Genomic DNA, 43,611 nt, shown 5'->3' with positions numbered 1-43,611 from the left:
AAGTTATAAAGGAGCGGCTATGTCATTTCAACTCATCATAAAAGTCGAGCATCGCGTTAAGTTCCGATGGCTTTATGATCGGATCACCTGTCGTTTTGCCCTTTAACATATCGGTTGTGTCTTCAGACAAAGATTCGATAATTTTTAATCCCTTTTCAACAAACAAAGAAGATTCTGATTTGTTCATAATATCCCCCGGGTTTATAAATCGAGAAAGATTAATTGAAAACTTAAAATTATTTTCTGATTATACGTCAAACAGAATAGTAATTAAGTCAGTTTTAATATAGCAACAAACATTTTTTTTCATTACGAAATTTTACAACCCTCCCAGATAACAGTTTATTAATAAATTAGAATGTTTTATTAATTTTTTTTGCCTAAGACTTACTTTAGAAAACAACAGCCTCATAAACACTCAATATTCTTCAAGAAAAGAATGCAATTATATTTTTCCCATAATAAAAGCATAGTACAGAACCAGATATTTTCAACAAGAAATTAATTCAGTGAAATAAACCTATTTCAAAAACATTAATCGCAAGTGGATGGAATATTTTCACATCCAACAGAATCTCAATAAAATCAGCAAGTTTATAGTACTTACGATTGTTTTTGCTAATGAAAGATTTATCTCCACATTCAGGAGAAATCATTTTTAATACTCGCATATTGCTTATTTTAAAGAGATTTTTATTTTGATGATTTTGACGTCTTGCGTACTTTACCCTCGCATTTACATAACCCTTTTCTCCATAAATCTTTTCATTCATAAGTATCAGTTTTTCTCGTTGTATCTCTTTGTGATAAAGGGCTATAGTCCGCATCACTCAAGGCTATTGAGTGACTTACCTACTGCTTAAATCATCAAGATATATTCCAGTCCCTAGCCTATATCGTGACCACCATTCGGCAAAAACTTGATGAGAAGCAGCGCATTTCTGGCTGATTTTTTATGTGGAGACGACAGTAGTGAAACTGCTGCGCAAGAATGACAGTGCATTTGTACCTGTCGCCGGCTTGACTGTTTTTGCCATTGCTTCTGGTTACCTGATGAGCTTAATTCCTCTGTCGATGGCAAGTTTCAGCATTGATACGGTTTATGCGAGTTGGTTAGCTAGTGCTTATTATGTCGGTTTATTAATCGGTTCAATGATGATTGAACCTGTTATCGCCAGAATAGGTCACCGTCTTTCATTTATTATTTTTTTGTTGCTTTTGTCAGCGACTGTCATTACATTGCCTTTTTTTCCGAATAAAGAAATTTGGTTATTTGTACGGTGTATTGCCGGCGTTGCCGTAGCCGGTGTCTTTGTCGTGATCGAATCTTGGCTGTTGATCTGCGACAACGCCAAAGAACGCGCCAGACGCCTGAGCTTTTATATGACTGCTCTTTATGGTGGGACAACTTTAGGGCAATTATTGATTGGATCTATTGGCACTCAGGGGACGATCCCCTTTATGGTGATTTCGACACTGCTGTTTGTCGCAATTTTGCCCCCATTATTCGCACGTCATGGTCAACCTCCTGCGCTCCACCACCAAAGTATGTCGCTGAGAAAAATGACTGAATTCAGTAAACCAGCCATCGTTGGCTGCATGACATCAGGTATTATTATGGGCACCATCTATGGCTTGATGCCTTTATCACTCAGTCAAAGTCATTTCAGCACCGATCAAGTCGGTGCATTGATGGCAGCCACAATTCTGGGCGGAATGATCATACAACCGATTATCAGCAAGCTGTCCGTCATCATGAGCAAAACTGTTCTATTGGTCATGATTTCATTACTGGGGGTATTCGCCGTAGGAATGGCCTATCTCTTCGAACATTACATTGTCATGATAGTGTCACTGGCTTTGTTGGGAATGTCGTCTTTTGCGCTGTACCCCATTGCGATCACGCTTGCCTGTGACAAGCTGGATGCGTCCTATATTGTAGTGGCAAGCCAGGTCATGTTGTTAAGTTACAGTATTGGTTCTGCCGTTGGGCCACTGGTAGCAGGGCATTTTATGCTACATCACTACTTTAAGGTTCAGCACCATGGGCTGATGAGTTTCTTTTTCATCGTGTTATTGGCTACCGCGATTTATATGCTGCTGGCGAGTTTGTACCGCAAAGATCGTGTACTGGCACGCTAGATAGCCTCAAAAACATTCAGACTGAAACCACAAACAACAGAAAAATTGAGGGGATAAAATGCAAATACAACAAGCCAGCAAAGCTGATTTTTCAGTATTGATTCAGATTTGGGAAGCCTCTGTACTTGCTACTCATGATTTTTTGCCTAAGTCAATGATTGAAGTTTTACGCCCACAGATCCTTAACGATTATTTGCCCAATCTCACTGTTTATAAAGCGGTAGATGAACAAGATAATATCGTAGGGTTTATTAGTACCGATCAACATCGAGTCGAAATGTTGTTTATTGCGCCACAAGCACGGAGAACAGGGATCGGTAAGATGTTACTGCAATTTGCTATTAATGAATTACAGATCAAAGAATTAGATGTAAACGAGCAAAATACACAAGGCGTCGGCTTCTACCAATATATGGGATTTCAGATATTTTCTCGTTCAGAGCTTGATGGTCAAGGGAATCCATTTCCTCTATTACACCTGAAACTGGCTTGAAAACGGGAGAATGTTAAAAATGAATAATACATAAATAAGATAAATATATAAAATAAAAATATCATTTAAGGAATAATTTGTTAAATAACAACAGGCCTTATTTTAAAAAATAATAATAGAGTAATATTCTTTACTAGAAAAATAAATAAATTTAAAGTAAAGGCATATTTTGTAAACATATGAGTAGAATTAGATAAATCAATGATATAATGAAATTTCTCTATTCCCATCACCTTTCAAGTTACAGCTTTGCTGGCTACGTCCACATCCCTTAGTCACGTAGTTATAAACACAGAGTTCGCTCTGCTCTTGGGGATTTACCCTTTTGCCACTGTGCTGCAACTTGAAATCGAGTGGGTATAAATATTTTTTACTTTTGTTGAGCTTGAATTAATGAGTTATTTACAACAACCTACATCTTCAGGAATGAAGCTATTTGCTGATCTTGTCGGAAAACGTATTATCCCGGGGGAATTCTGGTATTCTTCCGCTACCCGTACTAAATTTGCACTACGCAGCCTTCTGACCCCCATTTCAACATTAAAATTGTTGAATGGTATTACCAAAACGCCTTATTATCTGGATATTTTGAAAAAACAACCCAGTTGGCCTTGCAAATTACATCGCCCTTACTTAAGCATTAATTTTAAACGTAACCAGATTGTCGGCGCTCTGAATGAGCATTATCAAATATTATTCAAACAGTTAGAATCTACTATTATTAATCGGATTTTTTCAGTTCATGCTTATTTACTGACAACCATCCAAGGGAAAAATGAAACATTTCTGATATATATTGACGCACTGGACAACCTGAATAAAGAAGGTGAACTCTCTTTCTATATTACTACCGCAGAGAACGTCATTCTGGCCAAGTGTGCTTTCACTTTATTAACGATTGATGGCAAACAGACACTATTTATTGGTGCACTACAAGGGCCAACTAAAGGGGATAATTCTCTGGAGATTATCCGCCATGCAACTAAAGAGTGTTATGGGTTATTCCCCAAACGCCTGTTAATTGAGGCTATTTGCCGTTTTGCCGATCATATGAATTGTGAACAGATCCTGGCAGCCAGTAACGAGACTCATATCTACCGTAGCATTCGTTATTGGCATAAAAAGAAAAATAAGATGGTAGCCGATTACAATTCTTTCTGGGAATCGCTAAATGGCGTCAGAAATGAAAATAATGATTTCCATTTACCATCATGCATAGAAAGAAAATCTTTGGATGAGATCCCCAGTAAAAAACGCGCCGAATATCGCCGTCGCTATCAATTACTGGATGATCTGGAAAACGATATCAAGGCATCCCTGAAAGCCGCCTGACCGCCAGCCAGAAAGAAATAGCAATTCACTCAACGTGGCTTCGTCATTAACCATGTAAGATGCGTTTTAATGGCGGGCCATTCATTGAACAGAATGCTATAAACGCAAGTATCCCTTATCGAACCCTCTTTGGCCCGCATGTGATGACGTAAAATACCATCCAGCTTTGCCCCCAATCGTTCTATCGCCTTGCGGCTTTGGTGATTTAAAAAATGGGTACGAAGTTCCACCGCGACACATTCCAATTCCTCAAATGCATACTGTAACAATAAAAATTTTGCTTCCGTATTAATTGCAGTGCGTTGGACAGAATGCGCATACCATGTAGAACCAATTTCCAGTCTGGGAATATTCGCATCAATATTCATATAAGTTGTCATACCAACTGCCATCCCCGTGGCATTATTGATGACAGCAAAAGGCAACATATTGCCCTTGGCATGCAGGGTTAAACGACGTTCAATTTCCGCCTGGACATTGACAGGTTCAGGCACACTGGCATACCACAGCTTATGTAACTGCCCATCCTCAATAGCACGAACAAATTCATCATGTCTATCATGTGACAAAGGCATTAAAGTTACACTTTTTCCGGTTAACGTAACCCAATCTGTTATTTTTCCCATAATTACATTCCCCTACACTTATTTCTATCACACTTAACTTTCTATCAAGGCTTAATTATTCATCATTCCGTAAGAATATATTCACAGTATGCACAGTTAAAAACAGGCGGCAACCATAAATAAGAGGAATTTCTCGCCTCAATAGATTTTCATTAAGGCGCGATTGAAGCTCTATTTCATGATATTTGTCACAATCAATTAACAAAGTGGTTCCAATAATGCCGGAACTGTCTAAATTTAATTATCATCTCATCCGACCACTTAGCTGTTTAGCTTCATACGGAAAACAATAATATTATTGAGCTACCAAATATTTGATGGAGAATGCAATGAGCAATTACCCTCACCTGCTTGCACCGCTGGATTTGGGCTTTACCACACTAAAAAACCGTGTATTGATGGGTTCAATGCACACGGGGCTTGAAGAACATCCCGACGGTGCCCAACGTTTGGCCCAATTTTATGCAGAACGGGCAGCGGGAGGCGTCGCACTGATTGTGACCGGCGGTATCGCACCCAACCCACAGGGCGTTGTTGCGGCAGGCGCAAGCATCCTGAATAGTGAAGCTCACCTGCCCCACCACAAGCTTATTACAGAGGCGGTACATCAGGCTGGGGGAAAGATTGCTTTACAAATCCTGCATGCCGGACGCTACAGCTATCAGAAAAATTCCGTTGCGCCTTCGGCCATTCAAGCTCCGATTAACCCCTTTATGCCGAGAGAAATGTCTGAGGATGACATCCGGCAGACAATCAAGGATTTTGCCCACTGTGCCCAGCTGGCACAACAAGCTGGCTATGATGGCGTGGAAATCATGGGTTCAGAAGGTTATCTCATCAATCAGTTTCTGGTCACACGCACCAATCATCGACAGGATAAATGGGGGGGAACTTTCGAAAACCGCATACGCTTTGCGCTGGAAATTGTCAAAGCGATCCGCGCTATCACGGGGGAGCGTTTTATCATCATCTACCGCCTTTCTATGCTGGATTTAGTGGAAGATGGCTCCAATTGGCAAGAGATCGAACAACTGGCACGGGAGATTGAAAAAGCAGGGGCATCCATTATCAATACCGGTATCGGCTGGCATGAAACCAATATCCCAACGATTGCAACGATGGTGCCCAGAGCCGGATTTAGCTGGGTTACGCAAAAATTGATGGGAAAAGTCAGCATCCCTTTGATTACAACCAACCGCATCAACACCCCCGGGATTGCCGAACAAGTTCTCAGTGAAGGCTGTGCCGATATGGTTTCTATGGCACGCCCGTTTCTCGCTGATGCCGAGTTTGTATTGAAAACCGAACAGGAGCGTGCTGATGAAATCAATTCCTGCATAGGCTGCAACCAAGCCTGTCTGGACAGAGTTTTTGTCGGCAAGCTGACGTCTTGTCTGGTCAATCCACGCGCCTGCCATGAAACCGAATTTATTGCCGCGCCTGCCATAGCCCCCAAAACCATTGCGGTTATTGGTGCAGGACCGGCGGGATTATCCTTTGCGGTCACAGCAGCCAGCCGAGGACACCATGTCACGCTGTTTGAACGAGAAAACCACATTGGCGGGCAGTTTAATATCGCCAAACAGATCCCCGGCAAAGAAGAATTCCATGAAACTTTACGCTATTTTGAACGCCAGTTAGCCTTAAACGGCGTCGAAGTCTGCCTCAACCATACGGCAACGACCGACCAACTTTTATCGTTTGATGAAATTGTCATAGCGACAGGGATCATGCCACGCATCCCCAATATTGATGGTATTGAACATGAAAAGGTACTGACTTACCTTGATGTTTTGAAACATAAGCAGCCCGTCGGAAAGCGTGTCGCTATTATTGGTGCTGGAGGTATTGGTTTTGATACTGCTGAGTATCTGAGTCAAAACGGACAAAGTTCCAGTTTGAGTAGCCATGCTTTTAGCCATGAGTGGGGAATTGATCGAACAATTATGCATAGGGGAGGATTACGACCAGAAGGTGCGCAGGTCGAGCATTCCCCGCGTAAAATTTATCTGCTGCAACGCAAAGATTCCAGGGTCGGGGATGGCTTAGGAAAAACCACAGGTTGGGTGCATAAAACCAGCCTGTTAATGCGGGGCGTAACCATGTTAAACAGTGTCCAGTACTTGAAGATTGATGATCAGGGATTGCATATCCGTCGTGGCGATGAACAACAATGCCTGGACGTGGATAATGTAATTATTTGCGCAGGACAGGAGCCATTGAAAACACTCTATCAACCGTTACAGGCAATGGGAAAAAGTGTACATATCATTGGTGGAGCAGATATCGCGGCCGAATTGGACGCACGCAGGGCAATCGATCAAGGCACCCGATTGGCACTTAAAGTGTAATAAATGGAGCCACTAAAGGCAAAGGCGGTGATAATTTGTACTCAACCAATTATCACCGTTCTTATTCTGATTAACGCTGCGCCAGCCGATCAGACGAGATACGAGACTCTTCGGCCTGACACGCGGCGGCAGTAAACAGCACATCGGTGGAAGAGTTCAACGCAGTTTCAGCAGAATCTTGCACTACACCTATAATCATACCTACTGCAACAACTTGCATGGCTATTTCATTGGAAATTCCAAACATACTGCATCCCAACGGAATCAACAATAAAGAACCCCCAACAACCCCCGAAGCACCACATGCAGCAACAGCAGAAACTACACTCAACAAAATGGCTGTCGGTATATCAACATTAATTCCCAATGTATTCACAGCGGCTAATGTCAATATGGTTATAGTCACTGCTGCTCCCCCCATATTAATGATCGCCCCCAAAGGAATAGAAATAGAATAGGTATCTTCATTTAAATTCATGCGACGACACATTGCCATATTAACTGGAATATTTGCCGCAGAACTGCGAGTGAAGAACGCAGTTATTCCACTTTCACGCAAGCAAACGAAAACTAACGGGTAAGGATTACGGCGAATTTTCCAAAAAACAATTAATGGATTAATTACTAAAGCAATGAAAACCATACACCCTAACAATACAGACAATAATTGCACATAATCTAATAAAACATTAAACCCTGTTGTTGCAATCGTTGAAGATACCAATCCAAAAATACCAATAGGTGCAAAACGAATAATCACACGCAAAACTTGCATTACGGCTTCTGCTAGATCATGAACTATAAATTTAGTTGATTCTTTTCCATGACGCAAAGCAATACCTATTCCTGTTGACCAGGCCAATATACTAATATAGTTGGCATTTATAAGAGCATCAATAGGATTCGCTACTATATTAAGTAATATCCCTTTCAAAACTTCAATAATGTTTTCTGGTGGTAATACCTGAATATCATTCGTCACTAACGTCAACGTCGATGGAAACAGCAGACTACCAATTACAGCTACAATCGCTGCCAGAAAGGTTCCTAACAAATATAGGAACAGTATGGGACCAATGTTAGTTTTTTGACCTGTTTTATAATTTGCAATCGAGGACATAACCAATACCCATACTAAAAAAGGTGCTGCCGCTTTTAATGCTCCTACAAAAAGTGTTCCTAACAATTCGACTGATTTAGCCACAGAAGGAGCCAACCATGCCAGTAATATACCTGCCATTAAACCGATAGATATTTGTGTAACGAGGCTGCCCCGCATAATATATTGTACAAACCCTTTTTGTTTTTTTTCCATAGTCTTTCCAATTGATATTTATACTTAATGAATCTGCCTGTTTTAATTTATATTTACTTTTTCAAGACAAGAAAATTTGGAAAGCTATAATCAACCCAACAAACAAAAATATCAACATTTAGTAACAAATTGATCACATTTATGTGATCAAAACAACAACTTTTATCCTTTCAAATACATTACACAATGAATCACTACAATACGATTTCTATACCAATCCAACTTCAAGATGCGTGTTATATTTCTCCGCTCAGCGGGGAAATATAAGGCCTCGTATCGTCTTGCGTAGTTAAATTAATAATTAATTATTCTTTTGCAACTCCAAACCAAATGAAATTTTAGTAAGTTCATATAATTAACCCGACTTCTGGATAAGAAATTGACGAAAAGCCTGTTCCAGGAGCAAAGTTTTGCCGCACACCAAAGTACCTGTCTACCCCTGAGCTGGCGCGGATCGATGAGAATATGAAGATCGTCCCTAAAAACCTGATGGGTTATTTTGCGCCCAACCAACACAAATAACTTTAGCTTAAAAATATAACTGCTATGATCCTGAAACCTCATCCAAAGGAAATCAGCAACAAGCCCACGGTAAGATAAATAACCCATGACACAACTCTCAGACACTATCCTGGCTCCGCATCCATTTGGAACCGAAATCACGCAGCAGCAACTTATTGAAAACTTTCAGCCATGCAAATTGTGGGAAGATCGTTACCGGCAGCTAATCAGTCTCGCCAGAAAGCTGCCTCCTCTAGCAGATGAACTAAAACAGCAAAATATCGAAAGATCCGGCTGTGAAAATCGTGTCTGGTTGGGGCATCAACAACTTGCTGACGGCCGATTGCATTTTTATGGCGATAGTGAAGGCCGTATCGTCAAAGGATTATTGGCAATCTTACTGACTGCCGTAGAAGGCAAAACCCCGGAGCAGATTGTGCAAACGCCTTTGGCCGGGCTATTCCAACACCTCGGCCTGGAACAACAACTCAGTGGCTCAAGGCTCAATGGCGTGAAAGCTCTGATAAATACCCTTCAGGAAATAGCGAACACTTACATTCATTAGGTTCGCTTAAAGCGCATTTTCCCGTTCAGCTTTCGCCACCATCTTTTTCAACGCGTGGGATACTGCAACAAAACCAAAAGTCGCCGTAACCATCGTTGCGGCACCAAAACCTGAAGCGCAATCCATTCGCTTGGAACCCTCAGCAGTACTTTTGGCAGCACAAACTGTGCCGTCAGATTGCGGATAAACTAACTGTTCCGTTGAAAAAACACAGTCAATGCCTAACTTGCCCTTGCCGTTTTTTACGACGCGATAATCCGACTTCAAGCGCTCTTTCAATTTCGCGGCCAATGGATCTTGCACCGTTTTCGCTAAATCCACCACCTGGATCCGGGTAGGATCAAGTTGCCCACCCGCGCCGCCAGTTGTCACGAGCGGGATCTTATAACGGCGGCAATAAGCCAATAACGCCGCTTTTGGTCGTACGCTATCAATGGCATCAATAACATAACTGAACCCTGTGGACATCAATTCAGCCACATTATCAGGGGTGACAAAATCATCAATGCAAGTGACCTGACACTCAGGATTGATTGCTCGTATCCGTTCTGCTATGACTTCCGTCTTTGGGAAGCCCACATTCTGTATCAAGGTGTGCAACTGGCGATTGGTATTGGTGATGCAAACATCATCCATATCAATCAACGTAATAGCACCAATACCGGTGCGCGCCAGCGCTTCTGCCGCCCATGAACCCACGCCGCCAATGCCGACAACACAGACATGGGAACGGGCAAATAATGAAAGCGCTTTCTGGCCATATAACCGCGCTGTACCAGCAAAACGCTGAAGATAAGCATCAGAGAGAGAAACTTGCATTGTTAAATAAATCCTGCTTAAAACCTACCTCTATTGAGATAGGTTATCGATTGATGGTTTGAACTGGCGGGGATCTTACTGGTTTGCCGTCAAAAAACCAGATGATGCTTTCTTCAATACCCAAACACGACCATAGTGATTATAAAAACCCGCCATTTCACCCGCTTTCTCGCCAACACCGTGATAAATATCAAAATGGTTCCCTTTGATGGCACCACCAACATCCAGTGCCACCATCAGATGCATCCGATACTGACCGGTAAATTTACCCTTTTCATCCAGTACCGGCACTTCCGCCAACAATGCTGTTCCGGGTGGGATTAATGATTTATCAGATGCTACCGAGGCTTTTGCAACAAGAGGCACTGCGCTGGCCCCCCTCACGAGGGTATAGGATTCAGGTTTAAAGAAAACAAATGAAGGATTCTGCTCAAGCAACTCTCTCACTTCGGCTTCGCTGTGCTGTTCTCCCCACTGACGGATAGCTTTCATCGACATTTTTTCGCCCGGGACTTCGTCACGGTCGATCAGCACTTTGCCAATACTGCGATAGGCATGTCCATTTTTTCCTCCATAGCCAAAAAAGGTCAATGGACGTCCATCCCCAAAATCGACATAGCCACTTCCTTGTACTTCCATCATAAAATTATCCATCAGGGAGTTACTGTACCCGATAATAAATTTCTTGCTCAGGGCACCTTTATATATCTCTGCACGACTTGGCAAGCGGGAACGTAAGTGAGTTGGCATTCGATACAGTGGATATTTAAACTCCCCTTGCCGGGTATGTCGTGCTTGCAAAACAGGCGTGTAATAACCGGTAAACTTCACGTTGCCGTATTTATCTTCGCCTTCCATCTGATAAGCCAGTAAACCGAATTCAGTTAAATCACAGGTATCACCACCGGACAGCATCCAGTGCTCAATGGCACTAAATAATTCACGGTTATTGTCATAAAGACGAGGAGAAGCTTTGCTGATATACCCAATTTGGGTGGCAAAGTCTCTGGCATTAACGGGAGAGCCTTCGGCATTAGGGGTATTAACCAACTGGAGGTTTTGGCTAATTCGCCCATCCTTATACTGCTGTGCCTGATCAGTGGGTCGAAAATGGCATCCCGCTAATATCGAAATGACACATCCAACTAAAAGATATTTACCCCAAACTCTCATATTAATACCTTATCTCTAGCCATCACTTACTCGGATCACGAACAATATCAAACACTAATCAATAATGATATGTAGTTAAAAAATAGCTTGCTGTTTCAACCCAGTTTATAGCGCAAAAATAAAACGATAAGTCCACTTTTAAACCAAAAAACAAAAAAATTAGTCACTTTCAATAAAAAAACTTGCAACCTCTCCGTTCCAGAGTATAGTGTGCCGACATCGAACGCGGGGTGGAGCAGCCTGGTAGCTCGTCGGGCTCATAACCCGAAGGTCGTCGGTTCAAATCCGGCCCCCGCAACCAATTCGATTAGATGTCGTTGTCGATATGATGTAGCATCGACACGCTCTGGTAGCAAAGGCAGTAAATAGTGTCATCATTGAATATTTGCATTCACGATTAATTATCAAGATATGTAAATAAACGGACGCGGGGTGGAGCAGCTTGGTAGCTCGTCGGGCTCATAACCCGAAGGCCGTCGGTTCAAATCCGGCCCCCGCAACCAACACTTTATGATGATATTGCTCAATATTTGCATTTACGATCAGTTATCAAAATATGCAAATAGACGGACGCGGGGTGGAGCAGCCTGGTAGCTCGTCGGGCTCATAACCCGAAGGTCGTCGGTTCAAATCCGGCCCCCGCAACCAATTTTTATTTGTCATTTTACCGCCGCAACTTTTTCCCCGTTTTTATTTCACAGCTTGTTCGCTGATCCCTTTATTACTTTATTTCCACTGATTTTAAAATCTATGTTTAAACATTATTTCATTCCGATTTAAACATGAATGTAAAGCCAATAACCATCATTGCACCATCAGCAATAAATTCTTGCTGGTATTACTCAATAGTTTATCAAGGCGAATATTTCACCGCCTCGCCAATTCAGCGCCATTTTTGAAATACGCCTTGATGCCCGCAAAAATGGATTCCGCCACTTGTTGCTGGAATTTTGCTGTCTTAAGTTTGCGCTCTTCCTCCAGATTACTGATAAATGCCGTTTCTACCAAAATGGAAGGGATATCTGGTGCTTTCAATACCGCAAACCCCGCCTGATCGACGCTATTTTTATGCAGTTTATTGATTTTCCCCACCCGCTTGAGCACTTCTTTACCAAATTTCAGACTATCATTAATCGTTGCGGTTTGAACCAAATCCAGCATGGTATGATCCAAATATTTATCGCCACTTTTACTGACTCCACCAATTAAGTCTGCCTCGTTCTGAGTTTGGGCGAGAAAACGGGCCGTATTGCTGGTAGCCCCTTTAGTGGAAAGCGCAAACACGGATGAACCCCGTGCAGAACGACTGGTAAAGGCATCCGCATGAATAGAAACAAAAAGATCAGCGCGCATCTTACGCGCTTTTGCCACTCTCACCGTCAAGGGAATAAACACATCTTCATTGCGCGTCATGTAAACTTTCATGCCTGGCTCACGTTTGATGAGTGCCTGTAAACGACGGGCAATCTGCAATACGACATCTTTTTCACGGGTTTTATATTTCCCAATCGCCCCAGAGTCTTCACCACCATGACCGGGATCGAGCATAATCACAATCGGCCGGTCTTTACCTGCCTTGCCGGGTTTGCGGGTCTGTGCAGGCCAATGCTGTTCTAAATTCCCACTGTTGTACTCTTCAAGCAGGGCCAATAAAGGATCATTAGCCACATCAGCCGTCTTTTGGGGATACAGATCGAGCACCAGACGATGTTTAAACTTTGCAATTGGCGGCAATGTGAAAATATGCGGGGAGACGGGCTGTTTGATTTCAAAGACTAAACGTACCGTTTTAGGATTAAATTGCCCTGCCCGCACTAATTTTAAATAAGGATCACGCCGCTGAACCTGTGCCCCCATACGGCTCAAAATACTGTTAAGCTGGATCCCCTGCAAATCAATGACAATACGATTAGGGTTTGCAAGCGAAAACTGGCGGTATTTAAGTGGAATATTAGATTCCAGTGTCACTCTGGTATAACTTGATGCGGGCCAAATACGAACAGCAATAACTTTTGCAGTCGCTGCATAACCTATTGGGCTGATGCTTAATAACCATACAGCAGCTGCGCCTTTCAGCAGGCGACGACGTGAAATATTATGGCCTGAATGACTCATCATTTATTCCATTTAAAAACAACCAAACGCAGTAATCTTTATCAAACATAATAGTCAGGCAGGAACTCTAATTAATTAGCAAACTTCTGTCATCAAAAAATGTATTTTTTGATAACCTGGTTTATTTATACCAATATAAATAATAACGTTATTTTTATCCATGTTTCCTCTTGCCATTTCCCTTCAAAAAGAATAAAAATACAAAAAAATCGAATAAAAATTCAATCAGAGAGGGTTTCATGAAAGAACGCAGTACCGAATTGGTTGAAGTCTTACGGCACTCGGTGCCGTATATCAATGCACATCGAGGTAAAACCTTTGTCATTATGCTGGGAGGTGAAGCCATCGCCCATGAGAATTTTTCTAATATCGTCAACGATATTGGATTATTGCATAACCTGGGCATTCGTTTAATCGTTGTTTATGGTGCCCGTCCACAAATTGAACAGAACATTGCCGAACACCATTGCCAATCGATTTACCACAAACACACCCGGGTGACCGATGCCAAAACACTGGATTTGGTCAAACAGGCGGCCGGCTTATTACAGCTAGAAATTACAGCCCGTCTTTCTATGGGGTTAAATAATACCCCATTACAAGGCGCTAATATTAGTGTTGTCAGCGGAAACTTCGTTATCGCCCAACCTTTGGGAATCGATGACGGCGTCGATTATTGCCACAGTGGCAGAGTCCGCCGTATTGATGAGAAAGCAATCAACCAACAACTGGATAATGGTGCTATTGTGCTGATTGGGCCAGTTGCGGTTTCCGTTACAGGAGAAAGTTTCAACCTTACTTCCGAAGAAATTGCAACACAGCTGGCAATCAAATTAAAAGCAGAAAAATTAATTGGATTTTGCTCATCTCAGGGCGTACTTGGTGCCGAAGGTGACACTTTATCAGAAATGTTTCTTAATGAAGGCGAAGCTCACCTGCACAAATTGGAAAACTCGGGTGATTATCATTCAGGAACCGTGCGTTTCTTAAGAGGCGCGATTAAGGCCTGCCGCCGTGGCGTCCGCCGCAGCCATTTGATCAGTTATCAAGAAAATGGCTCGTTGGTTCAGGAACTCTTTTCCCGCGAAGGTATCGGCACTCAAATAGTGATGGAACGTTCCGAACAGATACGTCGCGCCAATATTAATGATATTGGTGGCATTCTTGAACTTATTCGCCCATTGGAGCAACAAGGTATTTTGGTACGTCGTTCACGTGAACAACTGGAAATGGAAATTGATAACTTCACCCTGATTGAACTCGATAATATCACTATCGCCTGCGCTGCCCTATATTCCTATCCCAATGAAAAAATTGGAGAAATGGCCTGCGTTGCTGTACATCCAGACTACAGAAACTCTTTCAGAGGTGAAATTCTGCTAGATTCAATTTCTAATCAGGCGAAACAAAGGGGGTTGGAAAAACTTTTCGTACTCACAACCCGCAGCATTCACTGGTTTCAGGAGAAAGGTTTTAAGCCCGCCGGAATAGATATGTTGCCCGTGGAAAAACAAGCGCTGTATAACTATCAGCGCTGTTCCAAAATTTTGATGCTGGATTTACAGGCTTGATGAAGCTTGTTGACGTCAGGCTAACTATAGACATCCCAGCCATATAATCCTTGGCCACATTGCATTTTATTGCGGGTTGAACCAATCTGCCAACCCGCTCCGCCGCTGTGTTACTGTAGCCACTGCTTTATCCCAAACTGGCTTATTGGCATAAATTGTCAATTTTTCCCTCGCCCGCGTCAGTGCGGTATACACCAATTCCCGACTGACTATGGGTGAGTGTTGGGTCGGTAACACCAAGGCCGTATGTTCAAATTCAGACCCTTGAGATTTATGCACTGTCATCACATAAGCCGTTTCATGTTGGGGCAACCGGCTTGGCTGAAATCCTTTAATCTGTCCATCAGACAACTGAAAATAGGCTTTCAGTTCATTATCCTGATTTTTGAGCATAATCCCGATATCTCCGTTAAACAATCCCAGGGTGCTGTCATTACGCAATATCATGATAGGGCGTCCGACATAACCACGGCTCTCTGCATTTTTGGGCAGGGTAATGACGCCTTTCCTGTGCAGTAATTGTTCCATTCGCTGGTTCAGTCCCGTAACACCAAAGGGACCTTCCCTTAACGCGCACAACAATCGAAAACGATTAAACGCCGCCAAAATGGCTTCTTCCGCCATCCGTTCATTTGCCATGGTTAAATACTGAGAGTAACCCGCAGCGGTTTCTGTCAACAGACACTGATAATCTTCATCCGCGGCAAGTGGGTAAAAATCAACATCGGGAAAAGATTGATTCAGCACTGCCGCGACGCCTCTGCGATCCCCTTGATTCACAGCCGACGCCAATCGGCCAATGCCGGAAGCCGAGTTGAAGCGATAACTTTTGCGCAGCAGACACAGGCTATCCCGCACGGCAGACGTATTTTTATCGGAATGAGGGGTGGAATAAGAGGTTAACTGACATCCCGTTAAGCGCTCCAATTGTTCAGCCCGCTTGGCGCTATAACCTTGTTCAGCAAAACGGCAAATATCGCCCAATACCGCTCCGGCTTCAACCGATGCAAGCTGGTCTTTATCCCCCAAGAAAATCACTTTTGCCCGTGGCGGCAAAGCATCAACCAAATGCGCCATCATCGGTAAATCCACCATTGAGGCTTCATCAATGATCAAAATATCAAGGGACAGCGGATTATCACGCCCATAACGCAGTTTCTGGCTATCGGGTTGCGCCCCCAGTAAACGATGGAGAGTTTGCGCCTGCTCTGGGATGCTATGCCATTGTTCTGGCGTCAAATCGAGTTTCTTGACCGCTTCCCTCAGCGATTCAGTTAATCTGGCCGCTGCCTTACCGGTTGGCGCCGCTAATTGAATACTTAATTTTTTCCCTTCATGCAACTTGATCAAGGCCGCCAACAACTTAGCTACTGTCGTGGTTTTGCCGGTTCCTGGCCCACCAGAGATCACTGAAATACGGCTCGTTACAGCCACGGCTGCCGCCACTTTTTGCCAATCAATTTCTCCTTCAACAGTGACACCAAAAAGTGCATCCAAAATGTGACGTAACTGGATTTCATCAACCGCCGTTTGATCATGGGAAGATTGAGCAACAGTCTCGGTTAACGCCACCGCAGCAAAAAAATCCGCCACCCTCTGTTCACTTTGCCACATGCGTTGTAAATACAGGCGGTAATCATTCTCCCTTTGATGGAAAAGGATCACCGGTGCCGGAGTTTCCCCCATACTGACCGCCGGACACGCCTGTAAAACAGCCAGAATTTGCTGTTGATCGGGTGCTCCGGCCAAAGACCAAAGCGATGCTGCTAACTCCGGCTGCCTGCCTTCAAAAAAATATTTTGGCGAAATCCGCGCCAATGGCAAACAGACATGCCCCGCGCCCGATTCAGCGCTTAATAAGGCCGTAATCAACAGTAACAGAGGATTTTCATCCTCAATCATCGCATAAGCAAACTGCACATCCAAAGGGCGCAGCAGCTTCTGGTTCACCGCCTGTTGCAATAATGACATCATGGAATTCATACGCTTTTTTCCTTACCAACAGCACTGAAAAGCGTATCCAGTTCGTCAATAAATTCAAAGGGAGGCAAATAGGAATAAATACCATGCCCCGGGTTATCTTTATCAATACCCCGCAGAAACAGATAGATCACGCCACCAAAATGGCGGCGGTAATCATAATGAGCTAACCGATGACGCAAATAACGGTGCAGCGCTAAAGTATAAAGCTGATACTGGAAATCGTAACGATGCTCTATCATGGCTCTTGCCATCGCCTCTTGCGTATATGACTGGCTGTTCTCACCTAACCAGTTTGATTTGTAATCCACGATGTAAAACTTATCTTGCCAGCAAAAAACCAAATCAATAAAACCTCTTAACATGCCTTTGACTTGATGAAAGGATAACGGAGCACATTGCGCAGACAGCGGATCATAACGACGGGCTAGTGCATCCATTTCCTTTGCATGTAATAGCTTATCTATTGGCAGGTAAAACTGCATTTCACTTTGCTGCCGATGACGAGGCACACCGACAAGTTTCATTCCTTGCTCATTCAGCTCTGCGCCCAGAATATCCTCTACCCACTGCTCCAATATGGGTGCCCAGTTTTCATCAAATCCTGACGCGGTCAGTTTTTCCACCAGCCACAACCGATCCGGAGGATTGCCGAAATCCAGATCTTCTAAAATACTGTGCAGGAATGTGCCCGCAGACGCCCCTCGCGGAAAAGTATGCGGCGTCATCTGTAACGATTGTTCTTCCTGCTTTTCACCACTCGCTTCAATATCCAGCTTCGGAGCAATGGATTGCACTATCACATCAACTGATTCCCCAAATGTCCCCGCATAAATGGAGGAAGTGGCGTGGGAAGCGGAATATTGTAACCCCGAATAACTCGTCACCCGCCAGTTATCCCGAACGGAACGTTGCAATTTTCGGGCTTCCAGCGACAGCGTATTTTCACTTTGGGGGCACCATGGCAAGTCAGTGGTATCTCCCGCTTGCCTTATTTCTATGCTGTCATCACAAAGCGCATTCAGGCTGTTAACCAGTAATTGTGCATCCCCTTTTTGCCCCTTTTGTAGCAGGTATCCAAGGGCAGATAAGTGCAAATCAGTATCACCTGCTTTTCCTCTATTCCCTTTGATAAGCGGGGCTACCCCGACGCTACAGTGATAAACCGAACGGGTTAATGCAACGTAGAGCAAGCGTAAATCCTCGGCCAGACGTTCTTCATCAGCCAGCTCCAAAGCTTCTTTCAACGCTTCATCATCATGAGAAAGATTAAGACAAGCCTCAAAGTGATGGCGATCATGATACACCGCCAGTTTCTGCTTCCTGTAACCACAAACAAAAGGCAAGCAAACCAACGGATATTCCAATCCCTTAGATTTATGAATGGTACAGATCTGCACCAGATGTCGATCACTCTCCAGCCTCATTTGCTGGCTTTCTGATTGCGGATCCGGGCGTGAAATCTGTTGTGCCAGCCAACGAGCAACAGCATGTTCGCTATCTAGTTGTTGAGATTCCGCCTGCAACAACTCACCAATGTGCATAACATCGGTCAGCCGGCGTTCACCGTCATCACCGGCCAGCAGATTTTCTGCTATCCGGTATTTCGCCATGACTGCCCGCAACATGGGTAATACGCCACGAGTACGCCATAAACGGGCATAGCCATCAAATTCATCAACCAGACGATCCCACGCCCTTTCGTCGTTATTCAACTGGTCAATTTGTTGTGAACTTAAGCCAAATAGACTGCTGGCTAATGCACTGCGCAATTCGCGCGCCTTTTCCGGTGCCAATACTGCCTGTAACAACCACAGCAAATCTTTCGCTTCCGGGGTATCAAACACACTTTCCCGGTTGGAAAGATAAACCGAGGGTATTCTCAGTGCGTTCAACTCTTGACGGATCAATGCGGCTTCCCGCCGATCTCGCACCAAAACCGTAATATCTGCCGCCATCACCGGTCGGCTTGCTTCTGTTGGTTTATTTTTTGCCTGATATAAAAGCGCCTTTCCTTCTTGCCCTGCCTGCAACCAATCCCGTATTTGGGCCGCACATTGTCGGGCCATCGTTTGCTCATATTCCCCTTTGGAAACACCATCACCCGACTGTAACCAAAATCGTAAGGCAGCTTGATCCTCACCATGTAAGGAAAATCTCAGCCCACGATTTTTCTCTGCGGCATTAACGTCAAGAAATGGAATTTGTGCAAACAAAAACGGGAATTCCGGGCGGGAAAACAGTTTATTGACAGACTGCACCATTGATGCAGAAGAACGCCAGTTTGTTTCCAGCGTGTAATGGGCTTTAACGTGAGAACGAGCGCGAATGTAAGTAAAAATATCGGCCCCACGAAACGCATAAATCGCTTGTTTGGGGTCGCCAATAAACAATAAGCCCGTTTCGTTTTCAGCCCGTGCATTTTCTGATTGATGGCGATATATGGCCTGAAAAATACGATATTGTTGTGGGTCGGTATCCTGAAACTCATCAATCATTGCGACGGGATAGCGCTGCCGAATGGTGGCTGCAAGCTGCTCTCCTCCTGCACGCCGCAAGGCACTGTCCAAACGGGTCAGCAAATCATCAAACCCCATGTAACCACGGTTCAGCTTCTCCTGATTAACCGACTGGCGAACTTCAACAATCGCTTTGGAGAGGATGATATCTTTCAATGTCAACGGGTGCTGATATAAACCCTCAATTGCTGCAAACAACGCATGCTGCGGAGCTTCCCCTTTTTTAGTCTTTTCTAATAAGCGTGACTGACAAAATTTATCCAATTCTTTGGGCAACAGGTAATCTTTGGTGGGTGATTTAGCCCATTCAGAAACACTCTTCAGCCAGTTAGGTAAATGTTTTTTGCTGTAGCTACGTTTATCCACATCTGAATTAGCAATCAGTTCTTCTAACCCGGAAGCGGCATCATTCCACTGGCGTTTTATCACCTCAATCTGCTCAATAATTTTCTGATGGCGGCTAAACAGCGTTTCATCACCATCAGGGGCATTAAGGATATACGGCATATCCCCGTGCAAATAGTCTGAAATATCTTTCAATAATGCTTCCGGCCCATTCCATATCCTGCTGACTTCCGCAGCGATTGGCAATGGCAGGGGATAACAGTGACGGCGCCAAAAATCAGCACAGCCTTGTTTGCGTAACTGGTTTTCATCCTGAATTAAGGTCTGATCAAACAGGACACCAGACTCAAAAGCATTGTGGATTAACATGCGCTGGCAAAAGCCGTGGATGGTATAAATCGCCGCCTCATCCATCTGGCGTTCAGCGGCTAATAACCACCCGGCCGCACTTTCTTTATCAGGAATTTCATCCAGTAATTGCTGATAGATAGGATCGCTAGCCGCTGTTTCTTTCCGTATACAAGCCAAGCGGAGTTGGTGGATGTTTTCACGGATACGTCCCCGCAATTCATCCGTCGCCGCTTGCGTAAAAGTAACAACCAGAATCTCTTCAACACTCAGCGGACGGGAAAAGGCGGCAGAGCCGCCCAATCCCAGTAATAGCCGCAGATACAACAAGCCTATCGTATAAGTCTTCCCCGTCCCTGCGGACGCTTCGATCAGCCGCTGACCATACAGCGGCAGAGTTAACGGGTTAAGCTTATGAGAGGGTATTTCTTTGCTCACTGAGCATTCACCTTAACCGGTAATTGTTTTTGGAAATCTGACACATAATCGTAAGTTTTCCAGCCTTTCAGCTCGGCATATTGATGAGCCGTCCCTTTTTTCCCTGTAATTTGGGAAACCAGCGCCAATCCCTGACGTTTAAGCACGGCTTTTTCATAAAACGCAATCATCTGCGCTTTGGTGGCTTTCTCCATCGCTGCGATGATTTTCTCACGGGTATCAAATTTGAAATTATTACGCCCAAAATCTGCATCAAAGCGAGCCACTTCTGAATAGAAAGTCTGTGGCGGCTCACGCATTTCTATTAGCAATGATTTTTTATACTGTTCAAACTCAGCATCAGACATCGCTTTCAGTGCTTTCTCAGCCTGTTGATAGAAGCTCTGGTAACGTTGATGCAGGTAATCCGGTTGCTTGCTGTTACTTTGCAGCAAGAAACCCAATCCCCACTGTTTACCGATATTTTGGTTGAAAGCAAAAACCGCATAACCAAGTTGTTCTGTCGTCCTCAATTGATCATAGAACCACGGTGACAAAATGCGACTCAGCAAACTGGAATAAACCGATCCCCGGATACGGTCATACCCCGTTGGAATAAAGATTTCTTCCAGAGCGTTATCCGTGCTATTCGCCGTGCCAGTGAAATTAACCGCATAATGCCGATCAATGACAAGGTGCTCGCCAGTCCACCATATCGTTCCCTGATTAGCGAGCTGCTTCTGTACTGATTGAACGATATTAATACTCTGCTGTTCAGTGAAATTACCGAAGACCAGGGCCTGTAGTGCCGAGTGTTGGATCATGCTCTGACGGTAGTTGACAATATCGTCAACAGTGAGGGTATCCAACTCTTTTAATTTTTCTGCCTGTTCAAAATAAGGCACACCAGAGAGGCGGGAAATAGGTTGCATCGCCATCTGAAAAGCCTTGCTATTATTGGCGACTTCCATCTGTTCCCGATACCACGATTTCGCCTGATCCAGTTCTTCCTGAGACGGCGTAAACGAAATATATTGATTAATTGCTGAAGTTAACAACGCGGGTAAGTGCTGCGTATAACCATTGACGCCGATTTTCAAACCATCAACATAACCGGTATAAACGCCCATTCCCCCAACCGATGCCTGATAACTCAGTTGATCAAGTGCCAGTCCAGACAAATAGCTCAATAAAGTATCTGAAACCTGATCTTTGATGTTTTTCAATCCATTCGGATTGCGCATCTCCAATGCAATACTGCCTTTAGGTTCATCCGCAAAATATTGGCTCGGCATATACAGCAAGCGAACATTTGGCTTTTCCAAAATCATTTTAGGGTGTTTTTGGCTATCCGATGTTTTAATCAGGGATAAATCATCAGGAATATAGGGATTCAATTCAGGCAAAGAGAATAAGTCTCCCTGTTCGCGTTTTTTCCATTCCGCCCGCTGTCTTGGCGTAATTTTATTGACCTGGTACGGTGCCTGCACAAAGTAAGCTTCTTTGTTATGTGGCTCGGTTGGGCTGATAAACCAGATACGTGCATTTTCCGGCGTTAATTCGTCCAGACGACTCGCTATCGCCTTTGGGTTGAACGCATTTGCAACATAACCCGCATCCAGCACATGGGATATAGGTAATACCAGCATGGCATCAGACAGCCCTTCGATGTAGTTCATATTGCGTACGATTGATGCATACTGGAACGACAAATTCAGAACCTTAGCCATTTCATCAAAATAACTCTTGTTGATCCCCTGTTGTTTTAGCAGGTTAATGTAAGAGAAGATGGCTGCGATAACTTGATCACGCTGTTCAAGGCCCTTATCCGTGAGTGAAACATAAATATCAAACGTCCCGGAATTACCATCCGTTTTGGGATTTGCTCCGGCATCGATACTTTCGATTAATCCCTGCTTTTGTAACCAATCAGACAAGGTATTTTGGCTGCGATTGCCAAGCAAATACCCGACATAGGCGTCCGTCTTACTGCGAAAATCTGCGCTGTTGTCAGCAATGCTAAACTCCAGTCGCAACGCTTTGTAAGGTTGTGCTGGCACATAATGGATAATGGTGCCTTTTTCTTTATCTGTAATTGCCGGTACGGTAATGGCCGGCACCGAAGCATGTCGGTTCGGAATACGGCCTAAGGTTTCTACCGCAATCTGAGCCAATTTATCGATGGATTGATTGCCATACACAACCCCTTTCATCAAATTAGCGGAGTAATAGCGTTGGTAAAAATCGATCAGGGCTGTCTGTAACTTGCTGTCGGGTTTATCTTTCAGTGTTTCTAAATTTCCGCCGGCAAAGCGGGCATTCGGGTGAGCCGGATTGATGGTCTCGGAACGAATTTGCCATAAACGATGCCCTTCACCCGCCCGCGCGATGGTCATTTCATTATCAACGGCATGACGTTCACGATCAGCATTGACTGGCTCCAGCAAAGGTTCAGCCAGCGCATCCGCAAGGCGGTCAACCGCTTCTGTTAAAGCGTCATTTTCAACTTCCAGATAGAATGCGGTACGGTTGGCATTGGTACTGGCGTTACGGCTTCCACCATGTTTTTGCAAGAATTCAGCAAATCCGCCTGCTTGTGGGTAACGCCTGGAACCCATCAATACCATGTGCTCAAGATAGTGGGCCAGACCAAGCTGATTATCTGGATTTTCCATATGGCCAACCTGAAGAGACACGGCAGCCAATGATTTAATCGCTTTTTCATCAGCAACCAGCAAAACGGTCATGCCATTTTGCAATTTAATCGCTTTATATTGACGCGGATCGCGATCACTTTTGTGGATCGTCTCTGGCAATGGCTGCCAGGGCGATTGTGCATATACAGTAACCCCAAAAAATAGCAGAAAGAGCACCGTCATGATGCGGATAAGACATTTAGGCATAACCTAATATTCTCCCTAATTATTTAAATAACGATCCATTGGAATAGCGTGCTATCGGCAATAAATAACGCTGAGTTTCACGCTTCATTCGCTCCAAAAGTGATTGATCAACTTGCCGGAAAGCCCGTTGTACGTAATGATCAGCGCTTTCCCCTTTCCTGTCATGTGTTCCTAACCAGTGTTCCATTAATTTATTTTCAGCACTTTGTTGAACCTCTTCACGAAAATCGATTTCACGAGTTTCTTTATCAAAACAGTCAACTAACCATGCCCAGCCGCTTCGGCAAAATAAGGGCAGAGGCTCAGACATGCCTTGAAAATAGCCCTCTACCATCTGGTTCAAATAGTGTTTCGCCTCCTCCGGTTTTAACGGTAAGAAACGATATTCTGACACCTTTTTATCTTCCTTCTCTTTTTTTCCCTTTTTACCTGTTCCATACATGCGGCTTTCACTACTTCCACCTGAAAGACAATAGGCAAGGTGCTCAATCCATAATTGGATACCATCATTGGCCGTTAAGTTCGCTGGGCGCCAACGTAAAATGCCATCAGGCTGAACCTGACTGATGCTGCCAGTTAACACCACCGTGTCTAATGGCTCATATAGGTCAATAGGAGAAGAGGCTGTTCTCTCTTCACGCACCCTGGCGGCCAAAGGCTGCATGGACTCCAGTTGCTCCAGCCAGTAAACTTCACCAAAGGAACCATATGGCAGCCCTCCTGACGCACGGAGGTGGTAAAACAGAGATTCAGGTGCTCCCTGTTCAATCAGAATATTTAACAACAGTTGGTTAAATTGATAACGTTGCAGGTTATCCAGCACAAAAGGTTCGTCTTCAGGTAACTCCATCTCTTCAATGACAAAATGCACCTTCAGCCTTTGCTGAAAAAACGCCCGGACAGGGTATCGATAAAAGCGGATCAGTTCATCTAATGCAACTTCTTTTACCTCACTGCGATCAAACCCAATCGGCTGACAAAAATCAGTGGCTGAAACGCCCTGTTGTGTCGCAGCTGGCAACCATTCTGCGGCATAACTTTGTAAGTGATGGGCTGGTAAGAAATTTTCTGTCGCAAAAGGCACACGGGTATGCTGTGACAGCAGATGTTTTCTGACATTGTTGGCACTGTCATCAACATTCAACATTTCATCGCCGGATAAGCAAAAACTCTGGCAAATATAATCCAGTAACTCGTTAACCAATACCGAGGGATTACACTCAGTATCATCGCGGATCGATTTGCCGATATAGCTAATATAAAGAAATTGTTCAGCCGAAACTAACGCTTCCAGAAAGAGATAACGGTCATCGTCACGCCGTTTTCTATCCCCCCGCTGAGTTTTTTCTGCCATCAGATCAAACCCAAGTGGCGGGATAGTACGTGGATAAACGCCATCATTCATTCCCAACAGGCAGACAACCTTAAAAGGAATGGAACGCATAGGCATCAGAGTGCAAAAATTGAGGGAACCGGCCAAAAAGCGCTGGCTGATCTTTTCATCATCCAGACGAAGCGCCAGTTCATCGCGCAGCAGCACCAAAGGGATGCTTTCGGCATAATGTGCATTCAGTCCATTATCAACTACTTTTTGCCATTGCTGCGTAATAAGCGCCAGAACCAGTTCAACTTCGTCATCCGCTACAAAAAAAGTTTCCAGCAATTGCGGACATACAGCCAACCAATCCGTCAATCGCTGTTCTTCACTCAACATTTTACGCCAGCGATTCAGTGCCATTAAAAACTCAGCTAATTGCCCTGCCAGTTCGGCAGCAAGACCACTGGATTCATCATAAGGTAAAACATCGTTCCACGGCCCGGCATGGCTATCCATCGCATAACCCAATAGCATACGCGTCAGGCCAAAGCGCCAGGTATTCTGCCCTGTAGCGGGCAACGATAATGCTTCAATATTGTCATCATCCAGCCCCCAGCAAATTCCCGATTCTTTTACCCAACGCCGTAATAAACGCAACCCTTCTTCCTGAATCGAGAATTTGTTAGCTAAAGCAGGGACTTCCAATAATGCCAGCACCTGTTCTGCCGTAAACCGACTCTGCGGCAAATCCAGCAAGGTAATAAATGCCTGCAAGACAGGGTGCGCCTGACTAACTTTACGGTCAGAGATGGCAAAAGGGATATAACGATCATCAGGCGCATTGCCAAAAATAGCCTGAATATAGGGAGCATAGCTATCAATATCCGCCATCATCACAATGATGTCCCTCGGTGTCAGTGAAGGATCATCATCCAATAAATGCAGGATTTGATCCTGCAATACTTCGATCTCCCTCTGCGGGCTATGGCATGAATGAAAAGACAGTGAGCGATCGGCACTATTAATCGGGCGCTTTTTCAGGCTGTTTTTAAAGGAATTGTCGGTAGAACCAATCTGGGCATGATCTTCAAGGTTAAGGATATCTTGCTGAATTTGGTGCAAGACAGAATCTGGTTCTGATTCAACAAAGGCATGAATATCGGAATCTGGCTCCAATTGTGACAACAGGTAGAGGTTATCCCTTCCCAATTTTCCCCAAGATGCCAGCAATGGGTTATTCAATTCCTGCTCCCCTTCGGCATTAAACAGCGATGGCACCTCTTCGGGGTTTTTGAATCTTTCCAGCAATTGTCTACTTTTATAATGTTTTAGCTTACGGCTAGTTAACTTAGCAAGAAAGGCATAACTCTGGATATCGCCCCAATAATATTGGCATGGATTCGTAAACATAAGATGAATATCAATATGTTTACCCAATGCTTTCAATACTTGCAGATAAGAGGGAGGCAATACAGATATGCCGCAGATGAAAATACGCGGAGGAAGAGCCGCCAATGGAAAATTTCCTGCTTCCAACGTCGTGATAAATCGTTGGTATAAATTGGCACGGTGCCACAAAGGTTGTTGTAATTGACGAGTGTAGGCTGTCAGTTCAAACCATAGCCTTTTTTGCCATAACTGGTTGCTACCCAAAGCATCAATTAATTGTCCCTTTTCCCAGCTTTCCAACCATTGGGGGCGATAAACCAGATATTGGTCAAACAGATCGGCAATTCGGCCAGCTAACTGGTGAATTTTGCGTTTATCAATATCTTGATCAAGGTAATGCCTGAGTGCTGAAAACTCCGGTTCCGTCAACAAATCGGGCAGTAAGGTCATCAGCTTCCACTTCATGGCATCCTTGCTGAAAGCACTGTCTTTGGGAATATCAGGCAACACTCGGGTAAACATCTGCCAGATAAAAGTTGCCGGCAGTGGGAACTCCATGTTCGCGGCAATACCCAATTTTTCTGCCAACTGAATTTGCAACCACTGTGACATCCCCGGGCTTTGAACCAAAATCACTTCTTTGCCAAATGGGTCCGAAAGGGGATCTTCTCTAATCAATGTCGCCATCAACTCCTTGAGAATATCGAGCTGATTTGAATGATAAACTCTAAACATCAATGCTCCCACTGGTACAAAACCAGCGTTCTAATTTACTTGGTTTATTGTAATGTACTGTCAACTTAATCGTTACCTGATAGCACCCCCAAGAACGAAATTCTTGTTGAACTTCCACTTTCCAGCCTCGCTGTATAGCTGCCTCTTCTTCTTTTTTCTTCAAATCAATCTGGCCTGCCAAACGTTCATACTGTTCCAACTGATTATGGACATACCGTACTGCTTTAAGCTGCCCCCAATATTGTTGAAAATTAGCGGACAGTGCTTGGTGGTAACGCATTAAACCCAATAAAGAGATCGCAAATACGGCAGATGCAATCATGACTTCAGGTAAACTCATCCCCTCTTGTCTTCTGGTTTTCATAAACAAAATTCAGCCTGAGCAACAGGGCAAAAATCCAACCAACCGCTTTCAATAGGAATAAGTGTATCTTGATTTAGAGGTTTCATCTGTTTCATCCATTGATAAAGTTCAAGTTTTTCCCCTGATGTAAATTGAGCAATCCCTTTTAATAAAAAAAGATTGTCTGAATAGTGTTTTAGGCAACTTTTCAAATTAAATTCAGTATGTTGCAGACAAACCCAAGCCCCTATTTCTTGCTGATTGATCTGCCACGACTGTGCCTTGCCCCATATCAATGATGATTCAGCCCGCCAAAAAGCCTGCAAATAATGTTGTTCATCCATCATCATAAGCATCGCACTTTCCTGTTGATAATGGAGCGCTTTCAACATCATCAAACTCAGCGCCAATAGCATCATTATCGATATCAGCAGAATATTTCCCTGTTGTTTCTCTGCCATCTATTTTTCTTTCCTTGATATATTTATCCCCTGATATTACGCAGCCGAATTGTAGCTTGATGGCGGTACACAATTGATGGGGATTTCAACCAATGGGCATCAATGAACAAAGTGATAAAAATCACCCTACCTTTTGCTTGTGATTTCTCAAGATGAAAGGTATCAATGACAACCTCTTTTGGATCAAATAGCCTTTCCCAACCACTTTCCTGACAATCGCCTGCCCCTCTTCCCCACTCAAGTGCTCGGTTATTTAAACGATAACCAAAAAACTCAGACTCAATGTGTCCCGGTTTTTCCCATTGATTATTTAAATTGAGATCAAAAGCAACAATAAAACAGGAGTTAGTAATTTCTGTATTTTTATTGTTAATGACCAATGGATCACCCTTGCACTGTTCTCTATCCCGACAATAACCTGCCCGCCGAATATCTTTCTCTATCAAATAAGTCGTTCTGTTCACCAAATAATGCAATCTATATTTACGATAGAGATCGAGAATTTGGACTGATAAAACCGGATACGTTTTTGTCATAGCAACAAAAATCACGCTACTGATTAGCAGAGCTACCATTATTTCCAACAATGAGAATCCTGCCTGTTTTTGTTTAAAATAAAAGTTAGTCAGAATCATGGGGTTTTTATGCCCTCACAATTAGGAAACGAGTTAATTGTATTACTGCATGTCCTGATTCGCCCACGTCCAGAAACGATGATACTCATGTCACCTGCCGAGTTTGCCAGCATGAAACTGGCTGGCATTGCTGTATTTCTGATCCCGTAAAAATCAATGCGATCAGTCGTAGAAAATGACAAAAATACATCTTCATGAGGGGAATCAACGCGTTCTCCATCACCTTCATCACAAGCAACGATTTTGGTGACAGACGATATCAAACACCAGGGCTGTCCTGTCACTAACCATAAGGTACGATCCTGATTTAAATAATTGGCTAAAGCCTGCTGCCTTTCCATAAAAGACAACACATTATGTACCGCTGATTGCAAACGCAGGCGGCTTTGATATTTCCCCCAATGATACAATCCCCAGGACAAGCTAATAGAAATGATGAGCATTGCTATCATTAATTCTAATAAAGTAAATCCATTGCTATTGTTAATTTTTTTATATTCCATTATTTTCTGGCGTCTATATTCAACTCAATTTTTCTCAAGGGGAATATCGACTATTAGAAACTAAATGAACAGTGCCACGATTTAATTATGCGAAGCGCTTTGAAGGGAAAATAGATATTTTCTTTTGTTGCATTTTAATTGCAAGATAGATCACAAAATTAAACCTATATTTTCACCGTAGAAATAAAAAAGAGCAGAATAACTATCTACTCTTTAACTATTCTATTTTGATTAATTCACTACCTTTGTTTTTGTACCCTTCACCAGCCCCCCATTGACACAAAAGTGTGATGTTTATCTCGTGATCCGCTTTTGCCTCCTGCTTGATCCTGCCAGTCAGGTCATTTTTCTCCCATGAAAAAGAAAAAGCACTTTATCGCTGAGTCACCTGAAGTGAGCAATATCAGCGAAAGTCCCAGGCTGAACGGCAAAAGCTCAACGCCCTCGTCGCACAAATCCAGCTGGCGCAACCGCCTGTCCACTACAATCGCGGGTGCTAAACAACCTCAGTTTTGTTTAAGCATCGCAATTTCATGGTCACGTAAACCTAAGCTCGGCTTTTTCGGCTGGAATGTATAAGCAATGAGTCCTGATACCACCTCCAGTAAAAAGCCGATGATGCTCCGGTGTCTTGAGTAATGAAATGGACACCTCCCCAAAACGGCTTCAGTGAGCCATGCTGAATACATCAGCAAAAATATGAAGAGGTGTCCAATGGAACAAGTTATCGGAATTGATCTGGCAAAGCGAGGGTTTCAGTTAAATATCATGTCTTCTTCCGGGAAACCCGTTCAAAACAAAATGGTGTCCCGTGAAAAACTCATGGCTTTCATGGCCCAACAGCCGCCTTAGCTTGCTTACCTTACCGGGTGTTGGGCCATTAGTACTATAGTCGTAGTTAATATTGTGTCATGATAGCTATCTTCCTTCTTCCTAACCCTAAGGGAGGTGCCACATAGCCTCACCGATCAATCTCTGGGAACAGGAGCTCCTGACCGCCCATTCCCGTCTGACTTCGCTGTTTCACTCTGCGAGTTCTCAACAACGTTGTCTGGCCTATCTTCGGGGATTACTCCGTGATGTTGAACGTAAAAATGGCTGGCAACTAGCTGAATGGCTGGGTGAACGCTCGCCGGATAACATTCAATATTTTCTGGAGCGCGCCCACTGGGATGCAGAAGCCGCCCGCGATGTCTTACGCGACTATGTCATTGAACATCTGGGTGATGAGCAAGGTATTCTTATCATTGATGAAACCGGATTTATCAAAAAGGGCACCCATTCTGCGGGCGTCCAACGCCAATATAGCGGCACCGCCGGTATGGGCATGACCGCCGCTTGCGATGCTGGCTGGAAGCCCGGTATCAACCTTTTGTCCTCGCGATCCCTAAGAATGAACAACTATGGTGGCAAGCGCCTTGCTATGTCAGGGCGGACGTGATTGCCGCCAGTCTGACGGCTGACGATTGGGAAAAACAGTCAACCGGGTTGGGAACAAAGGGAGAACGTTGGTATGACTGGGCGCGTATCCCGCTCTGGCGTTTACAGATGAGTGAAGAGGAACGCGGCTATGGTCATTATCGCCTAATCCGGCGTAGCCGGGATGATAAGCAAGAACGGGCTTACTATGTGGTTTATGCACACAAAGACCAGGCAGACCTCAAAACGTTGGCTCAGGTGGCCGGACACTGCGGGGAAATCGAAAGCGGATTTGAGGAAACGAAAAGGGAATGTGGTCTGGATCATTACGAAGTCCGGCAGTGGCATGCTGGTATCGGCATATTACGTTGTCATTATTGGCCCATGCGGTCCTGGCTGTTTTGCGAATACCAGAGAAAAAAAACGCCGGAGGGATGGGTAGCCCTGAGTGTATCGGAACTACGTAAATTGCGTTGGATTTACGATAAGCCTCTCTACATTAGGCCTGAAATAGGTAAGAGGCCATCATTTCTAGATGAATCAAATGGAATATCACTTGGAACAACAGCTAATTATAAGAGAGCTATCTCCGCCATCAAAGACAATAAACCATTTGCATCAGGCTCTATTGATGAATATTTAACCACCCTTGTAAGTAACCTTGAAAAATTCAGAATATTCAATAAAGAAAAAAATAGTAAGTTTGACGATCAAGTTATCGATAACATTGAAAAGTTTATTCCCTATAGAAACGAAGTAATTTCATTATTTATTGGAATAGCTCAATATGCACCCACAGAAAAAATATACTGAAACTTCACCGTTTCTTTGAATCTTTGATTCCATATATGAGTCGACCAGAAAATGTTAATAGCTGGAATACATGGGATTTTGATAATTTAAAGTTTATCATTAACGAACTATTTTTATATGCAGTTGCTATTTTCATAAAGTATGAAAGATTTACAGCGTTAAACCATTTACTAATACAGCAATATTATGTAGGTGTAAAATTAGATTATGGACGAAATACAATGGTTGGGTATCAAGTTTTTCGTGAATTCGTAGAGTCTTTGGAACATAGAAACAATAGATTAGAACTAAGACGTTTATCCTTACATGCAGACCTTCTAAAGCAAAGAAGCAAGCAATCAGGTGTAGAATTCAATTATCTCATACAAGCTGATTTTATCCTATTCATGAGATCAGAGATTCAGCACAATGAATTTTACAGCCGTTGGCTTCCAAATACCAGTGTATATATTAATCGTTTTTACGGTGCCTTAGAAATATTTGCTAGAGCATCCTCGAAAACATATTTCGATAAAATGAAGTGTATTCTTTTAATAGATCAACCTTCAGACTTAGAAGAATTAATACAAGAATATAAAACAAATATACAAAGGTTACCTAAATGGGGATACGAATCATGTAATCCAGCAACATTACTTGGTTATGAGCAACTTGCTACTAAGCCATAAAATCTAACTCTAATATTCACCTGCCATTTACCTTAAAAACCATAATGATTGGCAGGTTAAGTGTAAAACTTAGTTATACTGTAATTGCCAATTTATTAGATCGTGTATGAATCAACATATATAATATATTATACGCGACTACTAAATAGTCACCTATGATATGAACATTTTAAAAAGATAACAAAAGCGCCGATTCAGGCGCTTTTGTTATAATTAATAATTGAGTCATATTATTTGGGGTTATTCTTCTTTCGGTGTGTAATTCCAACCGGACGAACCACCGAAAGTAGCACCACCATAACCACTACTTTGAGTACCTAGCGTACCCGAAGATTTAGCACTAACACCAAGTGCTCCTTGCATTTTTACTGCTCCATTTAAAGGAACTAATCCCTTCGTATTCCTCATTTGTTGCCTAAAACTCCAGGTAACATCAGTAATAATCATGCTTTTCTTAAGCGTATCAATATCATTAATGTATATTCTTAATGAATATGGAATTTTTTCTCCTAAACCAATTTTTGAAATTAGCGATGATGAATGGCTTAACTATTTTAATATTAATGTGCTAAGTGGTATTCGTTTGGCACGTTCATACACTGCATTACGTGTTGATGGTGGTGTCATTCAAAGTATTTTGTAAAATAGCAGGAACAAGTTGGGATAATGAGAATTTTACTGACTTGTTCTGTTATTGATCCCAAGGGGGAATTTTCCATTCTTCGGTGAGGAAGTCAATAAAACTTTTTATACGTTGTGGAATTGGTCGTTTTCCAGCCCTTACTATATTAATCGGGGAGGTTTCTTCTTGCCATTCTGGCAAGATCTGGATGAGTTTGTTTGAGCGAATTAAACTTGATACATCCCACGTTTCTCGAAGTGCTATACCTAGTCCGGCTGCACACCACGTTCGCAAAACATCACCATTATTGGCGATTAAATCACTTGAGAGTGAAATTGCTTTAGTATTTTGTTCGTTGTGAAGTGACCATATCGCACTTTTATTTCCAGAGGCGGAAAAAAGCAAACAATTATGGTTAACCAGTTCTTCTGGATACTGAGGTTCACCATGTAGTTTGAGATAATTAGGTGATGCGACTAAAATTCGTTTGTTCTCTGTTAATCGTCTGGCAATTAAACGTGAATCAGTTAAATTTGCCACTCTGATCGCTAAATCCATCTCGGCCTTATAAAGATCAACAACTTTGTCTGTCAAATGTAATATGAATCCTACAGACGGATATTTCTTTCTAAATTCTGCAATTGCATCAGTTACATAGGTTATACCAAGGGGGACTGGTGCGGTCAGTCTAATCAAACCTGTGAGAGATTTATTACCATCCTTAGCTATTTCAGTTGCTTCTTCAACCAGTGTTAATGCAGTTCTCACTTTTTCAGCGATCGACTTTCCTTCAGGTGTAATGCGTAATGATCGAGTACTTCTTACAAAGAGGACGATGCCAAGGCTTTTCTCCAGGCGTGCAATTTGTTTACTGACAGTTGTGGGCGATAACCCCAAAGTTCGAGCTGCCGCAGTGAAACTTCCTGTATCGATGATTCTGATAAATACACTTAAATCTTCAAGGTTACGTAGTACCATTAGTGACACCTTATCATAAGTTTTTATCCATTATGGATATTTATTGCACTAAATAAAAATATGATACTGATTAGGCATTTTGAATTCAGATTAATGCATTTTGGGCGTATAAGGGGAGTCTTCAATGCCATTCGTGATATATATATTCTCGCTTTGTGCATTTGCTATAGGGTTTACAGAATTTATTACTATTGGGCTGATATCTGTGATGTCGGTAGATCTTGGTGTAGATGTCACCAGTATTGGGTTAACAGTGACCGCCTATGCGTTAGGTGTTGTGATTGGAGCACCCGTTCTGACTGCACTCGCAGCTAATTGGTCGAGAAAACGCTTACTTCTTACCGCAATGTTGGCCTTTACTCTTGGAAATCTGATAGCAGCCGTATCAGCAAACTTGGTTCTTCTTTTAGCGGCACGGCTATTATCTGGTCTGGCACATGGTGTTTTTTTTGCTGTAGCATCTGGAATAGCGACTCGTCTGGTTCCGTCTGAACGTGCTGGAACCGCCCTTGCGTGGGTATTCGGTGGTGTTACTATTGCCATGTCCTTAGGTGTTCCCGTGGGAACTTGGCTGGGTAGTATACTGAATTGGCATGTCATATTTTTAGTTATTGCTGTTTGTGGGTTGGTTGGAACGATTGGTATTGGATCCAAAATGCCACAAGATTCCGGGGAGCGGGCTATGAAAGTGAAAGTAGCCGCGAGTTGGCGCCATCTTATTATCCTTTTTGATCGACGCTTACTGGCAGGAGCAAGCGTTCCAATGTTTTCCTATACTGCCTCATTTGCCCTGTACACATTTATTACCCCTATATTATTAACGATTACAGGAGTCAGTGCTGAAACAGCCAGTGGAGTGTTGCTTGCTTACGGTATTGGAGCCGCTATTGGCACGGTGTGGGGAGGGCGATTGACTGATCGAAAAGGAATGGATATTGCCTCACTGATTCTTCTTGTCGGTATTGCGGCTGTGCTCGCAGCGATGACTTTCAGTCTTACCAACTCTGTATTGATGATTGGTTTGACGGCCTTACTTGGTTTGGCAACGTATGGGGCAATTCCACCGTTGCAGTCAAGGATACTTATGTTAGCAAAGCGGCACATACCATATGCAATGGATATCGCTTCTGGCATGAATATCGCAGCTTTTAATGCCGGGGTTGTCTTGGGTTCTATAATGGGTGGTACTACGGTACGAGGGTGGGGATTAGACACACTGACATGGGTAGGTGCAGGAGTGAGTATACTGGCTATCATATCCCTTGTGTGGCAAATGGTTATTCCATCCATGCGTGAGAAACGTTCAGTTTCTAACTCGCCATAATATCCTGTTACAGGAAGAAGCGAACACTTCGGAAGTTATCGTGGCTTCCAAAGCAACAGATTGCGTGGTTATGCTGTAAGATTGGCCAGGTATGCAATATTACAGTGACAACCCCGCAATGCCCCGCCAGTATTCATCACGGTCAGGGTTATTTTCTAATACCAGTGGTATTCCTTTTTGTTCATTAACCCTAAATTGTGCCAAAACCCCCCAGAGAACTCAGTTTGTCTGCGAAGTTCTGACAATATAGACCTATATAAATTGCAGCAGTACTATTATTGACAGCCGATTTCAAGGCAGGCAAATTACCTGTGGGGCAAAGTAGCTCCATGACATAACCCCTGAAAAGTGAATGGTAGCGGTGAATGGTAGTGACGCAGATTATTAAATGTATTGATTTGGGGCTGTTTCCGTGCGAATGTCACATAGCTATTTGCCCTACAGAACCCAGTATTGGCACAATGGCTCGGCTGGTAATTTCGTGAAGCATTAGCAGAAGATAAGCTGACATTTTTGTAATTGTATTGGTTGAAAAATAAAGGCGTTAACTTCAATAATTTCATCTTTATAGCTGCCCGCAGGGAATATCCTGAAACATAGCTTTTCAGCGTCGTTTATGGGTTGAAGGGAATACAAAATTGGGACTACATGTGAAAAATCAGATGGATTCCATTGACGTGGGATCTATGCCATCCATCCTTCACTTTGGTCTATTGCTTCTGGCTGAATTGATCAAAGCGGGACAGAAAGAGGGCGCTGATCAGAATGATCGCGCGTTATCGTCATGTTAATCAGGGTCGAAATTCCTGTCGATGCTATGGGGATTGATCGTTTGTTGCGGCAATCTTTTGAAACATCGGCAGAGGCTGAGTTAATTCATCAACTAAGAGAAGATGGTTTATTGACACTAGGTATTGTTGCGACTGACGGTGAAGGCCATGTGATTGGTTATGCCGGTTTTGCGCCCGTTGATATCAATGGTGAAGATCATCAATGGGTAGGTTTGGCACCATTGGCAGTGGCGGAACAGTATCGTAGTCATGGGCTTGGTGAAAAATTGGTTTATGAAGGATTGGATAGCCTGAACGAGTTTGGCTATGGCGCGGTAGTGGTACTGGGAGAGCCAGAATACTACAGCCGTTTTGGTTTTAAGCTTGCGACTGAATATCAGGTATATTGCCAATGGCCCGATTGCGAGAATGACTTTTTGATCTATCCCCTGGCTGATATTTCGCAGGGAGATTGTCACGGTCTGGTTACTTATCCTGCCCATTTTGATCACCTGTGGGCATGACCTGAGTGAAAGATTTCTCAGATGAACCGATTTTGGTTAAATAAGTCGTTATGCAGAGAGGCTGGTCGATAACTAGCCTTTCTTTTTGCTGTTTATTCAGTTTCTTCACACGATATTCCATTTTCAATGCTACGCCTTTATCCCCTACCTGACTTTGATAGGCCAACGTTAAGGGATCTTTCCCTCTTAGGCATTTTGCGCCTTTTCCGGCTGCATGTTGCCTAAATCGACGAGATATATTGGTCGTTATTCCGGTATATAAGCTTCCGTTTCGTGTTCTGATCAGATAGATATGCCAGTTAGATACGTTAATAGTCATTATTTATTTTTAATAATTTCAATTAGTTAATTTGTATGGGAAATTAATTCATATTTTAGTGATAAATGTGGTTATAAGCTGAGTTTTTGATGGTTTTTAAATATAACAAAATGAATTTATTTAAATTATATGCCATTTATTAACCCATAGCGGTATTTTTTTTCAAAAAAATTGAAAGAATATAGCAATAATTGTTAATTATAATAATCTGAACAAGTGTATAACATGCTCACAGTTACAAGAGATTAACTCTATTTTAAAAATGATTAGAGGAGAAAAACATGAAAAAGGTCAAAAATATTGTCGCTGCCTTAGCATTAGGTGCAGTTTCTTTCGGTTCTTTTGCCGCTACCGAAGTTCAGGTTGCTAAGGGAGAAAAAATCGGTGTTATTTCAGTGAGCGGTGCAGAGACACTCGATAGCCTGACCACAGAGTTATCCAAAAAAGCTGATGAAGCTGGCGCAACCTATTTCCGTATTGTGTCGGCAAATGGCCAGAATCAACTCGCTGGTGTTGCTGAAATTTATAAATAATTTATCGTGTTTCTATATTAAATCTCAGGGTTTATTGAGTCAAATACATAACACGTAACTGGATAAGGCGCCTATCGTGTTCTGTTATGATTTGAATAAAATAACGGTATGGAAATATATGGATTTAAATAAAGAAATTTTAATAATTCGTCAATATCTTGCCAGGCAACATGTCATCACGCTTTGCACTTCTTCAAGCCAGGATTTATGGTGTGCGAACTGCTTTTATGTCTTTGATGCGGATAGCATGGCATTCTGGTTTATGACGGAGTCCGATACTCGCCACGGTCAGATGATGCAAAACAATCCTATCGTTGCAGGTACGGTTGCCGGCCAAACCCGCAATATTGCACAAATCAAAGGGGTCCAATTTCGTGGTGAAGTCGTGCGATTGACAGGTGAAGCCGAATCCATCCCCAGAGCGCATTATTGCCGCCGTTTTCCCATCGCTTTAGCCGCCAAATCCCCCATCTGGCAACTTAATATCAATGAAATCAAAATGGTCAATAACACCCTCGGTTTTGGCAAAAAATTACACTGGCAGCGTTAATTTTCCTATCATAAATAGTGGATAACCTGATTATGGCTGCCTCGCCAAATTAACGTGGGATCATACAGCGCTTGTTCAAACTTCCCATCCACTACCACATGAACGTAACTGATAACTTCCTGCTGAATTTCGCTTAATTCATTGAGGACATAACCTGTCCACAGCCAGATATCCTTATCCGGGCATTCTTCCCGTACACGTTTAACCAGTTGCAGTATGCGGCGAACATTATGAGGATGCAGCGGATCACCGCCAGACAGTGACAGACCTTGCCGTTTAATCCGGTGATCGCTCAGGTCGGCAATGATTTGATCTTCGAGGGCTTGCGTAAAAGGCTGACCTGAATCGACTCGCCATGTACTTTGGTTGTAGCAGCCACGACATTGATGCAAACAACCTGACACGAACAGCGTACAGCGGGTGCCGGGACCATTCACCACATCAACCGGATAATATTGATGATAATTCATGCTATTAACCTATCTGCCCATGGCCGAGATGTTTCACACGGCGTTTCACTTCTTCCTGCTTACCTGCATTGAATGGGCGGGCATCCGGGCTGCCAAGGTAACCACAAACACGGCGAATCACTGAAACATGGGCTGGATCATGGTTGCCACATTGGGGGCAGGTGAACCCTTTGCTGGTACAGGCAAATTCTCCGGTAAAACCGCATTGGTAACACTCATCGATGGGCGTATTGGTGCCATAGTAAGGCACACGTGAATAACTGTAATCCCAGACATCTTCTAATGCTTTCAAATTATGTTGCAGATTGGGATACTCGCCATAGCAAATAAAACCCCCATTTGCCAATGGCGGATAGGGCGCTTCAAAGTCCAGCTTATCGTAGGGATTGACCTTTTTTTCTACATCCAGATGGAAGCTGTTGGTGTAATAGCCCTTATCAGTGACACCCTGGATTACGCCAAACTCAGCGATATCCAAACGGCAGAAGCGGTCACATAAATTCTCGCTGGGTGTACTGTACAAATTAAAACCATATCCCGTCTCCTGCTTCCACTGATCGACGGCCTTACGTAAGTGTTTAACAATCTCGATGGCTTTCTGCTGGCGCCGTTCATCATCAAACAGATGAATGTGATTGCCATATAACGCATTTATCGTTTCATGAATGCCGATATAGCCCAACGAGATAGAAGCACGACCCTGTTTGAAAATATCGGCAATATTGTCATCCGCTTTCAGGCGTACACCACAGGCACCTTCCATATAGAGGATCGGGGCAACGCGAGCTTTAGTCTTTTCGAGGCGAGAGATTCGCGTCATCAGCGCTTTTTTGGCGAGTAACAAGCGTTGATCTAAAGTTTGCCAAAAATCATCTTCATTCCCCTTGGCTTCAAGCGCAATACGGGGAAGATTCAGGCTGATAACGCCTAAATTGTTACGCCCTTCGTGAATTTGCTGACCGTTTTCCTCATAAACACTGAGAAAACTGCGGCAACCCATTGGCGTTTTAAATGATCCCGTTACCTTGATCACTTGATCATAATTGAGAATATCGGGATACATGCGTTTACTGGCACATTCCAGGGCCAATAATTTAATGTCATAGTGCGGATCACCAAACCGGTGATTCAATCCATCACGAATAGTAAACACCAGTTTTGGGAAGACAGCGGTCTTGCGGTTTTTTCCCAAACCCGCAATGCGGTTGCGCAGAATTGAGATTTGAATCAGGCGGGCTTCTTTGGTTGTTCCCAAGCCGAAACCGAAAGTGACAAACGGCGTTTGCCCATTAGCGGTATGCAGCGTATTGACTTCATATTCCAGAGACTGAAAAGCGTCATAACACTCTTTTTCTGTGCGGGCTTCTGCATAGGCAGCCTGATCTACGATATTCCACGCTTTGGCAATGGCCAGATGCTTGTCATAACTGGCTTTCACAAAAGGAGCGAGGACTTCATCAATACGATTAATGGTTGTTCCGCCATAAATGTGGCTGGCAACTTGCGCGATAATCTGGGCAGTAACCGCAGTGGCGGTAGCAATGGATTTAGGCGGTTCAATTTCCGCATTGCCCATTTTAAAGCCGTTAGTCAGCATGCCCTGCAAATCGATCAGCATACAGTTGAACATAGGAAAAAACGGGGCGTAATCCAGATCATGATAGTGAATTTCGCCTCTATCGTGTGCCTGCACCACATCATGCGGCAGCATATGCTGCTTGGCATATTGTCGGGCGACAATCCCCGCCAATAGATCACGCTGGGTTGGAATAACCTTACTGTCTTTATTGGCGTTTTCATTAAGAAGAGAGAAATTACTTTGCTCGATCAGACCCCGAATGTCTTGATCCAATCGATCATGCCATGCATGGGAAGCCTGTTTACAGGTATTGCCTTTACTCACATCATCCTGTTGCATCACAACCATTTTCACAATATGGCACCTCAATATGTTATTCACAGCAAAAATAAGAGGAAGACTCTCTTTCTGTTTTGATGTGGATAATTTTGTGTATAAATACTATATATAGTTTATTTATTATATTAAAGCACAATATGTGGGTTTTATAAGCCAATATACAACCTAAAAAGTTGATCTCAGACAAAGAAAAAGAGGAAAACCAGACGGGAATATCAACCCTGATACCGAGTGATCAGGGCTGGGAAAACGGCAAATTAGCGACGAACGGCGATGGCTTCGATTTCGATTTTCACATCTTTTGGCAGACGGGCAACTTCAACGCATGAACGGGCAGGGAACGGCGCATTATGTTCAGCGAAGAACGCTTCGTAAGTTGCGTTCACGGCAGCAAAATCATTCAGATCCTTAACGAACACCGTGGTTTTTACGATATCAGCGACTTTCAAGCCGGATTGTTCAATAATCGCTTTAACGTTTTCCAAAGATTGACGGGCTTGAGCCGTCACCTCTTCAGGGATGGTCCCCGTTTTGGGATCAACAGGGATCTGGCCGGAAGTGATAACCATGCTGCCCAGATCAACACCCTGAACATAAGGGCCGATTGCGGCGGGGGCATTCTCGGTATGGATAGAACGTGACATTAGAAACTCCTGTTTGACATCTAAATGGAAAAATTTATTGGATCGCCATTATAGTGATCCTCTGTCCCACATCAATTGATACAGGACATTCTTACAGATTGTGTGAACGGGTCGCGGGTAGATTGTTTGAACCGGCGGTTAACCGTTATTGATAACGGCCTGGCGATCAAACTCTTTCTCGCAGTACTTACAGCGCAATACCACATCGTCTTTTTCTGACATCACATGGAAGCTGCTGTTGACAGGTTCATTATGGCTGATGCAATTGCTGTTTGGGCAGACAAGAACACTGTTGATCTGGTCGGGCAGATTAATTGGCATCTTTTTAACCACAACGTAATTCTCAATGTTATTGATGGTGGCATGTGGGGCATACACGGCGAGTTGATTTGCCTGTTGCTCTGTCAGAAAGGTGTTTTCAATCTTGATCAGATCCTTTTTACCCAAATGGTTGGAAGGCAGGTTCAGGCCAATAGTAATGCGCTTGTCTGTTTCGGTGAGTTTGAACAGCGACAATAATTTAAAGCCGACATGGGCGGGGATATGATCGATAACCGTGCCGCATTTAATCGCTTCTACTTGTAGTTGATGGTCTTGAGTCATGTTGTGTCATGAATACCGTCTCGGTATTCCTCCTCCAGGTATTAGGGGATCAAGGAAATCGGCTTATTTTGTCACAGACGATTCGGCATTTCATCTGATTAGCTTTTGAATATATACTCGATAAACTTCAAGTTGCAATCCGCAAGACGACGCGAGGCCTTATATTTCCCCGCTGCGCGGGGAAATATGACACGCATCTTGAAGTTGGATTGGTATAAAAGATGATTCAATTTCATAAAAGTAAATAAAATTTGATGGCTTGCATCTCTGTTGTCAATCTGTAATTGTATTGTTATTCAAATGATGCCTGTTCCAATATGATAGTGTGAGGTCAAATATGTTGTTATCTGCTTCTTCTGGAAATGTCGATTTGGGAAAATATTCTGCGGAAAAGATCCCACAAGAAAGAGATTTTAATTGGAAAATAATTAATAAAATTCCTATTTATGAATGTGATGAATATTTAGAAATTATTACTGACTCGAATAAATTAAAGCAAAAATCTGTTTATTATCTGGCGGGAATAAAAGGCGCGATTAAATATGGTATGGTAAGAAAAAGTGTGGCGGAAAAATTAAGATTGGCATCACAACTGCTTCCTGCCCATTTAGGGATTTTGGTATTGGATGGCTGGCGTTCACGGGAAACTCAACAGGCATTGCAAGAGATAACACAGGCAAAGATTGCAGAGCAATATACTGACTTATCGGCAGAAGAACAACGAAAACTCTTGCAGCAGTTTGTCGCTCCGGCGCCCGTAGAAGAAAATCAGATCAGCCCGCATCTGACAGGGGGATCCGTGGATGTCACACTCTTCGATATCGCATCGGGTCATCCACTGTTTTTGGGAACTGAGTTCGATGAAGTGAGCGAACTTTCCTACACCGCCGCATTAGAAAAAGCGCCGGAAAAAAATATGCCTGCTACTTTATATCGCCGATTACTCTATCAAGCCATGACGCAAGTAGGGTTTACCAGTTTACCCACTGAATGGTGGCATTATGATTATGGGAATTCTATGTGGGCATTTTATAAAAATCAGGCTGCTATTTATGGTGCCATAGATACAACCCCATGTTTTTAATAATTAAATCATTTAATAAGTCAGTGCGTAACTATTTTCTTTTTTATTTGATAAACATCAGGGGAAATAATGAAAAATACACTTATTGCATCTGACAATTCATTACTACTTTGGGCTTTTATCATGATTGCTGTTGCTGCCGCCATAATGGTGGAACAGCGTTTCAAATGGGCCTCTAAAATACCGGGCGCAGTGATTGCATTGATCATTGCTATCATTGCATCCAATTTCAATATTATTCCAGTCGAAGCACCGGCTTACGATGTTGTTTGGCAATATATTCTGCCATTGGCGATCCCTTTATTATTATTTAAAACCAACCTGCATAGCCTCTTTAAAGAAAGTGGGAGGTTACTGATACTTTTTCTGATTTCCTCTGTAGCGACCATGATTGGTACGATTGCCTCCTTCTGGCTTTTCAAGGCGTACATACCGGAATTAGATAAAATCAGTGGCATGATCTCTGCTTCTTACACGGGAGGCGCGGTTAATTTTGCGGCAATGTCTGCCAAACTGGGCACTTCCCAGAGCATGGTCGCTGCGACTATCGTGGCTGATAATTTTATGATGGCCGCCTATTTTATTATTCTGATACTTTTATCCGGTTGGACTGTGGCGAGGAGATTCTGGGGCAGTCCATATACTGATCAGATGGAGAAGATACCTAATTCAGATAAACCCCAACCTTTGGTGACGACTTATTGGAAACCGAAAAATATTGCCCTAAAAGACATCGCCTTATCGCTGGCATGGTCGATTTTTATCGTCGCGCTCTCATTTCATCTTTCATCATGGTTAAAAACCTTACTTGGGCAGCCAAACAACATTTACCAAGAGCTAATTTTCGGCCTGATTTCTGATAAATATCTGCTTCTGACGACAGTCACCTTCATTATCGTCTCAATATTTAAAGAGACATTCAGCAAACTGAATGGCACTCAGGAGTTGGGGACTTACGCCATTTATATGTTCTTTGTTGTCATTGGCATACCGGCATCCGTCCAGGTCATTATCAGCCATGCGCCCCTGTTGTTTGCTTTCGTCTTTGTCATTGCCATGCTCAACTTGATACTGACTTTTGCCGTGGGGAAAGTGTTTAAGTTCAGCCTGGAGGAAAACATTTTGGCGTGTAATGCCAATATTGGTGGACCAACTACCGCAGCCGCAATGGCAATCAGCCGTGGTTGGTTCAATCTGGTCGGCCCGATTATGGTCATTGGTACATTCGGCTACGTAATTGGTAATTATGTGGGGACGTTTGTTTATTTTGTGGTGGGTAATTTGTGATATGGCATAATGATGCTCTTTGGGATATGTAGGAATTAAGTAGAGTAGGAGCTAATCATAATTAATGAAAAATAATATCAATATATTAATTGAAGAGCTTAATAAAAATAACCTTCTTGTATGGGCAGGGCAAGATCACGAATGTTTTTTAGTCAAAAATAAACAGGTTGCTTCGAGTAAAGAGCT

General features: G+C 43.2%; 39 protein-coding genes, 3 tRNA genes and 3 pseudogenes. 21 read left to right on the top strand and 24 right to left on the bottom strand.

Translation table 11 applies throughout. The features are described 5' to 3' along the window. Positions 1-22: 22 nt before the first annotated feature. Positions 23-187 (bottom strand): hypothetical protein, encoded by a 165-nt coding sequence (locus AAY47_RS22080; protein WP_160300212.1) that lies wholly within the window; start codon positions 185-187, stop codon positions 23-25. Between the two features lie 319 nt (positions 188-506). Next, positions 507-773 carry a hypothetical protein gene (locus AAY47_RS16500; RefSeq protein WP_152669828.1) on the bottom strand — a complete coding sequence of 89 codons (267 nt, stop codon included), beginning with the start codon at positions 771-773 and terminating at the stop codon, positions 507-509. A gap of 199 nt (positions 774-972) precedes the next feature. On the opposite strand from AAY47_RS16500, the gene AAY47_RS16495 reads away from it, so the two are divergent. The 3 genes from AAY47_RS16495 to AAY47_RS16485 all read left to right on the top strand — a co-directional run bounded on the left by AAY47_RS16495 (position 973) and on the right by AAY47_RS16485 (position 3,967). Further along, positions 973-2,142, top strand: coding sequence for an MFS transporter (locus tag AAY47_RS16495; protein WP_047771219.1), 1,170 nt, complete (start codon positions 973-975; stop codon positions 2,140-2,142). Between the two features lie 58 nt (positions 2,143-2,200). Further along, complete coding sequence (locus tag AAY47_RS16490) at positions 2,201-2,635, top strand: GNAT family N-acetyltransferase (RefSeq protein WP_047771218.1); 435 nt, start codon at positions 2,201-2,203, stop codon at positions 2,633-2,635. A gap of 393 nt (positions 2,636-3,028) precedes the next feature. Further along, complete coding sequence (locus AAY47_RS16485; protein ID WP_047771217.1) at positions 3,029-3,967, top strand: VirK/YbjX family protein; 939 nt, start codon at positions 3,029-3,031, stop codon at positions 3,965-3,967. Between the two features lie 29 nt (positions 3,968-3,996). Here the strand turns inward: AAY47_RS16485 and AAY47_RS16480 are convergent, their stop codons facing one another. Beyond that, positions 3,997-4,593, bottom strand: a complete 597-nt coding sequence (locus AAY47_RS16480; RefSeq protein ID WP_047771216.1) for a GNAT family N-acetyltransferase — start codon at positions 4,591-4,593, stop codon at positions 3,997-3,999. A 329-nt stretch (positions 4,594-4,922) separates the two neighbouring features. Between AAY47_RS16480 and AAY47_RS16475 the strand changes: the two genes are divergently transcribed. Further along, the gene (locus AAY47_RS16475; RefSeq protein ID WP_047771215.1) at positions 4,923-6,944 is read left to right on the top strand and encodes an NADPH-dependent 2,4-dienoyl-CoA reductase; all 2,022 of its coding nucleotides are present in this window, start codon (positions 4,923-4,925) and stop codon (positions 6,942-6,944) included. Between the two features lie 70 nt (positions 6,945-7,014). On the opposite strand, the gene sstT is transcribed toward AAY47_RS16475, so the two are convergent. Beyond that, on the bottom strand, positions 7,015-8,259 hold the full coding sequence (gene sstT / locus AAY47_RS16470) for a serine/threonine transporter SstT (protein WP_047771213.1): 1,245 nt from the start codon (positions 8,257-8,259) through the stop codon (positions 7,015-7,017). Between the two features lie 607 nt (positions 8,260-8,866). Between sstT and csdE the strand changes: the two genes are divergently transcribed. Then, on the top strand, positions 8,867-9,325 hold the full coding sequence (gene csdE, locus AAY47_RS16460; RefSeq protein ID WP_047771211.1) for a cysteine desulfurase sulfur acceptor subunit CsdE: 459 nt from the start codon (positions 8,867-8,869) through the stop codon (positions 9,323-9,325). A gap of 6 nt (positions 9,326-9,331) precedes the next feature. Here the strand turns inward: csdE and tcdA are convergent, their stop codons facing one another. Next, the gene (tcdA, locus tag AAY47_RS16455; protein ID WP_047771210.1) at positions 9,332-10,144 is read right to left on the bottom strand and encodes a tRNA cyclic N6-threonylcarbamoyladenosine(37) synthase TcdA; all 813 of its coding nucleotides are present in this window, start codon (positions 10,142-10,144) and stop codon (positions 9,332-9,334) included. Positions 10,145-10,219: 75 nt separating this feature from the next. Next, the gene (gene mltA / locus AAY47_RS16450; RefSeq protein ID WP_047771209.1) at positions 10,220-11,317 is read right to left on the bottom strand and encodes a murein transglycosylase A; all 1,098 of its coding nucleotides are present in this window, start codon (positions 11,315-11,317) and stop codon (positions 10,220-10,222) included. Between the two features lie 224 nt (positions 11,318-11,541). Between mltA and AAY47_RS16445 the strand changes: the two genes are divergently transcribed. From AAY47_RS16445 to AAY47_RS16435, 3 genes are all read left to right on the top strand, one after another. Next, positions 11,542-11,618 (top strand) — tRNA-Met (locus tag AAY47_RS16445). A 125-nt stretch (positions 11,619-11,743) separates the two neighbouring features. Further along, positions 11,744-11,820: transfer RNA gene (locus AAY47_RS16440), tRNA-Met, on the top strand. A 68-nt stretch (positions 11,821-11,888) separates the two neighbouring features. Continuing rightward, positions 11,889-11,965 (top strand) — tRNA-Met (locus tag AAY47_RS16435). Between the two features lie 219 nt (positions 11,966-12,184). Here the strand turns inward: AAY47_RS16435 and amiC are convergent. Beyond that, positions 12,185-13,432 carry an N-acetylmuramoyl-L-alanine amidase AmiC gene (gene amiC / locus AAY47_RS16430; RefSeq protein ID WP_047771207.1) on the bottom strand — a complete coding sequence of 416 codons (1,248 nt, stop codon included), beginning with the start codon at positions 13,430-13,432 and terminating at the stop codon, positions 12,185-12,187. Between the two features lie 239 nt (positions 13,433-13,671). Here amiC and argA point away from each other — a divergent pair, with 239 nt between their 5' ends. Then, positions 13,672-15,003 carry an amino-acid N-acetyltransferase gene (gene argA, locus AAY47_RS16425; protein ID WP_047771206.1) on the top strand — a complete coding sequence of 444 codons (1,332 nt, stop codon included), beginning with the start codon at positions 13,672-13,674 and terminating at the stop codon, positions 15,001-15,003. A 66-nt stretch (positions 15,004-15,069) separates the two neighbouring features. On the opposite strand, the gene recD is transcribed toward argA, so the two are convergent. The 9 genes and pseudogenes from recD to AAY47_RS21830 all read right to left on the bottom strand — a co-directional run. Further along, positions 15,070-16,977: an exodeoxyribonuclease V subunit alpha gene (gene recD, locus AAY47_RS16420; RefSeq protein ID WP_200897803.1), complete on the bottom strand. Its 1,908-nt coding sequence runs from the start codon at positions 16,975-16,977 to the stop codon at positions 15,070-15,072. A gap of 5 nt (positions 16,978-16,982) precedes the next feature. Next, a complete protein-coding gene (gene recB, locus AAY47_RS16415; RefSeq protein ID WP_047771203.1) occupies positions 16,983-20,633 on the bottom strand; it encodes an exodeoxyribonuclease V subunit beta in 3,651 nt (1,216 codons plus the stop codon). Beyond that, positions 20,630-23,515, bottom strand: a complete 2,886-nt coding sequence (gene ptrA, locus AAY47_RS16410) for a pitrilysin (protein WP_047771202.1) — start codon at positions 23,513-23,515, stop codon at positions 20,630-20,632. The genes recB and ptrA overlap by 4 nt, the downstream gene beginning before the upstream one ends. A gap of 19 nt (positions 23,516-23,534) precedes the next feature. Further along, positions 23,535-26,957, bottom strand: a complete 3,423-nt coding sequence (gene recC, locus AAY47_RS16405) for an exodeoxyribonuclease V subunit gamma (protein ID WP_047771201.1) — start codon at positions 26,955-26,957, stop codon at positions 23,535-23,537. After that, complete coding sequence (locus AAY47_RS16400; RefSeq protein ID WP_047771200.1) at positions 26,950-27,321, bottom strand: prepilin-type N-terminal cleavage/methylation domain-containing protein; 372 nt, start codon at positions 27,319-27,321, stop codon at positions 26,950-26,952. Before AAY47_RS16400 ends, recC begins: the two co-directional genes overlap by 8 nt. Continuing rightward, complete coding sequence (locus AAY47_RS16395) at positions 27,318-27,761, bottom strand: YgdB family protein (protein WP_047771199.1); 444 nt, start codon at positions 27,759-27,761, stop codon at positions 27,318-27,320. Before AAY47_RS16395 ends, AAY47_RS16400 begins: the two co-directional genes overlap by 4 nt. 23 nt (positions 27,762-27,784) lie before the next feature. Next, the gene (locus AAY47_RS16390) at positions 27,785-28,396 is read right to left on the bottom strand and encodes a prepilin peptidase-dependent protein (RefSeq protein ID WP_047771198.1); all 612 of its coding nucleotides are present in this window, start codon (positions 28,394-28,396) and stop codon (positions 27,785-27,787) included. Beyond that, entirely contained in the window at positions 28,393-28,899 is a 507-nt protein-coding gene (locus tag AAY47_RS16385; RefSeq protein WP_235428388.1) for a prepilin peptidase-dependent protein, read from the bottom strand. Before AAY47_RS16385 ends, AAY47_RS16390 begins: the two co-directional genes overlap by 4 nt. A 506-nt stretch (positions 28,900-29,405) precedes the next feature. Beyond that, positions 29,406-29,537, bottom strand: a pseudogene (locus tag AAY47_RS21830) (IS982 family transposase); the annotation flags it as partial. A gap of 76 nt (positions 29,538-29,613) precedes the next feature. On the opposite strand from AAY47_RS21830, the gene AAY47_RS21825 reads away from it, so the two are divergent. From AAY47_RS21825 to AAY47_RS20085, 4 genes and pseudogenes are all read left to right on the top strand, one after another. Then, entirely contained in the window at positions 29,614-29,751 is a 138-nt protein-coding gene (locus tag AAY47_RS21825; protein WP_200897801.1) for a hypothetical protein, read from the top strand. 169 nt (positions 29,752-29,920) lie between these two features. Then, positions 29,921-30,220: pseudogene (locus tag AAY47_RS23355) on the top strand (transposase); the annotation flags it as partial. A 17-nt stretch (positions 30,221-30,237) separates the two neighbouring features. Continuing rightward, positions 30,238-31,131, top strand: coding sequence for a hypothetical protein (locus tag AAY47_RS22455; RefSeq protein ID WP_200897800.1), 894 nt, complete (start codon positions 30,238-30,240; stop codon positions 31,129-31,131). A gap of 35 nt (positions 31,132-31,166) precedes the next feature. Next, complete coding sequence (locus tag AAY47_RS20085; RefSeq protein WP_053014318.1) at positions 31,167-31,799, top strand: hypothetical protein; 633 nt, start codon at positions 31,167-31,169, stop codon at positions 31,797-31,799. Positions 31,800-32,039: 240 nt separating this feature from the next. Here the strand turns inward: AAY47_RS20085 and AAY47_RS23080 are convergent, their stop codons facing one another. Next, entirely contained in the window at positions 32,040-32,162 is a 123-nt protein-coding gene (locus AAY47_RS23080) for a hypothetical protein (protein ID WP_255334759.1), read from the bottom strand. 82 nt (positions 32,163-32,244) lie between these two features. Between AAY47_RS23080 and AAY47_RS22450 the strand changes: the two genes are divergently transcribed. Further along, entirely contained in the window at positions 32,245-32,442 is a 198-nt protein-coding gene (locus AAY47_RS22450; RefSeq protein WP_047771195.1) for a hypothetical protein, read from the top strand. Between the two features lie 48 nt (positions 32,443-32,490). Here AAY47_RS22450 and AAY47_RS16360 read toward each other — a convergent pair whose 3' ends face one another. Continuing rightward, a complete protein-coding gene (locus tag AAY47_RS16360; RefSeq protein ID WP_083446746.1) occupies positions 32,491-33,399 on the bottom strand; it encodes a LysR family transcriptional regulator in 909 nt (302 codons plus the stop codon). A 124-nt stretch (positions 33,400-33,523) separates the two neighbouring features. On the opposite strand from AAY47_RS16360, the gene AAY47_RS16355 reads away from it, so the two are divergent. Continuing rightward, the gene (locus AAY47_RS16355) at positions 33,524-34,723 is read left to right on the top strand and encodes an MFS transporter (RefSeq protein WP_047771193.1); all 1,200 of its coding nucleotides are present in this window, start codon (positions 33,524-33,526) and stop codon (positions 34,721-34,723) included. 247 nt (positions 34,724-34,970) lie between these two features. On the opposite strand, the pseudogene AAY47_RS22900 reads toward AAY47_RS16355, so the two are convergent. Continuing rightward, positions 34,971-35,054 (bottom strand): annotated as a pseudogene (locus AAY47_RS22900) (peptidase); the annotation flags it as partial. Between the two features lie 319 nt (positions 35,055-35,373). Between AAY47_RS22900 and AAY47_RS22895 the strand changes: the two are divergent. Together AAY47_RS22895 and AAY47_RS16345 are read left to right on the top strand one after the other, a co-directional pair. Continuing rightward, positions 35,374-35,514, top strand: coding sequence for a hypothetical protein (locus tag AAY47_RS22895; protein ID WP_235428386.1), 141 nt, complete (start codon positions 35,374-35,376; stop codon positions 35,512-35,514). Beyond that, positions 35,508-36,017 (top strand): GNAT family N-acetyltransferase, encoded by a 510-nt coding sequence (locus tag AAY47_RS16345; protein ID WP_047771192.1) that lies wholly within the window; start codon positions 35,508-35,510, stop codon positions 36,015-36,017. The genes AAY47_RS22895 and AAY47_RS16345 overlap by 7 nt, the downstream gene beginning before the upstream one ends. Here AAY47_RS16345 and AAY47_RS16340 read toward each other — a convergent pair. After that, complete coding sequence (locus AAY47_RS16340) at positions 35,980-36,330, bottom strand: GIY-YIG nuclease family protein (protein ID WP_304437604.1); 351 nt, start codon at positions 36,328-36,330, stop codon at positions 35,980-35,982. The genes AAY47_RS16345 and AAY47_RS16340 overlap by 38 nt on opposite strands. A 287-nt stretch (positions 36,331-36,617) precedes the next feature. Here AAY47_RS16340 and bhsA point away from each other — a divergent pair, with 287 nt between their 5' ends. Together bhsA and AAY47_RS16330 are read left to right on the top strand one after the other, a co-directional pair. After that, a complete protein-coding gene (bhsA, locus tag AAY47_RS16335; RefSeq protein WP_047771190.1) occupies positions 36,618-36,869 on the top strand; it encodes a multiple stress resistance protein BhsA in 252 nt (83 codons plus the stop codon). A 118-nt stretch (positions 36,870-36,987) separates the two neighbouring features. Then, entirely contained in the window at positions 36,988-37,419 is a 432-nt protein-coding gene (locus AAY47_RS16330; protein ID WP_047771223.1) for a YhbP family protein, read from the top strand. Between the two features lie 8 nt (positions 37,420-37,427). Here the strand turns inward: AAY47_RS16330 and nrdG are convergent, their stop codons facing one another. The 4 genes from nrdG to pyrI all read right to left on the bottom strand — a co-directional run bounded on the left by nrdG (position 37,428) and on the right by pyrI (position 41,054). Next, the gene (gene nrdG, locus AAY47_RS16325; RefSeq protein ID WP_047771189.1) at positions 37,428-37,889 is read right to left on the bottom strand and encodes an anaerobic ribonucleoside-triphosphate reductase-activating protein; all 462 of its coding nucleotides are present in this window, start codon (positions 37,887-37,889) and stop codon (positions 37,428-37,430) included. 4 nt (positions 37,890-37,893) lie between these two features. Beyond that, entirely contained in the window at positions 37,894-39,807 is a 1,914-nt protein-coding gene (gene nrdD, locus AAY47_RS16320; RefSeq protein ID WP_047771222.1) for an anaerobic ribonucleoside-triphosphate reductase, read from the bottom strand. A 257-nt stretch (positions 39,808-40,064) separates the two neighbouring features. Then, a complete protein-coding gene (ridA, locus tag AAY47_RS16315) occupies positions 40,065-40,451 on the bottom strand; it encodes a 2-iminobutanoate/2-iminopropanoate deaminase (RefSeq protein ID WP_047771188.1) in 387 nt (128 codons plus the stop codon). Between the two features lie 138 nt (positions 40,452-40,589). Further along, positions 40,590-41,054: an aspartate carbamoyltransferase regulatory subunit gene (gene pyrI / locus AAY47_RS16310; protein ID WP_047771187.1), complete on the bottom strand. Its 465-nt coding sequence runs from the start codon at positions 41,052-41,054 to the stop codon at positions 40,590-40,592. A 337-nt stretch (positions 41,055-41,391) separates the two neighbouring features. Here pyrI and AAY47_RS16305 point away from each other — a divergent pair, with 337 nt between their 5' ends. After that, the gene (locus AAY47_RS16305; RefSeq protein ID WP_152669827.1) at positions 41,392-42,138 is read left to right on the top strand and encodes a M15 family metallopeptidase; all 747 of its coding nucleotides are present in this window, start codon (positions 41,392-41,394) and stop codon (positions 42,136-42,138) included. Positions 42,139-42,207: 69 nt separating this feature from the next. Beyond that, positions 42,208-43,425 carry a DUF819 domain-containing protein gene (locus tag AAY47_RS16300; RefSeq protein ID WP_047771185.1) on the top strand — a complete coding sequence of 406 codons (1,218 nt, stop codon included), beginning with the start codon at positions 42,208-42,210 and terminating at the stop codon, positions 43,423-43,425. The last annotated feature ends 186 nt before the right edge of the window (positions 43,426-43,611 follow it).

This window comes from Xenorhabdus griffiniae (assembly GCF_001028135.1).
GTDB lineage: Bacteria > Pseudomonadota > Gammaproteobacteria > Enterobacterales > Enterobacteriaceae > Xenorhabdus > Xenorhabdus bakwenae.
Note: the sequence above shows the minus strand (reverse complement) of the source record. Positions and strands in the feature narration are given on the sequence as shown.

Bases quoted from the DNA above. Each gene is read 5' to 3' on its own strand.
- AAY47_RS16490 (WP_047771218.1), top strand. From the start codon at position 2,201: ATGCAAATACAACAAGCCAGCAAAGCTGATTTTTCAGTATTGATTCAG.
- AAY47_RS16300 (WP_047771185.1), top strand. From the start codon at position 42,208: ATGAAAAATACACTTATTGCATCTGACAATTCATTACTACTTTGGGCT.
- AAY47_RS22080 (WP_160300212.1), bottom strand. From the start codon at position 187: ATGAACAAATCAGAATCTTCTTTGTTTGTTGAAAAGGGATTAAAAATT.
- sstT (WP_047771213.1), bottom strand. From the start codon at position 8,259: ATGGAAAAAAAACAAAAAGGGTTTGTACAATATATTATGCGGGGCAGC.
- AAY47_RS16360 (WP_083446746.1), bottom strand. From the start codon at position 33,399: ATGGTACTACGTAACCTTGAAGATTTAAGTGTATTTATCAGAATCATC.
- recC (WP_047771201.1), bottom strand. From the start codon at position 26,957: ATGTTTAGAGTTTATCATTCAAATCAGCTCGATATTCTCAAGGAGTTG.
- csdE (WP_047771211.1), top strand. From the start codon at position 8,867: ATGACACAACTCTCAGACACTATCCTGGCTCCGCATCCATTTGGAACC.
- tcdA (WP_047771210.1), bottom strand. From the start codon at position 10,144: ATGCAAGTTTCTCTCTCTGATGCTTATCTTCAGCGTTTTGCTGGTACA.
- AAY47_RS16395 (WP_047771199.1), bottom strand. From the start codon at position 27,761: ATGGCAGAGAAACAACAGGGAAATATTCTGCTGATATCGATAATGATG.
- bhsA (WP_047771190.1), top strand. From the start codon at position 36,618: ATGAAAAAGGTCAAAAATATTGTCGCTGCCTTAGCATTAGGTGCAGTT.
- AAY47_RS16475 (WP_047771215.1), top strand. From the start codon at position 4,923: ATGAGCAATTACCCTCACCTGCTTGCACCGCTGGATTTGGGCTTTACC.
- amiC (WP_047771207.1), bottom strand. From the start codon at position 13,432: ATGAGTCATTCAGGCCATAATATTTCACGTCGTCGCCTGCTGAAAGGC.
- AAY47_RS16390 (WP_047771198.1), bottom strand. From the start codon at position 28,396: ATGATTCTGACTAACTTTTATTTTAAACAAAAACAGGCAGGATTCTCA.
- ptrA (WP_047771202.1), bottom strand. From the start codon at position 23,515: ATGCCTAAATGTCTTATCCGCATCATGACGGTGCTCTTTCTGCTATTT.
- AAY47_RS16485 (WP_047771217.1), top strand. From the start codon at position 3,029: ATGAGTTATTTACAACAACCTACATCTTCAGGAATGAAGCTATTTGCT.
- nrdD (WP_047771222.1), bottom strand. From the start codon at position 39,807: ATGCAACAGGATGATGTGAGTAAAGGCAATACCTGTAAACAGGCTTCC.
- mltA (WP_047771209.1), bottom strand. From the start codon at position 11,317: ATGAGAGTTTGGGGTAAATATCTTTTAGTTGGATGTGTCATTTCGATA.
- AAY47_RS16355 (WP_047771193.1), top strand. From the start codon at position 33,524: ATGCCATTCGTGATATATATATTCTCGCTTTGTGCATTTGCTATAGGG.
- ridA (WP_047771188.1), bottom strand. From the start codon at position 40,451: ATGTCACGTTCTATCCATACCGAGAATGCCCCCGCCGCAATCGGCCCT.
- AAY47_RS21825 (WP_200897801.1), top strand. From the start codon at position 29,614: ATGGAACAAGTTATCGGAATTGATCTGGCAAAGCGAGGGTTTCAGTTA.
- argA (WP_047771206.1), top strand. From the start codon at position 13,672: ATGAAAGAACGCAGTACCGAATTGGTTGAAGTCTTACGGCACTCGGTG.
- pyrI (WP_047771187.1), bottom strand. From the start codon at position 41,054: ATGACTCAAGACCATCAACTACAAGTAGAAGCGATTAAATGCGGCACG.
- AAY47_RS16385 (WP_235428388.1), bottom strand. From the start codon at position 28,899: ATGGAATATAAAAAAATTAACAATAGCAATGGATTTACTTTATTAGAA.
- AAY47_RS22450 (WP_047771195.1), top strand. From the start codon at position 32,245: ATGCTTTTCTTAAGCGTATCAATATCATTAATGTATATTCTTAATGAA.
- AAY47_RS16330 (WP_047771223.1), top strand. From the start codon at position 36,988: ATGGATTTAAATAAAGAAATTTTAATAATTCGTCAATATCTTGCCAGG.
- AAY47_RS23080 (WP_255334759.1), bottom strand. From the start codon at position 32,162: ATGCAAGGAGCACTTGGTGTTAGTGCTAAATCTTCGGGTACGCTAGGT.
- AAY47_RS20085 (WP_053014318.1), top strand. From the start codon at position 31,167: ATGAGTCGACCAGAAAATGTTAATAGCTGGAATACATGGGATTTTGAT.
- AAY47_RS16305 (WP_152669827.1), top strand. From the start codon at position 41,392: ATGTTGTTATCTGCTTCTTCTGGAAATGTCGATTTGGGAAAATATTCT.
- AAY47_RS16480 (WP_047771216.1), bottom strand. From the start codon at position 4,593: ATGGGAAAAATAACAGATTGGGTTACGTTAACCGGAAAAAGTGTAACT.
- AAY47_RS16500 (WP_152669828.1), bottom strand. From the start codon at position 773: ATGAATGAAAAGATTTATGGAGAAAAGGGTTATGTAAATGCGAGGGTA.
- nrdG (WP_047771189.1), bottom strand. From the start codon at position 37,889: ATGAATTATCATCAATATTATCCGGTTGATGTGGTGAATGGTCCCGGC.
- recD (WP_200897803.1), bottom strand. From the start codon at position 16,977: ATGATGTCATTATTGCAACAGGCGGTGAACCAGAAGCTGCTGCGCCCT.
- AAY47_RS16345 (WP_047771192.1), top strand. From the start codon at position 35,508: ATGTTAATCAGGGTCGAAATTCCTGTCGATGCTATGGGGATTGATCGT.
- AAY47_RS16400 (WP_047771200.1), bottom strand. From the start codon at position 27,321: ATGAAAACCAGAAGACAAGAGGGGATGAGTTTACCTGAAGTCATGATT.